Annotated in this window: 55 protein-coding genes (2 of these 55 running past the window's edge); 4 read left to right on the top strand and 51 right to left on the bottom strand. The window is 50.0% G+C overall.

What is annotated here, in order from left to right; translation table 11 throughout:
* The 5 genes from ltrA (ACLIN2_RS00795) to ACLIN2_RS00775 form a co-directional block, all read right to left on the bottom strand.
* Positions 1–917 carry the 5' portion of a group II intron reverse transcriptase/maturase gene (ltrA, locus tag ACLIN2_RS00795; RefSeq protein ID WP_411501590.1) on the bottom strand. It extends 346 nt beyond the left edge of the window, so the window shows 917 of its 1,263 coding nt (coding positions 1–917); the start codon lies at positions 915–917; the stop codon falls past the left edge of the window.
* A gap of 608 nt (positions 918–1,525) precedes the next feature.
* Complete coding sequence (locus ACLIN2_RS00790) at positions 1,526–1,951, bottom strand: Fur family transcriptional regulator (RefSeq protein ID WP_092275041.1); 426 nt, start codon at positions 1,949–1,951, stop codon at positions 1,526–1,528.
* 42 nt (positions 1,952–1,993) lie between these two features.
* Positions 1,994–2,833, bottom strand: coding sequence for a metal ABC transporter permease (locus ACLIN2_RS00785; RefSeq protein WP_411503021.1), 840 nt, complete (start codon positions 2,831–2,833; stop codon positions 1,994–1,996).
* Between the two features lie 33 nt (positions 2,834–2,866).
* Entirely contained in the window at positions 2,867–3,637 is a 771-nt protein-coding gene (locus ACLIN2_RS00780; RefSeq protein ID WP_092275035.1) for a metal ABC transporter ATP-binding protein, read from the bottom strand.
* A gap of 159 nt (positions 3,638–3,796) precedes the next feature.
* Entirely contained in the window at positions 3,797–4,765 is a 969-nt protein-coding gene (locus ACLIN2_RS00775; protein ID WP_411503020.1) for a metal ABC transporter substrate-binding protein, read from the bottom strand.
* Positions 4,766–4,975: 210 nt separating this feature from the next.
* On the opposite strand from ACLIN2_RS00775, the gene ACLIN2_RS00770 reads away from it, so the two are divergent.
* Positions 4,976–5,467, top strand: coding sequence for a PCYCGC domain-containing protein (locus tag ACLIN2_RS00770; RefSeq protein ID WP_092275031.1), 492 nt, complete (start codon positions 4,976–4,978; stop codon positions 5,465–5,467).
* Between the two features lie 135 nt (positions 5,468–5,602).
* On the opposite strand, the gene nadA is transcribed toward ACLIN2_RS00770, so the two are convergent.
* The 16 genes from nadA to ACLIN2_RS00690 all read right to left on the bottom strand — a co-directional run bounded on the left by nadA (position 5,603) and on the right by ACLIN2_RS00690 (position 23,232).
* A complete protein-coding gene (gene nadA / locus ACLIN2_RS00765; protein ID WP_092275028.1) occupies positions 5,603–6,547 on the bottom strand; it encodes a quinolinate synthase NadA in 945 nt (314 codons plus the stop codon).
* A gap of 314 nt (positions 6,548–6,861) precedes the next feature.
* The gene (locus ACLIN2_RS00760; RefSeq protein ID WP_411504500.1) at positions 6,862–7,740 is read right to left on the bottom strand and encodes an HAD family hydrolase; all 879 of its coding nucleotides are present in this window, start codon (positions 7,738–7,740) and stop codon (positions 6,862–6,864) included.
* 100 nt (positions 7,741–7,840) lie between these two features.
* A complete protein-coding gene (gene ftsH / locus ACLIN2_RS00755) occupies positions 7,841–9,760 on the bottom strand; it encodes an ATP-dependent zinc metalloprotease FtsH (protein ID WP_411503019.1) in 1,920 nt (639 codons plus the stop codon).
* 69 nt (positions 9,761–9,829) lie between these two features.
* Entirely contained in the window at positions 9,830–10,369 is a 540-nt protein-coding gene (hpt, locus tag ACLIN2_RS00750; RefSeq protein WP_092275021.1) for a hypoxanthine phosphoribosyltransferase, read from the bottom strand.
* A complete protein-coding gene (tilS, locus tag ACLIN2_RS00745; RefSeq protein WP_122961450.1) occupies positions 10,366–11,793 on the bottom strand; it encodes a tRNA lysidine(34) synthetase TilS in 1,428 nt (475 codons plus the stop codon). Before tilS ends, hpt begins: the two co-directional genes overlap by 4 nt.
* A complete protein-coding gene (locus tag ACLIN2_RS00740) occupies positions 11,771–12,217 on the bottom strand; it encodes a threonine/serine exporter family protein (RefSeq protein ID WP_092275015.1) in 447 nt (148 codons plus the stop codon). The genes tilS and ACLIN2_RS00740 overlap by 23 nt, the downstream gene beginning before the upstream one ends.
* Positions 12,218–12,221: 4 nt before the next feature.
* Positions 12,222–12,971: a threonine/serine exporter family protein gene (locus tag ACLIN2_RS00735; RefSeq protein WP_411503018.1), complete on the bottom strand. Its 750-nt coding sequence runs from the start codon at positions 12,969–12,971 to the stop codon at positions 12,222–12,224.
* Positions 12,972–13,021: 50 nt separating this feature from the next.
* Complete coding sequence (locus ACLIN2_RS00730; RefSeq protein ID WP_327933684.1) at positions 13,022–13,972, bottom strand: serine/threonine protein kinase; 951 nt, start codon at positions 13,970–13,972, stop codon at positions 13,022–13,024.
* The gene (locus ACLIN2_RS00725) at positions 13,962–14,723 is read right to left on the bottom strand and encodes a VWA domain-containing protein (protein WP_092275004.1); all 762 of its coding nucleotides are present in this window, start codon (positions 14,721–14,723) and stop codon (positions 13,962–13,964) included. The genes ACLIN2_RS00730 and ACLIN2_RS00725 overlap by 11 nt, the downstream gene beginning before the upstream one ends.
* Positions 14,724–14,786: 63 nt before the next feature.
* Entirely contained in the window at positions 14,787–17,261 is a 2,475-nt protein-coding gene (gene spoIIE / locus ACLIN2_RS00720; RefSeq protein WP_411503017.1) for a stage II sporulation protein E, read from the bottom strand.
* Between the two features lie 392 nt (positions 17,262–17,653).
* Entirely contained in the window at positions 17,654–18,025 is a 372-nt protein-coding gene (locus ACLIN2_RS00715) for a S1 RNA-binding domain-containing protein (protein WP_092274998.1), read from the bottom strand.
* Between the two features lie 41 nt (positions 18,026–18,066).
* A complete protein-coding gene (locus ACLIN2_RS00710; protein WP_327933666.1) occupies positions 18,067–18,378 on the bottom strand; it encodes an FtsB family cell division protein in 312 nt (103 codons plus the stop codon).
* Positions 18,379–18,398: 20 nt separating this feature from the next.
* Positions 18,399–18,971, bottom strand: coding sequence for a spore cortex biosynthesis protein YabQ (gene yabQ, locus ACLIN2_RS00705; protein ID WP_411503016.1), 573 nt, complete (start codon positions 18,969–18,971; stop codon positions 18,399–18,401).
* Positions 18,968–19,252: a sporulation protein YabP gene (yabP, locus tag ACLIN2_RS00700; RefSeq protein WP_092274989.1), complete on the bottom strand. Its 285-nt coding sequence runs from the start codon at positions 19,250–19,252 to the stop codon at positions 18,968–18,970. The genes yabQ and yabP overlap by 4 nt, the downstream gene beginning before the upstream one ends.
* A gap of 106 nt (positions 19,253–19,358) precedes the next feature.
* On the bottom strand, positions 19,359–21,389 hold the full coding sequence (locus tag ACLIN2_RS00695; protein ID WP_400588039.1) for a copper amine oxidase N-terminal domain-containing protein: 2,031 nt from the start codon (positions 21,387–21,389) through the stop codon (positions 19,359–19,361).
* Between the two features lie 61 nt (positions 21,390–21,450).
* Positions 21,451–23,232 (bottom strand): SgrR family transcriptional regulator, encoded by a 1,782-nt coding sequence (locus ACLIN2_RS00690; protein ID WP_411503015.1) that lies wholly within the window; start codon positions 23,230–23,232, stop codon positions 21,451–21,453.
* 101 nt (positions 23,233–23,333) lie between these two features.
* Between ACLIN2_RS00690 and ACLIN2_RS00685 the strand changes: the two genes are divergently transcribed.
* Positions 23,334–24,617 carry an MDR family MFS transporter gene (locus ACLIN2_RS00685; RefSeq protein WP_411503014.1) on the top strand — a complete coding sequence of 428 codons (1,284 nt, stop codon included), beginning with the start codon at positions 23,334–23,336 and terminating at the stop codon, positions 24,615–24,617.
* 31 nt (positions 24,618–24,648) lie between these two features.
* Here the strand turns inward: ACLIN2_RS00685 and ACLIN2_RS00680 are convergent, their stop codons facing one another.
* The 12 genes from ACLIN2_RS00680 to glmU form a co-directional block, all read right to left on the bottom strand.
* Positions 24,649–26,793: a GDYXXLXY domain-containing protein gene (locus ACLIN2_RS00680; RefSeq protein ID WP_411503013.1), complete on the bottom strand. Its 2,145-nt coding sequence runs from the start codon at positions 26,791–26,793 to the stop codon at positions 24,649–24,651.
* Positions 26,794–27,007: 214 nt separating this feature from the next.
* On the bottom strand, positions 27,008–27,304 hold the full coding sequence (locus ACLIN2_RS00675; protein WP_122923836.1) for an RNA-binding S4 domain-containing protein: 297 nt from the start codon (positions 27,302–27,304) through the stop codon (positions 27,008–27,010).
* A 3-nt stretch (positions 27,305–27,307) separates the two neighbouring features.
* A complete protein-coding gene (gene mazG / locus ACLIN2_RS00670; RefSeq protein ID WP_411503012.1) occupies positions 27,308–28,795 on the bottom strand; it encodes a nucleoside triphosphate pyrophosphohydrolase in 1,488 nt (495 codons plus the stop codon).
* A 37-nt stretch (positions 28,796–28,832) separates the two neighbouring features.
* Complete coding sequence (locus ACLIN2_RS00665) at positions 28,833–30,467, bottom strand: putative polysaccharide biosynthesis protein (protein WP_092274969.1); 1,635 nt, start codon at positions 30,465–30,467, stop codon at positions 28,833–28,835.
* Positions 30,468–30,595: 128 nt separating this feature from the next.
* Complete coding sequence (gene spoVT, locus ACLIN2_RS00660) at positions 30,596–31,138, bottom strand: stage V sporulation protein T (RefSeq protein ID WP_092274966.1); 543 nt, start codon at positions 31,136–31,138, stop codon at positions 30,596–30,598.
* Positions 31,139–31,385: 247 nt separating this feature from the next.
* Positions 31,386–32,459 (bottom strand): peptidylprolyl isomerase, encoded by a 1,074-nt coding sequence (locus ACLIN2_RS00655; RefSeq protein ID WP_092274963.1) that lies wholly within the window; start codon positions 32,457–32,459, stop codon positions 31,386–31,388.
* A 31-nt stretch (positions 32,460–32,490) separates the two neighbouring features.
* The gene (gene mfd, locus ACLIN2_RS00650) at positions 32,491–36,039 is read right to left on the bottom strand and encodes a transcription-repair coupling factor (RefSeq protein ID WP_092274960.1); all 3,549 of its coding nucleotides are present in this window, start codon (positions 36,037–36,039) and stop codon (positions 32,491–32,493) included.
* Between the two features lie 131 nt (positions 36,040–36,170).
* Positions 36,171–36,401 (bottom strand): anti-sigma-F factor Fin, encoded by a 231-nt coding sequence (locus ACLIN2_RS00645; protein WP_092274957.1) that lies wholly within the window; start codon positions 36,399–36,401, stop codon positions 36,171–36,173.
* An 87-nt stretch (positions 36,402–36,488) separates the two neighbouring features.
* The gene (pth, locus tag ACLIN2_RS00640) at positions 36,489–37,058 is read right to left on the bottom strand and encodes an aminoacyl-tRNA hydrolase (protein WP_122923841.1); all 570 of its coding nucleotides are present in this window, start codon (positions 37,056–37,058) and stop codon (positions 36,489–36,491) included.
* Between the two features lie 130 nt (positions 37,059–37,188).
* Complete coding sequence (locus tag ACLIN2_RS00635; RefSeq protein ID WP_411503011.1) at positions 37,189–37,809, bottom strand: 50S ribosomal protein L25; 621 nt, start codon at positions 37,807–37,809, stop codon at positions 37,189–37,191.
* 94 nt (positions 37,810–37,903) lie between these two features.
* Positions 37,904–38,854 carry a ribose-phosphate diphosphokinase gene (locus ACLIN2_RS00630; RefSeq protein WP_092274948.1) on the bottom strand — a complete coding sequence of 317 codons (951 nt, stop codon included), beginning with the start codon at positions 38,852–38,854 and terminating at the stop codon, positions 37,904–37,906.
* 21 nt (positions 38,855–38,875) lie between these two features.
* Positions 38,876–40,261: a bifunctional UDP-N-acetylglucosamine diphosphorylase/glucosamine-1-phosphate N-acetyltransferase GlmU gene (gene glmU, locus ACLIN2_RS00625; protein ID WP_092274945.1), complete on the bottom strand. Its 1,386-nt coding sequence runs from the start codon at positions 40,259–40,261 to the stop codon at positions 38,876–38,878.
* A 196-nt stretch (positions 40,262–40,457) separates the two neighbouring features.
* Here glmU and ACLIN2_RS00620 point away from each other — a divergent pair, with 196 nt between their 5' ends.
* Positions 40,458–41,471, top strand: coding sequence for a CobW family GTP-binding protein (locus tag ACLIN2_RS00620; protein ID WP_411503010.1), 1,014 nt, complete (start codon positions 40,458–40,460; stop codon positions 41,469–41,471).
* A 57-nt stretch (positions 41,472–41,528) separates the two neighbouring features.
* Here the strand turns inward: ACLIN2_RS00620 and spoVG are convergent, their stop codons facing one another.
* The 12 genes from spoVG to metG form a co-directional block, all read right to left on the bottom strand.
* Entirely contained in the window at positions 41,529–41,816 is a 288-nt protein-coding gene (gene spoVG / locus ACLIN2_RS00615) for a septation regulator SpoVG (RefSeq protein ID WP_092274939.1), read from the bottom strand.
* A 207-nt stretch (positions 41,817–42,023) separates the two neighbouring features.
* Positions 42,024–42,407 carry a RidA family protein gene (locus tag ACLIN2_RS00610; RefSeq protein ID WP_310234437.1) on the bottom strand — a complete coding sequence of 128 codons (384 nt, stop codon included), beginning with the start codon at positions 42,405–42,407 and terminating at the stop codon, positions 42,024–42,026.
* A gap of 66 nt (positions 42,408–42,473) precedes the next feature.
* Entirely contained in the window at positions 42,474–43,298 is an 825-nt protein-coding gene (gene purR / locus ACLIN2_RS00605) for a pur operon repressor (RefSeq protein ID WP_092274933.1), read from the bottom strand.
* Between the two features lie 55 nt (positions 43,299–43,353).
* Positions 43,354–44,232, bottom strand: coding sequence for a 4-(cytidine 5'-diphospho)-2-C-methyl-D-erythritol kinase (ispE, locus tag ACLIN2_RS00600; RefSeq protein ID WP_092275071.1), 879 nt, complete (start codon positions 44,230–44,232; stop codon positions 43,354–43,356).
* Positions 44,233–44,401: 169 nt separating this feature from the next.
* Positions 44,402–44,587, bottom strand: a complete 186-nt coding sequence (locus ACLIN2_RS00595) for a small, acid-soluble spore protein, alpha/beta type (protein WP_092274931.1) — start codon at positions 44,585–44,587, stop codon at positions 44,402–44,404.
* 269 nt (positions 44,588–44,856) lie between these two features.
* Complete coding sequence (gene ltrA, locus ACLIN2_RS00590; protein WP_411501590.1) at positions 44,857–46,119, bottom strand: group II intron reverse transcriptase/maturase; 1,263 nt, start codon at positions 46,117–46,119, stop codon at positions 44,857–44,859.
* 582 nt (positions 46,120–46,701) lie between these two features.
* A complete protein-coding gene (gene veg / locus ACLIN2_RS00585; protein ID WP_055746088.1) occupies positions 46,702–46,974 on the bottom strand; it encodes a biofilm formation stimulator Veg in 273 nt (90 codons plus the stop codon).
* A gap of 212 nt (positions 46,975–47,186) precedes the next feature.
* Positions 47,187–48,083: a 16S rRNA (adenine(1518)-N(6)/adenine(1519)-N(6))-dimethyltransferase RsmA gene (rsmA, locus tag ACLIN2_RS00580; protein ID WP_411503009.1), complete on the bottom strand. Its 897-nt coding sequence runs from the start codon at positions 48,081–48,083 to the stop codon at positions 47,187–47,189.
* 3 nt (positions 48,084–48,086) lie between these two features.
* Positions 48,087–48,635, bottom strand: a complete 549-nt coding sequence (gene rnmV, locus ACLIN2_RS00575; RefSeq protein WP_092274925.1) for a ribonuclease M5 — start codon at positions 48,633–48,635, stop codon at positions 48,087–48,089.
* Between the two features lie 168 nt (positions 48,636–48,803).
* The gene (locus tag ACLIN2_RS00570; protein WP_400588033.1) at positions 48,804–49,895 is read right to left on the bottom strand and encodes a ubiquitin-like domain-containing protein; all 1,092 of its coding nucleotides are present in this window, start codon (positions 49,893–49,895) and stop codon (positions 48,804–48,806) included.
* 360 nt (positions 49,896–50,255) lie between these two features.
* Positions 50,256–51,035 (bottom strand): TatD family hydrolase, encoded by a 780-nt coding sequence (locus tag ACLIN2_RS00565; protein WP_092274919.1) that lies wholly within the window; start codon positions 51,033–51,035, stop codon positions 50,256–50,258.
* Between the two features lie 35 nt (positions 51,036–51,070).
* Positions 51,071–53,101: a methionine--tRNA ligase gene (gene metG / locus ACLIN2_RS00560; RefSeq protein ID WP_122961459.1), complete on the bottom strand. Its 2,031-nt coding sequence runs from the start codon at positions 53,099–53,101 to the stop codon at positions 51,071–51,073.
* Between the two features lie 819 nt (positions 53,102–53,920).
* Here metG and ACLIN2_RS00555 point away from each other — a divergent pair.
* Positions 53,921–54,172: an AbrB/MazE/SpoVT family DNA-binding domain-containing protein gene (locus tag ACLIN2_RS00555; RefSeq protein ID WP_055746082.1), complete on the top strand. Its 252-nt coding sequence runs from the start codon at positions 53,921–53,923 to the stop codon at positions 54,170–54,172.
* A 131-nt stretch (positions 54,173–54,303) separates the two neighbouring features.
* On the opposite strand, the gene rsmI is transcribed toward ACLIN2_RS00555, so the two are convergent.
* The 6 genes from rsmI to holB form a co-directional block, all read right to left on the bottom strand.
* A complete protein-coding gene (gene rsmI / locus ACLIN2_RS00550) occupies positions 54,304–55,188 on the bottom strand; it encodes a 16S rRNA (cytidine(1402)-2'-O)-methyltransferase (RefSeq protein ID WP_301173300.1) in 885 nt (294 codons plus the stop codon).
* Complete coding sequence (locus ACLIN2_RS00545) at positions 55,172–55,501, bottom strand: GIY-YIG nuclease family protein (RefSeq protein ID WP_092274910.1); 330 nt, start codon at positions 55,499–55,501, stop codon at positions 55,172–55,174. The genes rsmI and ACLIN2_RS00545 overlap by 17 nt, the downstream gene beginning before the upstream one ends.
* Positions 55,437–56,204 carry a tRNA1(Val) (adenine(37)-N6)-methyltransferase gene (locus ACLIN2_RS00540; RefSeq protein ID WP_301173239.1) on the bottom strand — a complete coding sequence of 256 codons (768 nt, stop codon included), beginning with the start codon at positions 56,202–56,204 and terminating at the stop codon, positions 55,437–55,439. Before ACLIN2_RS00540 ends, ACLIN2_RS00545 begins: the two co-directional genes overlap by 65 nt.
* Positions 56,205–56,296: 92 nt before the next feature.
* Positions 56,297–56,668 carry a DNA replication initiation control protein YabA gene (gene yabA, locus ACLIN2_RS00535; protein ID WP_092274905.1) on the bottom strand — a complete coding sequence of 124 codons (372 nt, stop codon included), beginning with the start codon at positions 56,666–56,668 and terminating at the stop codon, positions 56,297–56,299.
* Positions 56,669–56,696: 28 nt separating this feature from the next.
* Positions 56,697–57,512, bottom strand: coding sequence for a PSP1 domain-containing protein (locus ACLIN2_RS00530; RefSeq protein WP_301173240.1), 816 nt, complete (start codon positions 57,510–57,512; stop codon positions 56,697–56,699).
* 2 nt (positions 57,513–57,514) lie between these two features.
* Positions 57,515–57,671 carry the 3' portion of a DNA polymerase III subunit delta' gene (gene holB, locus ACLIN2_RS00525; RefSeq protein WP_301173241.1) on the bottom strand. The gene runs 824 nt beyond the window's last position, so only the last 157 of its 981 coding nucleotides appear in the window; its start codon lies off the right edge, out of view; it ends in the stop codon at positions 57,515–57,517.

Genomic DNA, 57,671 nt, shown 5'->3' with positions numbered 1-57,671 from the left:
ATGCTCCATACCGGATTAGTGATGAAGCGGATTTTCTCTTTCAACTTCAGAAGTGATTTTGGATGAAGCCGAATCCTTGCTTGTTTTGCATTAGTGAAACCGAAACCGAGGAACTTACGCTTCCAAGGTCGATCCACTGCGCTCTTCTGCTCATTTACTTTAAGCTTAAGTACCTTCTCCAAGTAGCTTTGGATACTTTCTTTTACCCGTTCTCCCGCCCGCTTTGTTCTCACGTAGATATTGCTATCGTCTGCGTATCGACAAAAGCGATGTCCCCTCTTTTCCAGTTCTTTATCCAAATCGTCGAGCAAGATGTTCGCCAATAACGGACTAAGTGGACCACCTTGTGGTGTGCCCTCTACTGCCGAAAGGCAGATGCCATTGACCATGATGCCTGCTTGTAGATATGCGCGAACAAGTTTCAACAAAGCTTTATCTTTTACTTTTCGAGCAACCCGACTCATTAAAATATCGTGATTAACCCGGTCGAAGAATTTCTCTAAGTCCATATCCACGACAAAGCGATATCCTTCGGAAATATAAAATTGTGCTTGTCTCATGGCGTCATGCGCACCACGGTTCGGTCGGAATCCGAAACTGGATTCTGAGAAGTGGGGGTCAAATATAGGAGTAAGAACTTGGAGGATGGCTTGTTGAATAAAGCGATCTATCACGGTAGGAATACCTAATAACCTTACTCCTCCGTCAGATTTCGGGATTTCGACTCTGCGGACAGGGGAAGGTTTGTAGGTCCCTTTCATAATCTGCTTTTTAGTGGTCAACCAGTGTTCACGGATATAATCGCGCAGTTGTTCGGTTGAAACACCGTCGATTCCCGCCGATCCTTTGTTTCTTTCCACTCTTTCGAGTGCCACTAATAGATTTTCTCGTGACAGGACTTTCTCCAACAGCTCCATGACGATACCCTTCCTCCGCACGCATCCTTCTAGTCTTGCCGGACAATACTCAGCCCTCTCTTGTACCCTCAGGGCTTCACCCATTTTCTCCAAGAGTAGTTCCTTACAGAATTCTGCTTCACAGTATTATCACGAAAGTGATTAGCGGATGTGTTGACTTAATGTTCAGCCCTTCCCCGTTCAAGCGTCCTTTACTTGGGTACTATGGCTTCTGCTGACTTCTGCATGTTCAGCGTCTCCTTACGAAGACGGTTACCAACATTTGAAGGCACTTCATGCAGACCTCCCCAGGTAAGAGCGATAACTTTCATCCCATGTACCTGCCCAAGTTTACTGCTGTATTCCTTGGCTGTATGGGGCTTCGTCTTGTTTGGCAGACTCACCCGAATACAACAGCCTCAAATTGGGTTCGTGTACCTCAGGTCGGGACTTTGCCGCCGGCTTCCTTCAGATTCCACCTCGCGGTGGACACCCTTGCCTTGGGCTAACGGTTGGTACAGCCAACCCCCGTTCGGGACTTACACCCTAGAGCTATCGCCCATGCTGGGCGCACCAAAAAAGAGCACCTCCCTCATCGGCAGATGCTCTTCTCTGTTTCTTACAAAGGTTTAGTTAGTGTGCGCTACGCAATCCTTACATGTTCCGTACACTTCAAACTTGTGGCCAGTGACCTGAAAATCATCAGGTACAGCTGACATGATATTCATCGGACAGCCGGGTAACGAAGAGGTTTTTCCACATTCCGTACAAATGACGTGATGGTGGTGATGTCCATCTGTCGAACATGCCAACCGGAATTTACCCTCCCCGTCGAGCTCGGTTTCCTCGAGAATCCCCAATTCCACAAAAGTGGAGATATTGCGATAAACGGTATCAAAGCTGAGCGAAGGATACAGCTCTTTGATTCGCTCCATAATATCTTTGGCAGACAGGTATCGCTTCTCCGCCGCGCAGATGCGAATCATCTCCTCCCGCTTGCCGGTATACTTGAATCCATGATCTTTCAAGATCTGCAGCGCTTCTTCTACTTTCATCGACAAACTCTCCTTCCTTTTGTCTTTACTGGGTTGGTTGATCTATCGCATGAGAACTCGCAGTTTTTTTACACCTAAGACGACCAGCAAAATCAATACAGCCATTAACACAATTGTACCACCAGATGCCCAATCTAACAGGTAGGCAAAATACAATCCGGCCAGCACGGATATTTCCGCAAACAGGATCGAAAAGAAAATCGTCTGGCGGAAGCTTCGAGCGATCTGCAGACTAGTGGCAACCGGAAGTGTGATCAAGGCCGAAATCAGCAGGACACCGACAATGCGCATAGAAGCCGCAATCGTCAACGCCACGAGTACCATAAACCACAGGTTGATTGCTCGGCGCGCTACACCCGATACACGGGCAAACTCTTCGTCAAAGGAGACCGCGAACAGCTCTTTGTAGATGAGAAACACGGTTCCCAGTACAACACCCGCTACACCGACGAGTGCGTACAAGTCCTCGATCGATACCGTCACGATCTTACCGAATAAGTATGAGTACAAATCCGTATTAAAGCCGTCGGCGACACTGATCAGAACCGTAAACAGGCCCAAGCCAGTGGACAGGATAATCGGAATGGCCAGGTCTTGATACGCTTTATACACCTTGCGCAGCCGCTCAATAAACAAAGAACCAATCACCGCAAACAGCATCCCGAAAAACAACGGATTTACGGCAGAGAAAAATGCGATTTTCTTGGAAACCAGCATCCCTGCCGCCACACCCGAAAGTGTTACGTGCGAAAGACCATCTGCCATCATCGACAAACGACGTACAATCAAAAAAGTCCCGAGGATGGGACAAATCAGTCCAATCAAAATCCCTGAGAACAGGGTATACCTCAAAAAATCATACTGCCACCAATCAGCAAGCATGTTCATGCTCCTTCTTTTCCATGTTATATACAATCAATGGTGATGAGACAGCAGTTTTACTGAATCACCGTACATTTGCGTCAGGATTTGTTCGTGATTGTGAGCGAACTCGTGCGCCGTTCCATGGAAATGGATTTTCTTTTGAACACAGGCTACCTTGTTTACCCACTGCGTCATGACACCTACATCGTGGCTGACAATCATCATGGTCAACCCATTTTCTTCTTTCAGGGAGCGCAACAAGCTGTAGAACTGTTCAATCGACTCCTGATCCACCCCGACAGTTGGTTCGTCCAAAATGAGCAGCTCCGGCTCCGCAACCAGTGCACGGGCAATAAATACACGCTGCAGCTGACCGCCCGACAAGCTGCCAATCCTCTGATCGAGCTTGGCTGTCAATCCCACACGCTCCACCGCATCCCGGACCTTTTCGTGATGGTGAGCTTTCAATCGGCGAAAAAGTCCAACCTTGGCAACCAGCCCGGATGCGACCACTTCCCGCACCGTTGCAGGAAAACCACCAGCACCATGAGCGACCTGCTGGGCAACGTATCCGATTCGGCTCCAATCCCGAAACTTCGAGAGCGGCTGCCCGAACAGCTCGACTGTGCCTTTGGTCGGCGACAGAAGCCCGAGAATGAGCTTCATCAGCGTGGATTTACCTGAGCCGTTGGGACCAACAATCCCGACAAAGTCACCGCGCTCCAAAGTAAACGCCACCTGGTCGAGAACCATTTTTTCTTCATATTGAAAGGAAACGTCCGTGAGCTTTACCACAGCTTCTCCTTTGGTTATGCGTTCCATGAATCAATCATTCCTCAAATCGGATTTGTTCTGATTTAATCCCCTTCATCCTACTACGATTTTGCGAGGACGACAAGGGCTAAGGTGCAAAATATAAAAAGCAACATCTTCTATAAGCAAAGATGCCGCCCGAAAGAGCGACACCTTCATTATTCCCATTTATTTTAACGCTGCGCGCAGCGTCTCGATATTTTCACGCATGATGGACATGTAATCACGGCCTGCTTTGACATCCTCTTCCGTCAAACCTTCCAGCGGATTCAGTGTCGCCGTCTGCACACCTGCCTCCCTGGCAATCACCTCAGCGACTTTTGGAGACACGAGTGTTTCAAACAAAACGTACGAAATTTGATGTTCTTTCACATGTTCCACCAATTCTTTCAGCTGCGATGGCGATGGCTCGTCAGCTGGATTCACTCCGGAAATAGCCACTTGTTCCAAGCCATAGCGGTTCGCCAGATAGCCGAATGCGCTGTGAGAGACCATGAATTCCTTTTTGGAGGACTGCGCTACCATGCCCTTGAATTCTTTATCCAATTGATCCAGATCTGCAGACAGCTGCTGGAAGTTCTTCTCGTAGTCGGCAGCATGGGCCTGATCCTTTTTCACCAGAGCATCCTTCACCTTCGCAGCTTGCTCTTTCAGTTTACTAGGGTCCAGCCATACGTGCGGATCTTTGTCCCCATGATCATGACCTTCCTCTTCGGTCGCTGCCTCTCCCTCGTGCTCATGCTCCTCTTCCACCGCATGCAGCAGATCCATTCCTTCTGTCGCATTAACAATGGTCGTTTTATTTTTATCCATACTTTCCACTGCCTTGTCTACCCACAGCTCCAGACCACTGCCGTTAAAGGCAAAGATGTCTGCCCCTGACAATGCCACCATATCTTTGGCTGTAGGCTCGTAATCATGCGGCTCTACCCCCGGCGGAATCAAGTTAGTGACTTCGATATGATCGCCACCAATCCGTTCGGCAGCGTATTCCAGCGGATAAATTGTCGTGTATACTTTTGGCTTAGCAGCCACACTCCCCTCTGCTGCTGGAGTGCTTGCTGTTTCCTTGCTTCCGCAGCCAGCGATCCCCACAGCTGTTACGATGCTCAATAAAGCCAACAGGCTCTTCTTCATTTTTCTAGTCATCTCCTCTAGTAATTCATAATCATTCCGATTTACTTGCTTCCCGTTTTTCATTATACGGACAGTCAACCAGAATGTAAATAGGATTTATTACGATTTAATAGGCATATTTAAACATCTATCCCCATACAGCTTCCTCCCGTGTGAATTTGCGCTGGGAAAATCTTATACGGTAAAATAGGCGGGAGGAGGTTTGTCCAGATGAAACGGAAATCATGGTTAACCATTAGCGTCATGACGGTAGCCCTGTTAACTGGCTGTGGTTCTAACGATCAAGCTGGTCAGGAGCATGCCAGCCATTCCCAACACGCACCAAACGGCGATCTGCAGGAAATGACCGCTTCCGCAGACCAATTGCCGAAATTTCTCGACAATCAGGACCCTGTCATCGTGGAGTCCTACAAAGTGGCCGCTGCCAATCGCGAACTGTTAAAATCCATCCCTTGCTATTGCGGCTGCGGCGAGAGTGCCGGTCATCAGCATAATGGCAACTGCTTTATTAAAGAAGAAAAATCTGACGGTTCCATCGTATGGGATGATCACGGAACTCGCTGCGGAGTTTGTATGGAGATCGCCGTTATTTCCTCCAAGCTGAAGGAAGCCGGGAAAACGACAAAGGAAATTCGCGACTACATCGACAATACTTATAAAGAAGGGTACGGAAAGCCAACTCCGACTCCCATGCCTTCGTAAGAAATGGAAGACTACTGCGAAAATGGCAAAGCCCAGAACCATGAGTTCCGGGCTTTTTAGCGTTTGGCGGATCGTTGCCTTGCCCACAAAAAAACTGCGCCTGCCGGAGCAAACGCAGCTTGTGATATCCTCTTATTAGCCTGGAGCTACTTCCAGCATTCTTTCCAGCGATGCTCGTGCTGCATCAGCCACATCCTGCGGTACGAAAATCTCCGGCTTCATGTTCTCCAGAGCTTCTACGCACTTTTTCAGGTTGTTTACTTTCATGTTTGGACATACCAGATACTTGGAGGCAAAAATGAAGGTTTTTTCCGGACTGTCTTTTTCCAGCATGTAGCGCGTTCCGTCTTCGGTTCCGATAATGAATTCCTTGTGGGAGGACTCGCGGCAATATTTCAAAATGCCGGTCGTAGAACCCACATAATCCGCCAACGAAACCACTTCTGGACGGCACTCCGGGTGGACGACAACGACTGCTTCCGGATGCTGCTGCTTCAATGTCATGATATCCTCGACAGACAGCTGGTCATGCGTATTGCAGTACCCTTCCCATATGATCATTTTTTTGTCGGTAAACTGGGATACATAGTGGCCCAAGTTCTTATCCGGCACCCAAATGATCTCGTCCGTGTCGAGTGATTCAATAACCTTCTTGGCATTGGACGATGTACAGCAGATGTAGGTTTCTGCTTTTACGTCAGCGGATGTATTAATGTAGGCGACAACCTTTGCGTTTGGATGCTGCGCTTTCAGCTTGCGCAAGCCGTCTACATTCACCATATCCGCCATCGGACAGCCTGCTCGTTCATCGGGAATAATAACCGTCTTTTGGGGATTGAGAATTTTTGCACTTTCTCCCATGAAGTGAACACCACAGAACAAAATCACGTCTGCATCCGTTTCTTTGGCCTTTTGAGCGAGTCCAAAAGAATCCCCGATAAAATCTGCTACTTCTTGAATTTCCGGCCGTTGATAAAAATGTGCCAAGATAATAGCATTACGCTCTTTCTTCAACTGCATCAATCGTTCACGTAACTCAGCGTTGCGCTGGGCTTTTTTTTCTAACGCTAAAGCGTCCATGGAAAAAATCCCCCTACGTAGGTGTCATAATTAGGGTCATTGTAAGCTGATTGCTTGATCTTGTCAATGTAAGCGTTGTTATACGCCTAATCAAAAAAGCTCATACCCAAAAGGATATGAGCCTTATCTCCAAAAGATCCCATGATTTCGTGACGACTCTGTAGATCCAATAATTCTTTTCGCCTCATACGCATTCCCTCCCCCTGCCCAGTCACTGCGCTCATTATAATTGATATCAATTCTCAACAATAGAAAAAAAACCGTTCGCGTACGAACGGTTTCTTCTCGTGCAAGCTATACACAGTTTTTGTCCCTTATCGTGAAGGCGTCTCACCCAGGACATGCTTCCAAATAAACTGGGCCACGCCATCCTCATTGTGATGTGGTGCAACAAATTTGGCGATTTCCTTGATTTTGGACGAGGCATTCTCCATCGCCACCGAGTAGCCAGCCTCGGTCAGCGCCTCCCGATCATTTTCCGCATCGCCAAAAGCCATCACTTTCTCTGGCGCTATCCCCCACAGCTGGCAAAAATGCCGTAGTCCTTCCCATTTGGAAACGCCGTGTGAATTGATCTCTATGTTGGTACTTCCGGATGAAGTAATGGAAATCTGACTTTTCCAGGCAGCAAACTGATCGGCGATCCACTTCAAGCGCTCCGCATCGCTTTCCCAAATGAAAAACTTCACGATCTCAGCTTCACCCGTCTCAATATTTTTCAGCATTTCTTCCAGAGGAACCACTTTTGCAAGCCTATACAAGGCAAACCGCCGCATAGAAACTCCCTCTAACGAAGTGCCCTGCTCGATAATTGGTTCCAGACGATCCCGATCCTCCTGCACCATCCAGCGATTGCTGTTTGTATCGTGCATTTCGTAGTAAACCGGCTCCGAATCTTGTCTGAGTGCATGGATTGCTCCGATGACCATCTCTTTTGCTAAGGAATAGCGGCGGATCAGCGTTCCATCCTTTTCGTAAAGGGCAGCCCCATTGCTGCAAACATAACCGTCGAAGGGAAACGAATCAATCGGAATCTGTGCGGAACCAAACATTCTTCCTGTCGATAGTACCAGCTTGCAGCCTGTTTCCTGCAGCTTTAACAGTGCTTCTCTGTTTCCCTTGGACATTTGTGATGCCTCATTCAACAATGTACCATCCATATCAAATGCTGCCATCCCCGGTGTAAGTAGCATCATTTCTCCCCCTCCACTGATTCGGTTGATTATGCTTCTTTATGCTGAGCAAAGTGTCGCTTTTCCCTTTTATGACGAAAAGAGGCACCTGAGGCGCCTCTTATTGTTTCGGTTCTTCGTTTGTTTCGTCTTGTTTTGGTTGAATGTTCACGACCACATCGCTATTTGTCAGTGGATCGTTTTCCATTTTGCCTGTCTCAATCAGCTGTCTGATTTGATCCGCATCGAGAGTCTCGACACGCAGCAAAGTGTTCGCAATCAGATCGAGCTGGTCACGGTGCTTGGTCAACAAGTCCGTACATTTTGCGTAGCATTCGTTGATGATGTTTTGCATCTCCTGATCGATCTCGTAAGCAATCTGATCAGAGTAGTTGCGCTCGCTGCCATAATCACGACCCAGGAATACTTGGCCTTGGCTCTTACCGAACTGCATAGGACCCAATTTGCTCATCCCGTATTCCGTAATCATGCTGCGAGCAATGGCTGTTGCACGTTGGAAGTCATTGTGTGCACCGGTACTGATATCGCCGAGCACCAATTCTTCTGCGACACGTCCACCCAAAAGTCCGACGATCTTGTCGAGCAAGTCTGTCTTGGTGGCAAAGAAACGGTCTTCTTTTGGCAGCATGACCGTGTATCCGCCAGCCTGACCACGTGGGATGATCGTAACCTTATGTACCATTTCGGCATTTCTCAAATGATAGCCGATGATTGTATGACCAGCTTCGTGGAAAGCAACCAGACGTCTTTCGTCTTCGCTGACAACACGGGACTTTTTCGCCGGACCAGCAATGACGCGGTCGATGGCTTCGTCCACTTCCACCATGTTGATTTGCTTTTTGTTTTTACGGGCAGTGAGAAGGGCTGCTTCATTCAGCAGGTTCTCCAGATCCGCACCGGTGAAGCCCGATGTACCGCGAGCAATCACATCCAGTTTGACGTCCTCACCCAGCGGCTTGTTGCGAGCATGTACTTTGAGTACGGCTTCGCGGCCTTTGATGTCAGGGCGATCCACTGTAATTTGACGGTCAAAGCGTCCCGGACGAAGCAATGCCGGGTCAAGAATGTCTGGTCGGTTGGTCGCAGCCACCATGATGATGCCTTCGTTTCCACCGAAGCCGTCCATTTCTACGAGCAACTGGTTGAGAGTTTGCTCACGCTCGTCGTGGCCGCCGCCGAGTCCAGCTCCGCGTTGACGACCTACAGCGTCAATCTCATCAATAAAGATAATGCAAGGCGCATTTTTCTTAGCATTTTCAAACAAGTCACGCACGCGGGATGCACCGACCCCGACGAACATCTCTACGAAGTCAGAACCAGAGATGCTGAAGAACGGAACGCCAGCCTCACCTGCAACTGCACGAGCAAGCAAGGTTTTACCTGTACCCGGAGGACCTACGAGCAGTACGCCTTTCGGAATGCGGGCACCAACAGCATTAAATTTGCGCGGGTCTTTCAGGAATTCTACAACTTCCTCCAGCTCCGCTTTCTCTTCGTCTGCACCAGCTACGTCGTCAAACGTAACGCGCTTCTTCTCTTCGTTGTACAGCTTGGCACGGCTTTTCCCGAAGTTCATGACTCGGCTGCCGCCACCTTGCGCATTGTTCAGAAGGAAGAAAAACAAGATGAAGATGATCACAAATGGAATGATCGAGGTCAAGAACGTGAGCCAGATGCTGTTGCCCTCCGCCGGATGCACCTCTACCTTTTTCACTTTTTGTTCATCAATCTTCTGCTCTACCAAAGAGATAATGTTGGAATCATACAGTGGAACGTTGGTGAAGAATTTGTTGCTTTCCTGTCCCGGAATTGCTTTAGCCAATGTACCATCCACTCTGTATGTACCATTCTCAGGGCGAATAGCCATCTCTGTGATGTTATCGGCTTGCAACTGTACCCGGAAATCCTGATATGTAAGTTTCCCAACCTTATCAGTACCGGAGAGGATGAAATTCACGATCCCGACCGTGACAAGAAAAATCAGTAGGTAGAACCCGGTATTACGAAAAAAGCGATTCATTCCTTACCTCCTCTCACGAACAGACACTTTTGACATTTTATCATATTAAGCAGGGTCTCCACAACAAACCTACTTTGTGTAGACCTCAGGCTTCAATACCCCAATGTACGGCAGATTACGGTAGTGCTCCGCATAGTCCAGTCCAAATCCGACAACGAATTCGTCCGGAATGTCAAAGCCGCTGTAATCCGGTGAAATGTCCACCTTGCGACGTTCTGGTTTGTTAAGCAGCGTTACTACTTTGACAGAAGCTGCTTCGCGATGGCGCAAAAGCTCTACCAGTCGGCTGAGTGTCAGTCCGCTGTCCATAATATCTTCAACAACCAGGACGTGACGGTTTTGCACCGAGGAATCGAGGTCCTTCAGGATTTTCACCATGCCCGAGGACTCTGTGCCGCTTCCGTAGCTGGAGACAGCCATGAAATCCATTTCGCATGGAATATCCATGTGACGGATCAAATCCGCCATGAAAACAACGGCTCCTTTTAGCACGCAGATCACCAAAGGGTTTTTATCCCGGTATTCTGCAGCCAAAGTCTTGCCCAATTCCTGTATTTTGCCTGCAATTTCGCTCTCAGATAGCAAAATCTTCTCGATGTCTTGATTCATGAAAAAACCTCCCGCCAATCTTCTCCAAACTCTACTCGCACATGTAGGAAACGCTTCGTTCGTTCATCTACAGGCGCTGCGGCGGAACGGCGTACACCCGGTACCAAAACCACTTCATCCCCCGCGATCAAAAGCGGCAGCCGATCTCTCCAGGCTCTCGGAACTTTTGTATCAATCAACAATTCCTTCAGCTTCTTTTCAGAGCCTGAGCCAAATAAAGCGAGACGGTCACCTGGTCTTCGATTGCGCAAAAACAGCGGCCCTGGCAAACGATCGGCATCAAAAACCGCTTCGTTCTCCGGCAGTCGCTCCCAATCCGTAAGGCGTTCCAGATAATTCGTATGTACCCAAACCTCGCTCTCTGCGATCCACACCTTTCCTGGAACAGGGAGCTCATAACAATACATATGTATGCGTTCTTCTCGTCCTTTTGGACAAAAATGAATTCGACCGTACACCCGGCTCACGACCAGCTGTCCAGGCAAATGCAGTTCAGCAGAAGGACGGCTACCACCTGACATGTGCAACACTGCCTCGACATGCTGAGAAGACCACTCAGTTTGTTTAGAGACATAATCTAATATTAGAGTAATCATTCTCCTTTGTAAAGCAACGTCACAGTTTTGAAACGGTTCGTTGTCAATCACAATCTCGTCTGGTTTTCGTACGATCAGGACCTTTTCCAGTTGCTCAATCGCGAGTCTCTCCAAAAACGTATGGTCTTGGTGGATCGCCTCTGCCGCCTCGAGAATATGTTCCCGATAACGCTCATTGACCTCGGCCAGCAGCGGCATGACTTCGAGCCGCAGCAGATTTCGTTTGTACTTGCGGGAGCGGTTGCTGCTGTCCTCACGTGGATTCAGCCCGTTCTCCTCACAGTAGCTCTCCAGTTCCTTGCGAGTCACATGCAAAAGAGGGCGTACCAGCTCGATGCTTCCCTCTTCCAACCAGCGCCTTTTCGGCATTCCGGACAAACCCTGCATTCTCGTCCCCCGCACAAACCGGAACAAAATCGTCTCAACCTGATCATCGGCATGATGAGCGAGTACCAGCTTGGTCGCTCCTTGCTCTTTTGCCACTTGCCGGTAAAAGCCGTAACGAATTTCTCTGCTGGCCTCTTGTCCCCCCATCCCTGTCTGCTCCATGTAGGCGGGCACGTCGAATTCAAACAAGTGGAACGTGACGCCAAGCTTCCCGCAAAGCTCCTGGGCGTAAGCAGCGTCCAGCCGTGCCTCTTCCCCGCGAAAACAGTGGTTCAGATGAACAGCGTGAAGCTTCCACCCGTAGTGATAGTTTTTATTGAGAGCCGCCAAGATATGCAAGAGAGCGGAGGAATCATTCCCTCCCGAAACACCCACGACGAGGGTCTCCCCAGGCAGCAGGAGCTTCTCACGCAAAATTTCACTGTGCACGCTTGCCAGCATAACGGGCTCCTTTCACGATGGTGACTACGGAAATTCCAAAAATCAGCCCGGAAGCAATAGCCCCCGCTACCATTAAAGTCTTCGTAGCCAACGTTATGCCTTCTACATAGTCGTTATTCACAAACGCAAGCATGGATTTGTACGCTAAAGACCCTGGAACCAATGGAATAATGCCGGCGACGCTGAAATTAGTAGAAGGCACGCGCAAAAATATCGACATCACTTGGCTGAGCAAGGAAACAATCGCGGCAGATACGAAGGTCGACAGCAGAACTTCCGCATTTAGGAGCGGCAAGAACGAATAGACGAGAAACCCGACCATGCCGGCGATGCCTCCAGCCAAAATCGTCCGAACAGGCACATTGAACAAAACACACCAAGCCATGGATGAAATGAAGCTGAGCGCCAATCCTTTCAACAACATCTGATCACCTCATAAACCAGAGAATAATTGCTGTAGCCACGGCAACAGAAATAGCGGTCAGCATGGCCTCTACTCCGCGTGAAACACCTGCCACCAGATCGCCCGCCATCAAATCACGCAGCGAGTTGGTAATCGCGATCCCCGGAAACATCGGCAGCATCGCCCCAATAATGATGATGCTAATGTGCAGCTCAGGGAAGACAGTCACAGCCAACAAGGCAAACAAGCCACCTAGTAAAGCTGCCGAAAACTCGGTAAAAAATTTCATTCGAACAAACTGTTCCAAATATTCCAGGCTGAGATTGACCGTCAACCCAGCCAGGGCTGACGGAGCCAGATCGTACCAGGTACCTCCCGCGAGCATGGCAAAAGAGCCGCTGGCAGTAGCGGCCGCCAAATGCTGCACCCACTTCGGGTACAGCGGTTTTTTTTGATCAATCTCACACAATGTCAAATACGCCTGCTCCAAGGTTATGCCTCCACTCACAAAGCGACGGGAAACATCGTTGACCAGCGTAATCTTGTTCAGGTTGGTTGTCCGGGACGGCGTACGCACCATGCGCGTATGGTCCAGACCTTTGCATCGAAAGGAGAGAATAATACTCGTCGGAGTCGCAGAGCTGTTGACGTCATCCATCCCTGCTGCTTGCGCAATCCGCGCCATCGTCTCTTCCGTACGGTAGGTCTCTCCCCCGTTTTTCAAAATAATCGCGCCTGCCAAAAGACAGGTATCCATCACCAAATCTGAGGACAAGACCGTCACATCCTTATCTAAACCTCTATATTGCCTTGTTCCTGCAAATCTCACATGAACCAAGCGTAATAAAGTGTGCCAGCCAAAAGCAACAAGGACGCGACAAACAGACCGCTAATCCCCATTCCTCCTGCCCCAGATGTCCGCTTTTGCTTCTGTATGTGCTTCTGCTTTTGCGGGGCGGCAACTGTGAGATCTTTTAAAATCTCCAGCATCTCTGCTCTCATTTCCCCTGCTGTCGAGTACTTCCCGTGAAAGGCTTTCAGGAGTGGCACTCGATAGGGGTACAGGCCGTCACTTTTCCGTATTATATCACAGAGCCATACCGTATGCCGCGTTTCACTGTGACTGCTTTTCCACGTTTGCGGATCGACAGCGAGGCGCACCATCATGACTGCCGCAGAAAACAAATCGTAGCTGATTTCCGCCTTTCTGTCTCCCGCATGCCAGTATGCCCGGTCGTACTCCTCGGTGAACTGCCGAACCGCGTTTCCCTGCTTGGTCACTCCCCCAAAATCAATGAGCCGGACCTGCTTGCTCGATTTCGTCACCATCACATTTTCCGGCTTCAGATCTCCAAACACCCAACCGTGCTTGTGCAAAACATCGAGACGAGCCAACAGCTGGACGATCATCACAGCGACCCAGTCCACTCCGGATTGCCTGATATATCGGTCCAGCTGCTCCCCCTCCAAGTATTCCATCGCGTAAAACGTGCATGGCTTGCCATCAATCACCAGATCGTCCACATCACACAGGAGCGGTCCCACTTGGGAATCCCGCCCCTGCTGCACGCTTTTCAGCACATTGACTTCCATTAAAATATCCATACCTTCTGCCCCGACCTTGACCGCCCGTTTGACGCCGCCCTGGGTAGTCAAATAAACGGCGCCGTTCGCTCCACGCCCCAACTCCCTTAAGACGTGGTACGATTTTTTATTCCATTTGCCCTGAAACTGACGCGGCAAGCTGGGAATGTGGGGCGATTGATTAAAAGACATGGTCACGCAGGCTTCCATCTTCGTTATCGTCGGACTCCATGTCGGCATATCGCTCGGATAGAGAGCGCGGGAGCTTCACATGCTCGAACAAGGCGATCGCCTCTACAATAGCCGGTCCAGTAGGCGTAATCCCGCTCATCGCCAGATCACTGCTGATCTGATGAGCCTGTTCGACCTTTTCCGTCCATGGAATGCGCACATCCAGGTGCTTTTGTTTCCCAGGAAATGAACAGACGGCCATCCGACTCTGACCACTGCGTGAGTGCAAGCTGATACTGAAGTCATGTATGGCCTGCTGCACCGCAGACAGCTTTGGCTTCATGCTCCCCGATGTATCCACCAGCATGACGACATTCAGGCTGCTTTTCTCTCCCAGCTCGTCCACCATGCCGGCTACCTGCACTCGTTTTTGAGGCTCCAGCTCTTCTATACCCGAATCGCCCAAAATCTCTTTCAATTCTTTATTGACTACTTGGTGAATCGTACGCGTCATCGCTTTGCGCGTGAGCATTTGCACGGTTTGTGCCAGTTGCTGCGGGTAGACAATATCGCAAAGGCCACCTCCTGCTTCTGCAATCTCGCGGATCTCCATCTCGCCCTTTTCACCCAGTTCGCTTTTTTCAATCACACCGATCACGTTCACCGTAATCCCTTGTTCTCTCGCAAGAGCTGCTGCTGCCACCGGGCTCATCCCGGTATTCGAGCATCCGTCGGTGACAACCAAAATTTGCCGAAGTGTCGCTTCTTTCACAAATTATCTCCCCATTCTGCTTTTTAGCAACAGTATCGACGGGGAGCTGAAAAAACATACTCGCTAACTCACAATCCGAGGCCGCTCCAGCTTCTGCATGCCGTGTACCTGAATGGCCGACCACTGTGGGACAAACCGGTCTATTCGCGCGACCAGAACCGTCATGTCATCGACGATCTGTCCCGAGTGCTGGCGAATGACCTTTTCAAGCAACAGATCAGCTACTTCCTGCGGGTCTTCCGTTTCCAGCTCACTGATGATTCGCTTCATCCAGGCTTGGCGATTTTCGATATGCCTTGGCGCTTCGTAGATTCCGTCTGACATCATAATCAGCAAATCTCCGGGCTTGAGGGAACGGGATACGACATCCACCTCGATCTCATCCAGGATTCCCACCGGCAAATTATTGGCTGTGATCGTGATGACATCGGCGCTTCGTTTCACAAAGCTGGGGGTCGAACCGATTTTCACAAAGCGGGTATTCGCCGTCTGCAGATCGATCAGCGCCAAATCAACGGTAGCAAACATCTCGTCGGTAGAGCGCAGCGCTAACACCGAGTTGACCGTTTTGATCGAAATTTTCTCGTCCATGCCGGAACGCAGCAGCTGCTGGAGCATGTCGAGTGCCGACTGGCTCTCTATGGAAGCACGTTCTCCGTTGCCCATGCCATCGCTGATCGCCAATGCCATTTTCCCATTTCCCAGATCCATCGTGCGGAAGCTATCCCCTGATAAAAGCTTGCCGTCCTTGGCTGCACCCGCTACGCCGATATCGATCTCGAAGGTTTTGGCGGATGCGAGGCACATCGTGCATGAGCCGTCTTTTTGGGCTTCGCAGTGCCTTTCTCTGACTACGATGTTTTCCCCCAGGATTTCCGTCAGCATGGGTGCCACGATTTTGGCGCATTCATCGCGCCCGTAGCAGGTAGGCTGACTGATCTCGATATCGACTCTTCCTTCCTCCAGACTGTGTATATCTACGCGGCGCACGGAAAGGCCCAGTCCCTCCAACGCCTGCGATACTTGTTTCTCCTGAAAGCTCAGCTCCATCCCTTCCCGCTGAATCTCCCTGGCAAAATCGCTCATGACTCGAGATACGCCAGAGAGCTGATCGGCTACCAGCTTGCGGCTTTCCTTTACCTGCTTTTTCAGCTGTTCAAAGGATTCCTGCCGCTCAAATTCCTGCTCCATGATCGTCATCACTTTTTCCGTCTTGACGCATTTCCGCTCCCACTCCTTTGGTGGTGTAACGCCTGCGAGGGTACCGTTTTCCTGCACCTTTTCCATGAGCCAGCGCATGCCCTGATAGGTCGACTGCATATCCTTTTCCCAGCATTGTTCCTTCTTCCAGCATTTTTGGCAGGTAAACTCCGTGACACGGCTGAGAAAGGCGTCTGCCTGCTCCTCGACTTCCTCAGGGTCCGCCGTCTGGGCGAAGCTGCGGGACAGCTGAGTGAACAGCTCGGAAAACTGCTGGATCTTGCCCGCCGTCACATCCCGTACCCGGCGCATGTACTCTTGATGAGACTGTAGATTTTCCATCGTGCCCGGGATGAATCTTGCGACCTTCTTCCACAGCACGGCCGGCGTCAGGATAAACAAGGTTATCGCGATCGCTGATTCGACGAGAGACAAATACAACGTTTCCTCCGCGCCGCCGTAGATCGCCAGGATCGCTGTCCCAATGAGCAAGCCTGCCGATACACCGACTTTTCCCCCCTCTTTTAGCAAGCCTGCCAACAGCCCAGAGAAGGCGAGCAGATTAATTTGCAAAAGGGCACTGACATTTGCCAGACTGAGGATCAGGCCCGTAACGACCCCGACTGCCGCTCCCACGGTTCCTCCACCTACAAAGGCGAACAACAGCAGCCAATACCGGGACAGCACGTGCTCCATGGAAATGCCTTCAACCATCCAGTCCACTGTGCCAGTCATCAGCGAGGCTAACAAAATGACCAGAGAGACGATCTCTTCGTTTTTCAAGGGCTCATAAGGCTTGGCCAGATGAACGATCGAGAGCGATTGAATAAAGATGAGTGTCAGCACAAACCCCAAAACAGCTTCGACTGCGACCATGACCAGCTCGTAAGTATTTACTTGATTGGTCAGAGCATGGTACAGCAGGTGGCTGACAAAGATCGTCGTCATGACGAGCAGAGGCGTTCGGGAAAAATCCTTCCTGCGCATTCGCTGGCTGATCTTGCACGCGGCGAATGCCAGTACAATACTGAGAACCGTCTGCAGCCCGAGCGGCACCGATTGGGTAAAGGCTCCTAATATCAAAGCGAAGCCGGTCGTAATGATACAATCTCTTCGCAGATAAAACATGACTATGAAGTAGGGGATAACAAAAGGAGTCAGCTCTTCCAAGATGAGAGCCCTTCCTAACAAAAAACCCATTAACAAGGGCAGCACGTTCCACCGATAGGCTGCATCCGCTATTTTTTCTCCCCAGGTCATCGCGGCTGTATCCATTTGCTCAGATACTTGACGCGTCCATACCTGGCCGGTACTCGTAACATTTTTATTTGCGATCATGTCAACACCACCCCGTTCTTGTTCAATGTGTTTCTCAATTATACGGAGGCGGTATTGTAAAATTTGTCAAAAAACCAATGGATATTCCCAGAATCGTCCGACAAATTCATTGACACGTTTGGACATGAGCCCGTGCTTTATGCAGAAAGGGAAACTTGGCCACTCCAGGCTACTAACGAACCTCCAGCGCCTTTGCGATGGCAAGATTCTTAACTCCCCTTCTTTTTGCACAAAAAAAACCGACGTTATGGCGGATAACGTCGGCTGACAGGTGATTCGCGCTTTGCGAAACGGGCTTACGATACGTATTCGGCATGATTTACAAAATGCCTTCCTGATATTGTAGTCAAAATGCGCAAACTATAAAGAAAGAAAAGTCAAAATTTTCCGAATTAATGTTGTCGACCGCGGCCCTTCTTGTCCCCATTTTTCTTTAGCGGGGACTGGCGGTCTTCGCTTTCTTTCAAAAATCGATTCAGTTTATCTTCAAAGCCTTCCCCACGTTCACGCTGATGGCGAGGTGGTCGTTCCTTTTCCAACGCCTTTTTTATCGACAATCCGATTTTGCCCTCGCGGATATTCAAGACCTTCACCGTTACGACATCCCCGATTTTCAGGAAGTCATGAATATCCTTGACAAACGTGTCTGCGATCTCACTGATATGCACAAGACCGGTCACATTTCCTGGCAGCTCCACAAACGCACCAAATTTCGTGATACCTGTCACTTTTCCTTCAAGTTTGCTCCCGATCTCGACTCCCATGAACGTGGAAAGCCTCCCTCTGCTTGAAGATCAGTCAAACGCTACTCCTCCGGAATCACATAAATGCTCTCGCCAGGCTTGGTATAGTAAATCCTTTTTCTCGCCAGCTCTGCCAAATACTCCTGGTCATTCAGACGACTCGCTTCATAGGTCAGCTCCTCTTGCTGCTGCAGCAAAACGGCTGACTCTTGCTTCAATACTTCCAGCTCAGTCTCTTTCTGGGCCAGAACCCCGCTCTGCAAATAAAAGGTATAGCCAGTCCAGACGAAAAAGCAAAGAATGAAAAAGAAAAACAGCCGCATTCTCCGCTTTTGCCCTCTTCGATTGGTTGTAGGGGATGCTGCTTCTTTCATCATTAGGCCACCTCGGATATTTAATCCCGCTTTCTCTTTGAGTGAAACCAATTCTTCCCATTGGTCCAAATTCCTTTTGTTTTGCCGAACATTTTTTTCCCCAAATGTTGACCCCATCTGGCAAAGGGCGAAGTGATAAAACGAGCCACTTTCCACAAAAAGCCGAGGATCGCGAGCAACACGGAATACAAAAATGCCAGCACCATCAGGATCACTCGGTAAAAAAACAGGATAGGACGCACAACCAGGGTGTCAATGATCTGTAAAACCGTACGGTAAAACCACTGACAAAATTTTATCACGCGGTGTAAAAATTGGATATACTTCTTACTACCTACTACAAAATACACCCAGGCGCCAAAAATCATTCCAAAAAAGATGGGAAACCGAATGATTCCGTCATTTACTTTCACCAATATCAAGAAAACAGCACCCATGCTGCCGATCCAGAAGAGGACGTCAAAAACGAATACCATCCACAACGGCAGTCTGCTCTTTCCTTTAAAAACATGATACGTATCAAATCCCATTCCCATAAGCGCACCGCACGTGGACATGGCCAGGACCGTCTGAAGCTGGGTCGCGATACTCACTTGAACAGCTTGCCGAAGAATCCTCTCGACCGGTCCCCGGCCTGCCCTTGCTCCAGATAGGCCATTTCATGCACCAGACCCTCGATCGCCACTTCTCCGGTTTCCAAACTCAGATTTTTCATATGCAAATTTTGTCCACGTATGGTTAAAAAGCCGCCTTCTGTCTCCAAGAGAAATTCCTCACTGTCAAAGCTTTCGACGTTCTTCACACCCGAAATCGCCAAAGAGCGCCTGTTGATCATCACGACTTCATGGCGAGGCCGCTTCGTGTGCTCCATCATGCTAACTCCTCCCTTACGTACCCTTCTTGTACAATCGTATGGGGGGGGATGTCCTTTTAGAACAAAAACCCCGCTAGAGAGCGGGGTTAGCAGGGTAGCTTGCTTCTTATTTGTACACAGTGTAGTTGCCGTTGACAAAGATGATTTTGTAGCCAGTCCGGTCGGTAATCGTACGCAATGGCAAGGTTGGAATGTTGCTCTTCACCTGAACAGCCGTTGGCAGGGTAACATTTTGCCCGTTAATCGTCGCCACGTTGGAGCCTACCTTGAACTGCATGACGGTACTGCCGCTAACCACCTTGGCTGTCGTTGCTGTCCAGGTAACGGACATGCCCAAGCCATCGCGGAAGAAGGAAGCAGGCATCAGCGTATTACCGTTCACAATGTAAGGTGCCGCTGTCATTGCTGTCGCTTTTCCTGACTTCGTGAATGAAGCGACGTTGGCCTTGAAGCTGACGCCATTTAGTGCCACGATCGTCGCAGGACGAGCGAACAGAAGACCCTTTTCCTCCGAGGTGTAGACACTAATGCTGTATACACCCGTCGTTGCCGGATTCACAACGCCTCCTGCCTCCAGCACATTGACCGTCACCGCTGTCTGTGCTGGAATGTCCTGGGACGGCACGATAATCAGGTTTTGGCCCCGCACCCCGACATAGTTGGCAGCCGCACCGTTAACAGTGACGCTCGTAGCTGGTATATAGGCAGGGACTTTGAAGCCTGCAGGCAGGACTATTTCAAAGAATCCTTGCGAGCGCGTGATAGGAGCCCCGAGTCCTTTGATGGCTATCTGCACGCCAGTCGGTGTCGAGGCCGTCGCACGGGTCAATCCAATGGTAGCGGCCGTATTGTCCACGGCAGCAGGGACAGAGGTACCGGAGATTTCAAAGCTTTTGGAACGGTACGTCTTGTTGTCGACCTTGGCACTCAGGCTGTATGTACCTGCTGTTTTGGGGTTCGTCAAATACGCATCATAAGCAAATTTGACGGTCAGGCTGTCCGTGCTTTTAAATCCGCTAGGCGTACGGAAAGAAACCTTGCCATTGCTTGTACTCACGGTATTGACCTGATCCCCGTTCACCGTTACGCTGTAGCCGGATACCACAGGCGGTACCATGTCTGCACTCGGGAACTCAATCGTAATATCCGTATTGGAATACAGCTTTGTCGAAAGGTCTATGTCGAAGGAATAGCTGGATCGCGCTCCAGCACCACGATCAGACAAGGCCACATCAAAGGATGACTTCGCTGTCCCGGTCACTTCCATGTCTTCGGAGGTGTATTTTTTGCTGTCGTACTCAATCTCAAAGGTGTATTCGTCATCGGCCTCTGACGGATTCTTGATGCCTGCGGACGAACTGAACTCCAGCTTGATGTAGCTATCTCCGTCGGCTCCGCTCGGAATCTCGATTCGAATGGAGTCACTGTCCAGGATGCTGACATATTCGGCTTTGGTTCCGTTGACTTTTACGTCGGATTTGCTAATGCTCTTTGGCAGCATATCCTTTGTTGGGAAATCTACATAAATGTATTTTCCCTTTTTCAGTTTCCCTTTGGAGGAAAGGTTGAATTTGCCCAGCGTCAAGGAGATGTCAGCCTCAGCCGACTTGCTGCTCTGGACGACGTCAAACTTGCTGCTACTGCTGCTTCCGCTGCTTGACGATTTTCCGATAGTGATTTTCTCATTTTTATAGGTGGTTTCCTTCGAGGTCTTTACCCCGATCGTGTACGTTCCTTTGTCCTCGGGATTGGTAATGTTGTCGATCGTCAGAGTGAGCAGGGTGCCTTTGCTCACCTTTTCATCCAGCTCGATCGTCACCACGTTGCCGCTTACCGAAACATCATCGATCTCGATTTCATCGCCATCGTCATCTTCCAAATACACGTCGGATGTTTTCAGCTTTTTATCGACCGTGTAATCCGAAGGGAACTTGACGGAAATTTCGTCACCCGATTTCAATTCCTTGTCGATTTCAAATTCAATTGTATATTCAGTTTCTTCATCTGCGGTCGTATCATCTGCCGAAATATCTTCAACAGTTAGGGCATAAGCGGCTTTTGGCACCACGACAAATGGACTTGCCAACACCGTAGTCGCCAGCAATACGGAAATACCTGTTTTTGCGCTTTTGTGCAACGGTAACGCCTCCTTTAACCTGCAATTCCTTTTATGATAGGAAAAGAACGGCAGGAAAGGGTTACAGAAGGGTAACGAAAGACTTCACCCAGAGTTTGGAGAAATCGAGCCAACCAAATGAATTGGCGACAAACCCCTGCAAAGCCGGGTCATAGCGGTCAATCCGTTTTACATGAAAGATGAATAAAATCCACAGGTCCTGACGAAAGATTTCTTCGATTTCCATTAAAGCATCCATCCGCTTTTCCCGATCCGACATCCGCATCACCGCAGACAATTTCTTGTCCACCACCTCTCGCATCTCGTCATTCATAAATCGGTATACGATCGTGCTCTTGTTTTTGTACAATTCGAACAGCCCAAGCTCAACGTCACTTTGCAAGACTTCTCCCATGATAGCCATATCTGCCTCACGATCCATAAGATCAGACAGGTAATTTGCTTTTGTCACCGGGACAAACCTGATTTCGAGCCCAATTTGACTGCATCTGCGTTTTATCCATTTCCCGACTACGTCAAACAATTTTCCCTCACTGATAAACAAGGTGAGCGTCTCTCCCTTGTATGTGCTGCGACGGAGCCAAGAAGCGGCTTCCTCCAAATCAGATGATGGCAAAGACATGCTTCTGCTCTTCTTTGGCAAAAAGCTCCCCGCACTAGAAAACGCGTATTCTCCCAGTTTTCCTACCAGTTGATTGCGGTCAACCACGATCTGCAGAGCCTGTCGAAAAGCAAAGTCATGGTGAACACCCGGTCTGCGGAAATTGAAAGCGATATAATGACACCCCGTTTCCTCAAAAACGAGGTCTTCCTCCTTGTTCCCGGCCCCAGGCTTTATCTCCCGCTCCGGCAGCTGATACAGCTGATTGGAAGAGTGCCTACCTGCCACAATCCAGATCTCAACGCGATCGAGCAGCGCCCGCTCTCGGTAGTAATCGTCAAACGCCTCCAGCACAAGTCGCTCATCGGTGTATTCAGCCATCCGAAACGGCCCTGTTCCCACGACGGCTTTCTCTGAAAAGGGCAGATCATACGGCAAGATGGACATCGCCATCGAACCCATGAAATGGAGAAAAAAACTGTTTGGCTGACGTAAATGGAAGGTAAGGATTCTTTCGCTTTGATGCTCGATCCGTTCTATGTCATCGACTTGCCAGCGATAGGGGGAGTCCAGGTCAATGAGACGCTGTACTGTGAATTCAACATCTCTGCCTGTCAGGATACGTCCGTGATGAAAGCGCACCCCTTTCCGCAAGTAAAAGGTCCAAGCTGTCTGTTCTTCATTGCTTTCCCAAGCATGTGCCAGCTCGGGAAGAATGGTCTGTGTCTCCTGATCGTAGAAGACCAGCCTGTGACACATCTGATAAAGAAAATGACTCTCGGCAGCCACGGACACAAAGGCTGGATCGAGGCTAGAAAAACCGCGCGACCGGGGAATCCGCAGGACATCAAGACTCGCCGTCTTCCCCTCTTCGGAAACGAACCCGAATTGACTGTCCCACGTTTCCTGAAGGGAATGTTTGATCCTTGGCGGCAGCTTTTTATTTTGAATGAGCTCGATCGCCTCTTTGATTTTCCCTTCCGACAACAGCCTCTTGAAGCAGGATCGGAAAAAATGAGCGGTATCACACAGAATCGTCAATGTCGAATGGTTGCCCCGCCCCACTCCTGCCTTCCAACTCAGTAGACCCTCGTTTTCCCATTTGCGGAGGATCAGTTTCACATTGCGGGGCGTACAGCAAAGAATTTCTGACAATGCCTCGATGCTTATCGACTGTTCATGATTCGTCTCCCAATCGGATAGACCAAACAGCATCTGCATAAAGTGCTCTTCGCTCTTCATCCCAACCACCATCCTAAAAGGTGAAATTCTTAAATCAATCTTACCCTTTTCCTTCTCCTTTTGACAGGTAAAATGTAGAAAAACGAAAGGTGGTCTGCTCCATGAGCTTTATGCAGCTGCACCCGAACATTCGAATACGCATCGTGACTTCCTTTCTGATCAGAGCGGTGGGGACGATGATCTTCCCTTTCATGGCTATTTATTTCTCTGACAAACTCGGTCAGGCAGTCGCCGGTTTCCTTCTATTCGCCAACATTTGCGCCCAGATGCTGATGGGTTTCTATGGTGGGTATCTCGCGGATCGTTGGGGCAGAAAAAAGGTGATGGTATATGGGGAGATCGCCCAGTGCATTGCCTTTGTCTTCATGGCGCTCGCCAACTCTCCCCTTTTGGATTCCCCATGGCTTACCTTTGCGATGATGCTCGTTCAAAATGCGAGCAACGGTATGATCAGCCCTGCTGCGGATGCGATGCTGATCGATGTAAGCACCAAAGAGAACCGGACTTTTATGTACAGCATCAACTATTGGGCAGTCAATCTGTCCGTAGCGATCGGCTCCGTACTCGGCGGGATCTTGTTTGCGTCCCACCGCTTTGAACTCATCCTGGGACTGACAGCTGTCAGCCTGTTCGCCCTTGCTCTCACTGTTTTTTTCATGCAGGAGACTTACAAGCCGAGCACCTTCGACACCGCATCCAAAGGCAGCATTTTAAAAGATGTGTTCACCAGCTACAAACAGGTAATGCAGGACCAACGTTTTTTACTGTTCTCTCTAAGCGGGTTGCTCATCTTTTCACTGGAATTTCAAACGGCGAATTATGTTGCAGTCCGATTGTCCAATGAATTTCAAACGCAAATGGTGCATGTCGGAAGCTTGTTTTCCTTTGAACTGACTGGCCTCAAGGTATTCAGCCTTATCCAGCTGGAAAATACGCTGCTGATTGTCTGCTTGTCGCTCTTTGTGAGCAAGCTCGTTCGGCAGGCAAGTGAAGCCAGAACCATGTACACAGGTGGGTTCCTGTTTGTGATCGGCTACTCGGTCATTAGCTACAGCAACTCGCTGGTCGTGATCATAGCTGCGATGCTCCTTGCAACAATAGGCGAGCTGCTCCACATTCCCACACGTCAGGCCTACCTCTCGCAAATCGTGAAGGACGGTGCACGCAGCTCATACATGGCAGTGAATGGACTCTTTTTTCAATGCGCCAGACTGACCGGGACGATCGGTATCAGCGTCGGAGCCATCTTACCCACGATGGGAATGTCGATTCTCCTGCTCGCGATAGGACTCTCAGGGCTTCTGCTTTTGCGCCACGTACAGCAACAGGATCAACAAATAGGCATTCGCTACTCGCAAGCCAACGCAAAAGGAGCCGCCGACTAACCGGCAGCTCCTGCTCTCTTTTCTTACGGTTTTACTGGGCAGACAAAGACTCCAGAATCGCATCGCCCTTTTTGCTTACACGCACCTGGGCAAATTTCGCGGAACGCTCGACTTCAAGCCCTGTGCCCTCGGGGACAAAGTAGCTCTCGATCCCATACTCGACTTGGCTGGATCCAATCACATTTCCATTGATCGTAACGTCGTCCGGCTGCATCTGATACGCTCTGTTCCAAACACCGTTCTGTGCGTAATAGCCACTGAAATCATACACGCCATCCGCTTGTGGTCGAAGCACCACCTGAATCTTGCTATCCATATCAGATATGTTTTCTTGCTCGAGGGTCGAGATCGTGTACCCCAATCGCACATAATCACCTTGCAGCAGGGAACGTGGATCGATGGGCTCGAGCTTCAGCTTGATAGCGCGACCTTGTGTGAGAATCGTCTCGCTGCTGACGATCTGGTAGCCGATCAGCACGAGCTGCAGCAGGATAATGAGGAGGAAGGCGAAGCGCTTTTGTGCAAAAAGAGCCGGTTTAGCTGCTTCCCACTCGGATTTTTCAGAACGATCAAACCAGTAGCTGATAGCGAAAAACACGATACTGAGCAGCAACAAGCTGATAGATTTATGCAGAAGGCTCCACAGAAGATCGTAGTATTTCATGAGCAGAAACGCGAACCAAAAGCCGAGTGCGATGGCAAAGCTCACGCGATCCTTCCTATGCATGGTTCGATACACCAGATACGTAGTGATCACGAAATAAACAAGGCTGATCGCGACATTCCACGCAACTCCCCACTGGTTGCTTTCTGTTAATACCAACAGGGAAAGCAGCCCGTAACCCAAGGAGCTGTTCCGCAGGGCATTTGGCAAACTCGGCAGCAGATACATGGCCATCTGCGAGACAAAGATGATCGCAAGCACCAGGTCATGGGTATTTCTCCAGTCACCCAACTTGAAATAAAGGATGAACAGAAAGACAAATTGAGTCAGTAATTTCGTGGGAATTCCGCCTGTGATTGTCCAAGCCACACACAAGCCCGCCAGCAGTACTACCCAATAATACCCATCCAAATACAAGCTCGTAGCGACCCCGATCATACATCCCATCGTTATCAGCGTGTAGCGGACAGTCCCGTTCATTTTTTGCTCGGAAAATACCGGGACCAATAGGCCAATCAACGACAGGAAGAAAAGAAAATAGATGACGGTATCATCATCACCGATCACCAAGAACAAAAAGCCCGCAAGCGAAACGGCCCCAATCGTAGCTGCCACTAGTGTAACGAGCACCGTAAAGGCTTCCTGAAAAAAGCGCACCCATCTGCTGTCATGAGAGGCTGCCTGTCTTTTCAGCCACTTCATCGCCGCTACGGCTCCCCAGACAATCCCTACAGCAGCCAGCAGGCCAATCAGGAAAAAGCCCTCCGAATAATGCTCAAACATAAACCAGAAAAACTGGGCCAGCAAAAACAGCGCAAGCATCGTCGAGGTCACGATCAGCAGGACGCGATTCGGCATCCATTTCAAAAAGCCGAAGAAAAGCACTCCACCGATCACCAGGTACAACAGCTCTGGAAGCCCTCCGTAAACCTCCACGAAGGAAGAGCAGAACAAAGCGAGCTGAAAGACGAGAAAAGAAAGGTAATAGAGAGGACGAGACTTTAACCGCTCGGATGCGGCCAGCCAAAACAACAGGAGATTGCCCAGCGCGATCAGCCAGTAGACCATAAACCACCAGTACCCATCCCTGACCACATGTATAACCGATGGCTGCAAAAAGAAGCACAGTGCCAAATGGGTCAGCACATAGCTGATCACATAGAAAGGCTGGTATCTCGACACGATCGCAAACCACAGATTGGGGATCAGCCAAACGACAAACAGCATGTAGCTGTCCGCGTGGGAATTATAGATCTGCCCTAGCAAAGCTACACTGATGCCAAAGGCAAGCCCGCCTGCAACCAATAGCCAGTTGCTAAGAAAGGTGTGCCTTTTCAGGACGAGAGTGGCCACGTACGAAAATAAATAAAAGAGAACGAGCACAGAGGTACTCACACCGATTTTCTCCCATCGGCTAAGCACGGGCCAGTTGGAGGCAAAGAAGTAAAATAGTGCAGACAGCAAGAGTGAGATCGCCAAAAAATAACCGAGTCGCACTGCGTTTTGTTGCATGTGTTCACATCCCTTCTTCGTCATCGTGCCTACATGCGTAAACCCATTATATACCATACCCCTATAAGAAAACCTCTATCGAGACTTATTCAAGGAGGAGCGACCGCGTTTAGCGGAATGCTTCCATGCGCTCCAGAATCAATAAGCGTTCGCGCTTATCAATTCTTCTACGTAAAAAAAGACTACCCGTGCTAGGGTAGCCTCTGCGATGCTCTTACTGGCCTTTGATGTAGGCGTCTTCTTCTTTTTCATCCCGTGGAACCGGCACTTCTCCCAGGACGCTATACAGGGATGCCGCCTCTTCCTTGCGTGGATTCTCCTTAATGTCTTCCACTTTCACCGTCACGATTTTCTGTCCGAAGCGAATAGCCAGCTTGTCGCCGATTTTTACATTGCTGGCAGATTTGGCCTGGCGATCATTGATCTCGACACGGCCTTTGTCACAAACCTCTTTTGCCAGTGTGCGCCGTTTGATCAGACGGGATACTTTTAAGTATTTGTCCAGTCTCATAGATTATCCTCTCCTTTTAGCGTGCTGCTTGGCTTCTTCCCACCACTGATCCATCTCTTTCAGATCGGTATCTTCAAAGGATTTGCCTGCCTCACGAAGCTTGTCTTCAATATAGGAAAAACGCTGCTTAAACTTGTTATTGGTCAATGCCAAGGCTTCTTCCGGATCGAGCTTCATGAATCGAGCCAGATTCACGACAGCAAACAGCAAATCGCCCAGCTCGCCCGCACGCTCTTCTTCCGAAGCTTCGCCCAGCTCGCGGTACTCTTCCTCTACTTTGTCGTAGACATCAGCAACATCGTCCCAGTCAAAGCCTACCTGTGCCGCTTTCTTTTGCAGCTTGTAGGCGTACATCAGGGCTGGCAAATCGCGGGGAATACCCGCCAGCTGGGATTGTACGGAGACATCAATTCCTTTTGCCGCCTTTTCCTGCGCCTTGATTTCCTGCCAGTTCGCCAAAGCTTCATCGGAGTCGCTCGCACTCTTTTCTCCGAAGACGTGTGGATGTCGGCGAATCAGCTTCTCGTTGAGCGTCGCAACCACATCGTCCACGGTAAAGTAGCCGTCCTCCGAAGCGATTTGCGAATGCAGCATGATCTGCATCAGCAAATCACCCAATTCCTCGCACATGGCATCCGGGTCTTCATCGTCGATCGTCTCCAACACCTCGTACGTTTCCTCGATGAGATTTTTGCGGATGCTCTGATGGGTCTGCTCCCGATCCCACGGGCAGCCGTCTGGACTGCGCAGAATCGCTACGATTTCCTTCAAATAGGAAAACTGGCGGTACGAGATGCGTTCATCGTGCGCTGGTGGTACATAGACAAGCGACAAATTGCCGAAATGGTCCAAGCGATCCAGCTCGTACAAAGGAACCGTTTCAATTCTCTCTTGTCCTGCTACCCCGACGGCAGTCGCTACCGTCACGAGAAAATCATCCGGCAGAACCTCCATCAGCGTCAGTTTGACATCGGATGCGACAAAGGCATCGTAAACCTGTGCGATAATGGTGTGCAGTCCTGGGGAGACTTGCTCTGTTTTCAGCGCCGTTCCATCCAGCAAGGAAAAGCCCTCGATCGGATCAATCTTCAAACGTGCAAACAGAGGATCAATAAAGCTCTGACCGCCGCCAATCTCGATCTCTACCCCTCGCGATGGACCTTGTTCCAAAAGCAGCTGTACGGCACGCTCGGCTACCAATGGATGACCTGGCACAGCGTAGACGATCCTGCCATGCTGCTGGGCTTGGGCAAACAGTACTTCTACGATGTCGGCATACACATCTTCAAAGGATTCGTGCTTCTCATAAGTCTCATCAAAAGACGAAAACGAAATGTTCTCTGCTCCGAGCTGTGCCACTACCGGATGCTCCTGGGTGCGCAAGTAGAGATGCTCAGCCTGCTTGAGCGTCCGATAAATGCCATATGGCAATTGGTCCAGATCTCCCGCTCCCAACCCCACTACTGTAATCGTTTGTTTGGTTGTATTCAATCGTCTCGCCCCCTTATCGATCTACTTTCTTCTATCCTTATTTCGGCAACAGATGCAGCTTGGCCAAGAGCGAAGCAATCCGTTTGCCTTTCGGTAAAAACTGAATGTCAGTTCGTGTCAGCCCACCTGTTTTCAGCAGAGCCAGTAAGTACACCAGCGCCCCGCAGCCCACGGCCACCAGACCAACAATCGTATGGATCAACCGCTGCGGACCTGGCATGTTACCCAGCAGTGCATTGGCCCCCCACTCTACGACCAAAACTACGACCGACATGACAATGACCGATAAAAACGGCTTCAACACCGTCTGACGAAGGCCGATTCCGGCTCCCGTGTACTTTTTCACTGCGAGCACGTTTAAGCCCATCGCTACCAGGTAGGCAAGCACCGTGGACAGCGCAGCCCCCGAAATCCCCCAAAACGGTACGAGGACCAGATTGAGGACCAGCTTGACCATCACGCCAATGAAAAGATTCCGTGCCGGGCGCATGACTCGTCCAAGTCCTTGCAAAATGCCTGCGCTGGCAATGCTCAAGGTCGCAAAGATAATCGTAAAGGATTGGACAGCCAGTGCCTCCGTGCCGTTGGTATCGCCATACAGCATCACGTTGATCGGCTCTGCCAGCAAGGCCAGTCCGAATGAAGCGGGCAGTCCCAGCAAAAACGTCAAGCGAATGGCTATCTCCGCACGGTTTGCGATCAACTGATGCTGACGCTGTGCGACCGCTTCACTGATCGCTGGCACCAAGGCCAAAGACAGGGAGGTAGCGAAGAAGGTCCCGAACTGAATCAGAGGCTGCCCGCGGTCAAATGCACCTTTTGCCAGCTTGGCGAGATCTTCCTGCATCCCGCTCCACTGCAGCATGTTGACGACGGTCACCGAGTCTACCAGCGGGATGAGCGGCAACACTAAAGCTCCCATGCAGATCGGAAGGGCGTAGTACAAGAGACTGCGCAGAACCTGGCGATTGGTCCATTCGGCAACCCCAGAGGATTGCTGCTGCTCCCCTTCCAAATGTCGAATTTGCTTGTCCTTTCGCCAATACCACAACAGCACGAGAATGGCTGCTATTCCTCCAGGAAAGGCTGCAAATACGGCGCCTGTCCCAGCCAGGTAAGCATCCTGATACACATTCATCGCCCAAAAGGCGGTCAACAGGATGAAGATGACCCGAATCAACTGCTCAACTACCTGAGATACACCTGTGGGCATCATATTCTGATGGCCCTGAAAATATCCGCGCAAGATCGCTGCCATCGGTACGAGCGGCAACGACCAAGCAACTGCCCGAAGCGGAGTCGTCAGGTGTTCGTCTCCCATAAACTTTGCAACCATTGGTGCTCCTACATAAAGCAACAGAAAGAAAAACAACCCCAGTATGACCAGCGAAATGCTGGCTACTCGAAAGGCGCGACGTGCTCCGATCGCATCACCTACTGCCACTCTTTCAGACACGATCTTGGAGATGGCAATCGGAAAACCCGCCGTCGCCAAAATTAACAGCGTGGTATACAGCGGATATACTTGCATGTATACGTACAAACCGATGTCACCGGCAATGTTCTGGTACGGAATGCGGTACACAGCGCCCAAAAGCTTGGAGACAAGACCGGCTACCCCGAGAATCGCGGCGCCTTTCACAAACTGAACAGATGCCTTTTCTTGAACCATACGAGTGAATTTTCTCCTCTCCAACCAGAAACTTCGTACATTATACCACATGCGTTTGGAGATAAAGAAAACTTGAAGCAACGTAAAAGACAGCCTCGGCATATCGAGGCTGTCTTTTTAAGTATGGTCTACTGTTCCATTTGTTTAGCCAAGAATCCAGCAGCTGTTTCCGACATTTTCATTTCGAGATCGCTCATTTTGGTTGACTCGTTTTTGTTGAGCAAGATCACGGAACCAATCGGGTCACCACCGGCAACGATAGGCGCTACTACAAAGGATCCATATGTCTCACTCATGTCGCGACAAATTTCATACGAGCCTGCGTTTTTCTCCAAACGCGTCTTGCGCTCCTCCAAGCATTTCTCCACAATGCTGCCTATCGCCTTTTCCAGGTACTCTTTCTTGGATGCCCCCGCCACTGCAATCACGCTGTCTCGATCAGAAATCAGTACGGTATGATTCATGCTCTCATACAGAGAGTCAGCGTATTCTTTGGCGAAATCCCCGAGCTCACCAATCGGCGAGTACTTCTTGAGAATGACTTCTCCATCACGATCTACGAAGATCTCCAGCGGGTCGCCTTCACGAATGCGCAGTGTACGACGAATCTCCTTAGGAATCACGACCCGACCGAGGTCGTCAATTCGACGAACGATACCAGTTGCTTTCATGTCATGTTGCCTCGCTTTCCTAAGAGAAGTGGTAGTGAGAAGCTTTGGTTCGTTACCTGTATTTTTTCCTCAAATTCTAATTTTACCTATGCGTGACGACTGCAACTTTTTCCAGCTTGTTTCAGTTACTCTCCCCCGGGCGGTAGCGAGTGACTATAGTATTTGCCCACGTTTCAAGAATATGCGAGAAAACGAAAAAACAGGGAACCCATGTCCCTGTTTCTTTCCAAGAGCCTGCCTAACCCATTTATTTCGCGGCAGGTGTATTCACTTTAGGAAGATTGTACTTGGTGATGAGCTTGTCCAGCTCGTTTTTACCAAAGGCATCGTATGCTTTCTCCAATGCATTTGCACGCAGGCTTTCCTTCATCTCATCAAAGGTCTTTTCCTTCCGGTTTTCCACTTTGATGATGTGGTAGCCGTAGTCTGTTTTCACAGGCGGCCCAACTACACCTACTTCTTGCTTCAAAGCAGCGTCCTTGAATTCAGGTACCCATTGAGTAACATCGGCATCCGCATAAAGACCGCCGTTTTCTTTGCTGCCTGGGTCATCTGTGAATTCTTTTGCCAGCTTCGCGAAGTCCTCGCCTTTTTTCAGACGCGCTTCCAGATCATTCGCCAGCTTCAGCGCTTCTTCTGGTTTGCGTTTCTCTGTCGAAATCAGGATGTGGCGAACAGACGCGGTCGTACGGGATGCCTTATCCATCGTGTCGTACGCTTTTTTCAGCTCAGCATCATTAATGCCTTTTTTCAGTACATTGATCGAATCGTTGATAAGCGCCATTTGGTTTACAACCAGCTCTTTGCTGACAGATTGTCCTTCCATCAGCTTCGTGAACTTGGCTTCATCCTTGTCAAGCAAGCCCATATACTGGGTTTTGATCTTTTCAAAAGTCTTTTCAGCCAGTTCCTTCGAATCCTTTTTCATGGTCTCATCCGCACGGGCAGCCAAAATCTTGGTCGCAGTGTATTCACGTGCAAATGCCTTCAACGCATTTTCGTCAGCTGCTTCAATCATGCCGCCTTGCTGTGGATTCATGAAGTTGATGACACGCAAGAACTCTTCAAATTCTTTCCCATTCATGGTACCGCCCTGATATTCCACCAGAGCTGCATTTGGTTCTACTGTAAACGGCAGTGTCAGCTTTGGAAACTTGACCAATGGGTCGTTCGCATCCGCAGCTTGATTGCCTTGACCGCTGCCTTCTGTCTGATTCGTTGGTGTTTGTGGCTGCGCGTTGTTGTCAGCCTTTCCGCAACCTGCCATCAATGCCATAACGAGCACAGCAGACGACAAAATCGCTACAGAACGTTTCTTCATGAGGATCTCCCTTCCTGTCTAGCCCAGCTGTCTAGGACACAGGGCTCTCCGTACCGGTGTCTTTTCGCACCTGGTGAAATTGACGTAGCAGTTTTTCAACCAGCTGTACGCCCTCGTCTTCTCTCAACCCTTTTACTTTAACAGCAATGACGATCTGTTGTCCACCCGACAGCCCTACCCTGCGGCTCCAACTGCTGGCAAGCGCAAACAACGCACCACCGTCAATATTGTTATTTTGGCTCGGATGGAGGAACAGCTTGATCTCATCCGGATTTTTCTGGCTGATCTCTGTAATATGGTGCTGCAGGGCGTACACGCGCATTCTGGAAATGGTCAGCAGATTCTCAACAGGCTTGGGCACAGGTCCAAAGCGGTCGAGCAATTCCTCTGCCAGGTCGTCCACATCATCCAGAGAGGAGACAGCGACGAATTTTTTGTACATCTCGATTTTTTGGCGGCTGTCCGTGATGTACATCGAAGGAATGTAGGCATCCAGCTGCAGGTTGATCTCCACCGTCGTAGCGCTCTCCTGCTTGACCTCGCCTTTCAGCTCATCAATCGCGTCCTTCAGCATCTGGCTGTACAAGTCAAAACCGACTGTATTAATGAAGCCGTGCTGCTCCGCGCCCAACAGATTCCCCGCACCGCGAATCGACAAGTCGCGCATGGCGATTTTGAAACCGGAACCGAGCTCTGTAAACTCCTTGATCGCCTGCAAACGCTTTTCCGCGACCTCCGTCAGTACTTTATCCCGTTGGTACGTAAAGTACGCATACGCAATCCGATTGGAACGACCTACACGTCCACGCAGCTGATACAGCTGAGACAAGCCCATTTTGTCGGCATTGTAGATGATCAGGGTATTCACGTTCGGGATGTCCACACCGGTCTCAATAATGGTCGTACTTACCAGAACGTCGAAGTTCCCTTCTAAAAAGTCGAGAATGACGCTTTCCAGCTCGCTCTCGTTCATCTGACCGTGAGCGACTGCGATCCGCGCATCAGGGACAAGCATGGAAATCTGCTCGGCCATCTGTTCGATTCCTTGCACCTGGTTGTAGAGGAAGAATACTTGCCCATCGCGAGCCATCTCCCGCTCGATCGCTTCCCGTACGAGTGCCGGGCTGTAGTCCATCACGTACGTTTGCACAGGAAAACGATTTTCCGGTGGCGTCTCGATAACGGACAAGTCCCGAACGCCGAGCATCGACATATGCAGCGTCCGCGGAATTGGCGTAGCCGTCAAGGTCATGACGTCTACATTCGTTTTCATTTGCTTCAGCTTTTCCTTGTGACTCACCCCAAAGCGCTGCTCCTCATCCACGATCAGCAGCCCCAGCTCGCGGAATGTCAGATCTTTGGAGAGCAGTCGGTGGGTACCAATGACCACATCGACTGTGCCTTCCTTCAGGCCCTTCAGCGTAGCGTTTTGCTCCTTGCGGGAACGAAAGCGGCTCAATACTTCCACGCGAATCGGATAATCGGCAAAGCGCTCGCGGAACGTCTCGTAGTGCTGCTGGGCGAGAATCGTAGTTGGAACAAGTACCGCTACCTGTTTGCCATCCATCACAGCCTTGAACGCAGCGCGAATCGCGACCTCGGTTTTCCCGTATCCTACGTCCCCACATACTAGACGATCCATCGGGCGTCTGCGTTCCATGTCGGATTTAACCTCTGCGATCGCACGCAGCTGATCAGGCGTCTCCTGATATGGGAACATCGCTTCGAATTCACGCTGTTCGGACGTATCCTGCGAGAACGAGTGTCCGACTGCCGCTTCCCTGGATGCGTAGAGCTTGATCAAGTCCTCGGCAATATCCTTGACGGAGGATTGGACCTTGTTTTTGACCCGTTTCCACTCACTGCCGCCCAAGCTGTAGATTTTCGGCTGCGCCTCTTCACTCGCCACGTATTTTTGGACGTGGTCAATCTGATCGATCGGCACAAACAGGCTGTCTCCTGCCGCGTATTGAATATGCAAGTAATCTTTATGAATTCCGAGTATTTCCTTGGTTTCAATTCCAAGGTATTTTCCAATCCCGTGATTGACGTGCACCACGTAATCGCCAGGCTTCAGCTCGAGGTAGTTCTTGATCCGCTCGGCGTTGTTCATCGTCTGCTGGACTTTTCGTGCCTTGCGCTGTTTGGCCGTAAAAACTTCGCCCTCGGTGATGACGACGAGCTTGTTCAAAGGCAGCTCAAATCCTGCCTGCAGGTTGCCCAAAATGATCGTGGGACGACCTGGCGGCACCATGTCCACCGTCTCCGTCAGTACATCTGCTTCCATTTCATAGTCGTGCAGGACACGCTCCAGCCTTTTGGCACGTTCCAGATCGGCTGCGACAAATACGATTTGGTCATGAGACTTTTGCCAGCGAGCCAGCTCTGTTTTCAGTACGTTCATCTGACCATGGAAGTTTTGCATGGTACGACAGGTCAGATTAACGATGTTTTGCGGCTGCGTCTTCGGGGACTGCCTCAGGAACAGGGAAAGATAAACGATTTGGCGTTTTTTCGCCATAACGATATCCTCGTACGTGCGGGACAAAGTCAGATTTGCCATGTACTCACCGGACATGATACGCCCTGTCAGCCATTCGCCTTCTTCCTTTTGCAGCTGTGCTGCAGTGTCTAGAACCCGCGTCGGCTCGTCGACGATCATGAGCGTGTTGGCAGGCATGTAAGACAGCAGCGTTTCCTCTGTCGGATAAATGACAGAAATATAAGAGTACAGTTGCGGGAAACGTTGACCGTGGCTCATACGCTCAATATCGGCGCCGATGCGCTCCACAATTTTTTCCTTCGCCGATCCGTCCTTAAGTTTGGCAACGGTTTCACCAAGCTTTTGCTCCAAGCGCACGGCAGATTCTTGCAGTAATGGCGTCGAGGCAATCATTTCTTTTGCCGGACCGAACACGTAGGATTGAACCGATTCCAATGAGCGCTGGGAAAGCATATCAAACGTACGGATCGAGTCGATCTCCACATCAAACAGCTCGATTCGCACCGGCCATTCGGAATCGATCGGGTACAGGTCGATGATGCCGCCACGGACACTCAGCTCCCCTTTTCGCTCTACCATGTCGACTCGCTCGTACCCCAGTTCAATACAGCGGAGTAAAAATGATTCAATATCGAGCTCTTCTCCTACCGACAGCTTGATTTGCGATTCCTTCCAAACATGAGGAGGCACAACCAGCCGACGCATACCGGCAAAAGGTGCAACCAAAAAACCCGTAAAGCCCTCGGCCAAACGGTTGAATACATGTATTCTCTGCGCCAGCATTTCCGGGCTGGCGATAGCAAGCTCCGAACCGATCAGCTCGTTCCCCGGATAGAGCAGCACCTGGTCACTCGGCACCAGCTCGATCAAATCTTCGTATACCTTTTGCGCCTGATACATGTTATGTGTCACGACGCAAATAGGGCGATCCGTCATTTGCTTGAGCGTAGCCATGAGCGCCTGACGAGCAGAACCAGCCAGCCCTGATACCAGCTGCTCATGCAACCCCTTTTCCAGGCCCGCGACAATCGTACCTACGTTGGAATCCTGCTTCATCGGGTTAATGATGACTTGCATTCACTAATCCCCTCTCTACTCTTCTGTCATTCGTATTTGGGTCACCGGCAAGGATCGACCATGCGAAAAGAAGCCTTAGCTCCCCAAGCTAAGGCCTTGTCAGTGCAAGCCTTCCTAACGAGTGTATCCACTTATTGCAGTGGGTTTCCGACCAAGGAAAGCTCTGGATGCTGATTCAGCGCTTCACGGCAATAATCGCACGTGATGCTGACGACCGTATCTCCACTTTGTTCTCTCGATATTATAAGAGCCCGCTCATCTGGGGTCAAGGAATCAAACCCGAGCTGCGCTTCCGATACTTGCGATTCGTCAAATTCCGCGATTTTCATCCCGCAACAACGACATGTATAACGTATGCTCATGTATATGCCACCCCCATACCTTTCATATCGATTAGTATGGGCGGCAGGGTGGAAAATCATACTAGACTCGGACCATGCTAGACGTGCTTACTGCTTCAAGCTGTTGTAGTGATTCATCACTTTCACGAAGGTCTCGCGGGTCCACATCGCTGCGGCATCGGCAGCCAAACTGACGGCTTCCTGAATGCTTGATCTCTCAGACGCTGGAAACGACTGCAAAACATAATCACTGACACTGCGGCCTGGCTCGGGACGACCAATTCCTACCTTGATCCGTTTGAAATCCTGCGTTCCCAGATGTTGAATCATGGATTTGATCCCATTATGACCGCCAGCGCTTCCTTTTTCCCGCAAACGCAGCTGGCCTGTCGGCATATCCAGATCATCGAAAATGACGACCAGCTCATCCGGGATCAATTTGTAAAACTTGAGGATCTCCGCTACGGATTCACCAGAGAGGTTCATATAGGTTTGCGGCTTCACGAGAAGAACCTTTTCTCCTTCGATCCGCCCTTCCCCCACCAGCGCCCGAAACTTGTTCTGCTGGACGGGAATACCCCATTTGTCGCTTATTTTATCTATGGCCATGAATCCGGCATTATGTCTTGTATCTTCATATTTCTTGCCGGGATTGCCCAGCCCAATGATTACTTTCACCGTGATCCCTCCTACTCTTTCCCCATTGTACTAAAATGGTTCCGCGAACAAAAGACAAAGCCCGCAATGAGGTCATATGAATAGCCAAGAAAAAAAGGCCAGGCAGCTTGCACCTTGGCCTTTTTGCTTTCTATACCCGATTGGACTGCTCGGTCGATCCCGCTGCTTCCGCCACTTGCTCGGCATCATGCTGCGCCTCAATCGATTCCTCGGACTTGGCTTTGACAGGCAGAACGCTGATGAGAACTTCTGCCGCATCCAGACCAAGCTCGACTCCGGACGGAATCACCAAATCGCTGACGAGCACGACATCGCCAATATTCAAGCCATCTACGTCCACGGTAAACGATTCTGGAATATTGCCCGGCAGGCAGCTAATCTCCACGCTATGGCGAACCAACGTAGCCACACCCAGCTCTGGATCGCCCGTCATCAACACCGGCACAGTCGTATGTACCTTTTCATTCATATTGATCTTTTTAAAGTCGGCATGGAGGATGTTCCCCATTACCGGATGTCGCTGCAGCTCATACACCATGACATCGTAGGAACTGCCATCAACCATAAGTTTGTAAGGTTTATTTGTCGCTTGCCGACGCAATGCTGCATCCAGTTCTTTTCCCTGTACCTGGATCTGTTGATTGGTTATGTCGGAACCGTAAACTATCCCAGGAACCCAGCCGTTTCGCCGCAGTTTCTTGACCGAATTGCCCATTCCCTGCGCTCGTGATTGACCCTGAATCGCTTCCACAAAAAAACCTCCCTTGGTCCGCTAGTAAAAGATTCCTCACTAGCTTGTCCAACGGAGGTTTGTTTCAATCCCCCAACAGTAGGGGGCATGTCAATTAATCAAACAGCTTGCTTACCGACAGCTCTTCGTGTACGCGGATAATCGCTTCGCCAATGATCGGTGCAACAGAGAGAACGGTAATTTTGTCGATGATTTGCTCTTCTGTGAGTGGGATCGAGTTGGTTACGATCAGCTCACGAATATTGGAGTTGCCGATGCGCTCGATAGCTGGACCGGACAGCACAGGATGTGTGCAGCATGCGTATACGTCACGCGCTCCCGCTTCCACCAGTGCGCTCGCAGCCAACGTGATGGTTCCTGCTGTATCGATAATATCGTCGATGATGATCGCGGTTTTTCCCTCGATGTTCCCGACGATGTTCATTACTTCCGCTACGTTTGGCTCCGGACGGCGTTTGTCGATGATCGCGATTGGCGCTTCCAGACGCTCAGCCAGTTTGCGAGCGCGGGTAACACCACCGTGGTCAGGAGAGACTACCACGATGTCCGACAGACCTTTTTCAGAGAAGTGTTTTGCCAGAATCGGTACGCCCAACAGATGATCAACCGGGATGTCGAAGAAGCCTTGGATTTGGGTCGCATGCAGGTCCATCGTGATTACACGTTGTGCGCCAGCTGTTTCAATCAGGTTGGCAACCAGTTTCGCTGTAATCGGATCGCGTGCGCGTGCTTTACGATCTTGACGAGCATAGCCGTAGTAAGGAATCACTACGTTGATGCTCTTAGCAGAAGCACGTTTCAATGCGTCTACCATTACCAATAGCTCCATCAAGTGCTCATTAACGGGAGCAGATGTCGGCTGAATAACAAATACGTCACAACCGCGAACACTTTCATTCAATTTGATTTGGCACTCACCATCACTAAAGCGCACTGCTTGCGCGTTTCCGAGTGGTACACCAATATGTTCGGCGATTTCTTTCGCCAGTTCTGGGTTAGCGTTGCACGTAAATACCTTCAGTTTTGGGTCGCGGTAGTTAGCCATGATCTTCTCAAGAACCTCCCGTTATGATTGCTTTTTGCCCTTGCGAGGCATTCTGTTGGCGTAATCGATTTTATTCACTTGTCGTTCACGAGCGATGGCCAGGGCATTATCTGGCACATCCTGGGTGATCGTAGAACCAGCTGCTACATAAGCATTCTGCCCTACTGTGACCGGAGCAACCAGATTCGAGTTGCATCCGACAAACGCACCATCTTGCACGGTCGTTTTGTGTTTGACTGCTCCATCGTAGTTGACCGTAATTGTTCCACAGCCAATATTGACGCCAGCGCCAATCTCAGCATCCCCAACATAGCTGAGGTGAGGAACCTTCGAACCTTCGCCGATTTTGGCATTTTTCAGCTCAACGAAGTCACCGATTTTTGCTTTTGGACCAATCACACTTCCCGGACGAACATACGCGAAAGGTCCGACGGTGCTCTCGTGCTCCACACGCGCATCCACCATGACAGTGTAGGTCAAGGATACATTGTCCGCAACCGCAACATCCGTCAAATCTGCATTCGGTCCGATGACACAGTCAGATCCGATGGTTGTCCGCCCGCGCAGGAATGTACCTGGATGAATAACGGTGTCAGATCCGATGGTGACGCCTGCCTCAATGTAAGTAGAGGAAGGATCCAGAACGGTCACGCCGTTGCGCATGTGTTCAACAACAATGCGACGTCTCATGTACGCTTCCGCTTCAGAAAGCTGCACGCGGTCGTTTACGCCCATCGTTTCATCAGGATCCGCCGCTTCAAAGGCAGCTACCTTTTCACCGGCATCCCGCAAAATACCGACAACATCTGTTACATAGTATTCGCCTTGTACATTGTCATTTTTCACTTGTGCCAAGGCTTTCCATAATTTTTGGTTGTCATAGCAGTATATGCCCGTGTTAATTTCCTGGATCGCCCTTTCCTCAGAAGTGGCGTCCTTGTGTTCCACGATTCGCAATACTTCGCCTGCCTCATCACGCACGATACGTCCATACCCGGTTGGGTCAGACAGCACGGCGGTCAAAACGGTAGCAGCCGCTTCCTGTTCTTCGTGATAGGTCAATAACGCGGCTAACGTCTCTGCAGACAAAAGTGGGACGTCTCCGTACAAAAGAAACGTAGTGCCTTCTTTATCATGTAAAAATGGCGCTGCCTGCTGGACGGCATGCGCCGTTCCCAACTGTTCTTCTTGTAGTGCATATGCAACGTCTTCGCCCAGTTTGGCGCGGACTGCGTCAGCACCATGACCTACGACGACAACGATATCCTTCACCTGCATCGATGCCATCGTATCCACAACATGTTGGACCATTGGCTTTCCGCAAACAGGGTGAAGAACCTTGTACAGCTTCGATTTCATCCGTGTACCCTGACCAGCTGCCAGAACCACGGCATGGATCTTAGACATGACAACCCTCCATCGTAGAAGTTCCACAATGACTATATCTTAATCATATGTGGATTTCAAGACAATCGATTCAGGATTATCGTCGTTTTCCGGACAATGCCGGGAAGTTGGACAAACATCGGACAACATTTAATTTTCTGATAAGAGTGTGATATATTGATGGTCGATAGGGTTTTGAAAAGGGAGGTCGATATGGATGAGTGCTCAGGTGTACTTGCTGACAGGTTATTTAGGAAGCGGAAAAACCACCCTATTGCAGAAAATGCTTGCTCATCTGCGCGTACAGGACGAAAAGGTCGTAGTCGTTATGAATGAAATGGGCGAGGAAGATATTGACGGGGAACAACTGCAAGGATTTGGCTTTCCTGTAAAAAAGCTGTTGGACGGATGTATTTGCTGCTCGATTCGGGGAGAAATGACGGAGAGCCTAAAGGAAGTAATTACCTCCGTAAATCCGGATAAAATCCTCATTGAAACAACAGGGGTTGCTGATCCTATCGATGTGATCGACGGTTTGACTCATCCTGAGCTTTACGAGCAGATCGAGATAAAAGGCACTATCTCTGTCGTAGATGCTTCCCGCTTTTTGGAGCTGAACTCGCGCTTTCAATCTACCGGTGCGCTCGTCAAAACGATACGCAACCAGGTCAAATACGCAGATCTGCTGCTCGTCAATAAAGTAGATCGCACCACGGGCGATACCTTGGAGAAAGTAAAGCGAAAGCTGTCCGAGATCAATCCAAATGCCCCACTCTACGACACCGTACAGAGCGACATCGATTTGCACACGCTGCTATCGGTCTCACGTCTGTCTGAAAACATCGAGCTGCGACCAAAGGCGGTCAGCAACGTTCCAGTGCAAAAGACGATCGGACGGATGTCACCCATGGATCGACTGAAGCAATCCCTTGGACTGAGCACGGGCCAGCCATCTTTATATAACAGCATAGAAACCTTTTCCTACCGTTTCAAAGGAGCCGTCGACGCTGGCAGGTTTGAAGACTTTCTGTACGACTTGCCTAAAAACGTCTACCGCGCAAAAGGATACGTGCAGTTTCACGGAAGAGAGGAACTGATTTCTTTTCAGCACACCGACAATCAGGTCCACTTGTTTCCCTTTGAAAATCATGGCCCGAAAATGGTAGCTGTCTTTATCGGTGAGGGAATGAACCGAGATAAAATCATTACTGACCTAGAAAGCTGCTATTGATCATCGACACACATCGAAGCACCCTGCCTATTCAGACAGGGTGCTTGCTTGTTTCACCTAAGCACCTGCTTCAATGGTGCTTTCTTCTTCTTGACCTACGCGATCGTACTCCGACAATACTGCTGCCTGGATTTTTTCGCGGGTAGTGGAAGAAATCGGGTGCGCGATATCACGGAACTCTCCATCCGGTGTACGTTTGCTTGGCATGGCAACGAACATGCCATTGTTTCCATCAATCACACGGATATCATGAACCACAAATTCATGGTCAATTGTAATGGACGCAATCGCTTTCATCCTACCATCCGTATTCACTCGGCGAAGTCTAACGTCTGTAACTTCCATCTAGTTCACTCCCTTTATCTATGAAAACGCGTTTAGGAGTATTTCCACCCTTTGGGTAAATATTCCTGCTGTATCTATGCAAATTTTTAAAAAAATATATAAATTTATTCATATCTACAGCATTCGTATGCATCTCAAGAGGGATTTGGTCGAAAAAAATAGCCTGGTGCACGTTAGGCACGAGGCTATTTGGTCCTTTTTTGATGCTTACGCTTCCAGATGAGCAATGATCTCGATCTCGACTTTTACATCACGCGGCAGGCGAGCAACCTCTACCGTGGAGCGCGCCGGCTTGTGATCGCCAAAATATTGTCCGTACACTTCATTCAACTGTCCGAAGTCGTTCATGTCCTTGATAAAGACAGTCGCCTTCACGACGTTCGACAGGCTGCCGCCTGCTTCAGCCAAAACCGCTTTGATGTTGGCGAAAACCTGATGCGCTTGCTCGACGATGTCACCTTCTACGAGGGTACCATCTGGGCGGAGTGGAATTTGACCGGACGCAAACAGGAGTGGTCCTACTTTTGTTGCCTGGCTGTAAGGACCAATCGCTGCAGGCGCTTTATCAGTGGATACAAAAGACATTGCCATGTAAATCTACTCCCCTCATTTTTTGAAAACGTGCCCCGTTCTCTCAGAGCAGACAAGAAAAGCCGCCTATCTACCGAAAAAACTTCCGAGCTCGATCTCGATTTGCTTGCCCTTGATGTCTACATCTTGAAGTTTGGCCAACGAAACGTATTCATCGACCAGTCGCTCAGAAACGTCTGCTGTCGTTTCTACCAATACGCCGCAGCCTACGACGGTAGCACGGAATTCTTGCAGCAGGTCGATCATTCCACGCAGCGTTCCGCCTGCTTTCATGAAGTCGTCTACAATCAGCACGCGGGACTGTTCAGCCAATGCACGCCGAGCCAGTGACATGGTCTGAATCCGCTTGCTGGATCCGGAAACGTAATTAATGCTAACGACCGAACCTTCCGTCACCTTGTTATCACGCCGCACGATCACCACGGGAACATTCAAAAACATCGCAGTCGCATACGCCAGTGGAATCCCTTTGGTTTCCACTGTCATCACCACGTCAACGTTTTTGTCCGCGTAAGCTGTCGCAAACAGCTTCCCGATCTGCGCCATCGTGGAGGGGTTACCTAGAACGTCTGACATGTACAGGTATCCGCCTGGCAGAAGTCGATCTGGATTCGCCAGTTGACCAATCAGCTCTTGTACAAAGGTAAGAGCCTCTTCGGTTTTGACTTGGGGAATGAACTTCACTCCACCAGCCGCACCCGCTACCGTTTTCAACAAGCCTACACCCTGTACCTCAAACGCTTCTTTGATGATGGATAAATCTTCGCTAATCGACGATTTCGCCGCCCCGTATTGTTCGGCAAACAGAGTGAGCGGAATCAGCGTATGGGGATGGGCGAGCAAGTGCTGAGTCATATCGACGAGCCGAGCACTTCTACGCAATTTCTTCATAGCTCTTCCTCCAAAACCGAATATTATGGTGCTAATGTATCATTTATATACGGGTCTATGCAAGCATTTCCCCTTCTTGGGCACCTAACATTCGGGCAACAAATACATCTTTTACAAATCCGCGCAAAGCATTGTAGATGCGATGCACTTTTGCTTCCTTTTGTACGAGCGCAAAAACGGTCGGGCCGCTGCCTGACATCAGGACACCGTCAGCTCCCGATGCCATCATCAGCTCCTTGATCTGCCGTACTTGCGGATGGAGAGACAAAGTCACATTCTCCAGAACGTTGCCGAGTGCCTGGCACATCATCGGAAAGTCCTGCTCCGAAATCGCCCGCAGCATTTGTCCGGTCAAAGGATGATTGTCGATCTCCTGGACGCGCAGATTTCCGTACACATCCGCAGTCGACACACCGATCGGCGGCTTTGCCAGAATGACCCAGCAGGGAGCAGGCGTATTCAGATGCGTGATCTGCTCTCCTCTCCCTTTTGCCAGAGCTGTTCCGCCGTAAACGCAAAAAGGAACGTCTGAGCCGATCTGAGCCCCAACCGCAGCCAGCTCGTCCAAGGACAGTCCTAGATTCCACAATTGGTTCAGTCCTCGCAAGGTCGCTGCTGCATCACTGCTTCCTCCCGCCAGTCCTGCGGCGACAGGGATCTGCTTATCAATATACAAATGCACGCCTTCGCGTACCTGATAGCGTTCTTTTAAAAGTACTGCCGCTTTGTACGCGTGATTGCGAATATCATCCGGTACGAAGCTGGCAGAGCAGTCCAGCGTAATCTCTCCATCTCCGCGCAGAGTGAGATCTACACGGTCCGCCAAGTCTACGGTAGTCATCACCATTTCGACTTCGTGATAACCGTCCGGCCGCTTGGCAAGAACATCAAGAGTTAAATTAATTTTGGCCGGAGCTTTGACCGAGATACGCACGTTGTTCACCTCTGACTACTTTCTAATTTTCCTAGTCTCTTATTGTAGCATAGGCATTCTCTTCCATGCCACTCGATCAACCAAAAGAATATGATCAAGAAGATTATAATGGTTCGGAAAATAAGAGTCAGAGACAGAAGACCGGGAAGTCCCCGGTCTCGCCAACGAGTCATGTCGTATGCTGCTTGGCCAATGCTTCCTCGGCAATCTGAATGGCTCGTTTGACTAGGTTACCAGCGTCACTTGTCGTGATCGCTCCCCAGCCCTCGGTTTTCACCTTATCGTAAAATCCTAGCTCCTTGGCGATCTCCATCTTGAACTGCTCAGACATAATGCCTCGTCTGCGACGACCCATAACATCCTCCCCTTCTCGTTGACACAAATAGTTTGTGCAGCCAACAAGGGATTCAATCTCGATCCGGGGTGCAGCCAACACTTGGTAATAAAAAAACTCTGCCGCGGCCTACTCGCCGAGGAGCTTTCTGCACCCAAAAGGGACAAGTCTCGCCTTTACCTCGCTTATTTAGGTTAAGAATCTAAAGTTCTCTCTGATCGAGTAGGAGGGAGCGACTAACTCCCGTCCTCTCACACCACCGTACGTACCGTTCGGTATACGGCGGTTCATCAAGCTTGACGAATGACAGAATATCGTTGTAATAAGCTTTTCAGCCCTTGTTGTTGCCAATATGCAACTCCGAGGGCTTTGTGCATTTGAGGAGTCTTTGTGGTACGCCATGCACCCTTTCTGGTGTTTGCAATTTCTATTGCTTGGACGTGCGATAAACCCAGAGAGCGAAGTTCTCGATATCGGGTTCGTACTCGCTTCCACTGAGACCACAAGCAAAGTCGAAGTCTACGTCGTATCCATTCGTCGATAGATTGAAGGATTTTCTTTGCATCCGCAAGGGCAAAATATCCGATCCAACCCATGAGGTACTGGTTTAGCTTCCGAATCCTTTCATCCATAGAGATGCTCCATACCGGATTAGTGATGAAGCGGATTTTCTCTTTCAACTTCAGAAGTGATTTTGGATGAAGCCGAATCCTTGCTTGTTTTGCATTAGTGAAACCGAAACCGAGGAACTTACGCTTCCAAGGTCGATCCACTGCGCTCTTCTGCTCATTTACTTTAAGCTTAAGTACCTTCTCCAAGTAGCTTTGGATACTTTCTTTTACCCGTTCTCCCGCCCGCTTTGTTCTCACGTAGATATTGCTATCGTCTGCGTATCGACAAAAGCGATGTCCCCTCTTTTCCAGTTCTTTATCCAAATCGTCGAGCAAGATGTTCGCCAATAACGGACTAAGTGGACCACCTTGTGGTGTGCCCTCTACTGCCGAAAGGCAGATGCCATTGACCATGATGCCTGCTTGTAGATATGCGCGAACAAGTTTCAACAAAGCTTTATCTTTTACTTTTCGAGCAACCCGACTCATTAAAATATCGTGATTAACCCGGTCGAAGAATTTCTCTAAGTCCATATCCACGACAAAGCGATATCCTTCGGAAATATAAAATTGTGCTTGTCTCATGGCGTCATGCGCACCACGGTTCGGTCGGAATCCGAAACTGGATTCTGAGAAGTGGGGGTCAAATATAGGAGTAAGAACTTGGAGGATGGCTTGTTGAATAAAGCGATCTATCACGGTAGGAATACCTAATAACCTTACTCCTCCGTCAGATTTCGGGATTTCGACTCTGCGGACAGGGGAAGGTTTGTAGGTCCCTTTCATAATCTGCTTTTTAGTGGTCAACCAGTGTTCACGGATATAATCGCGCAGTTGTTCGGTTGAAACACCGTCGATTCCCGCCGATCCTTTGTTTCTTTCCACTCTTTCGAGTGCCACTAATAGATTTTCTCGTGACAGGACTTTCTCCAACAGCTCCATGACGATACCCTTCCTCCGCACGCATCCTTCTAGTCTTGCCGGACAATACTCAGCCCTCTCTTGTACCCTCAGGGCTTCACCCATTTTCTCCAAGAGTAGTTCCTTACAGAATTCTGCTTCACAGTATTATCACGAAAGTGATTAGCGGATGTGTTGACTTAATGTTCAGCCCTTCCCCGTTCAAGCGTCCTTTACTTGGGTACTATGGCTTCTGCTGACTTCTGCATGTTCAGCGTCTCCTTACGAAGACGGTTACCAACATTTGAAGGCACTTCATGCAGACCTCCCCAGGTAAGAGCGATAACTTTCATCCCATGTACCTGCCCAAGTTTACTGCTGTATTCCTTGGCTGTATGGGGCTTCGTCTTGTTTGGCAGACTCACCCGAATACAACAGCCTCAAATTGGGTTCGTGTACCTCAGGTCGGGACTTTGCCGCCGGCTTCCTTCAGATTCCACCTCGCGGTGGACACCCTTGCCTTGGGCTAACGGTTGGTACAGCCAACCCCCGTTCGGGACTTACACCCTAGAGCTATCGCCCATGCTGGGCGCACCAAAACAAAACAGTAGAACCCAAAGGGCTCTACTGTTGTACAAATGTGATGCGGATGTGCTGATTCTCACGGCACACCGTCAACTCTACTGTTTCCGTCAAGATGTCCGCATAGCTGTAAGAAACCCGCTCGAAAAGTTGATCATCGTCTAGCTTTACTACAAATACTGATGGGTATGTTTCTTCGAGGATGCCACTTCGTTCGACGGTTTTGCGGCGGCCACCATTTGCCTTCAGCAGGATGCGCTCACCAATATGTCCGTCTAAACTGCGTTTAATGTCAAGTAACGCGTTTCTTGCCATTGTTCCATCCACCTCGCTTACATCTATTATAACAGCACACACTTATTTTGTCAAAGAAATAAAAAATTATAGCAACCAAGCGGAGTTTTTGTCAACGGGCTTTTTTTCATGAATTACGTAGATATTTGTCAGTATTATATCGAAAGGAAGACGCAAACACAAAAAACCCTCACTTTTGGCGTTATAAGCCCAAAAATGAGGGTCCCCCAAGACTACTGCCCAATCAATCCACGCCGCAAGCTTTCGTTGGCCAGTCGGGCAAACTCTTCAATGCTGAGCGTCTCCCCACGACGTGTGGGGTCGATCTGGATGTCGGCAAGCATCTGTATTACTTCGTCTTTCTGTTCTTTGCGAAACAGACCGTTCATTAGGTTGTTTAGGAGCGTCTTTCTGCGCTGTGCGAACGAGCTGCGAACGACCCGAAAGAACATGTCCTGGTCATCTACCTCGACCGGTGGACGATCCCTTACCTTCAGGCGTATAACCGCAGAATCGACGTTAGGACGAGGGATGAAGACGCTAGCAGGCACGATCATCGCTACTTCTGTTTCTGCATAGAATTGGGCTGCGACCGATAAAGACCCATAGTCTTTCGTACCCGGCTTGGCAGCTATTCTTTCCGCTACTTCTTTTTGAATCATCACCACGATGTTCTCCAGAGGAAGGCGTTCCTCCAGCAGCTTCATCAAGATCGGTGTCGTTACGTAGTAGGGCAGATTGGCTACCACACTGATCTTTTCTACACCCGCCATTTTCTCTGCTAGCAATGCCTTCAGATCAAGCTCCAGCACATCGCCGTGCACGACCTCGATATTTTCATAGGGCGACAGCGTGTCCGCCAAAATAGGCAACAGGCGCTGGTCGATCTCGATCGCCATCACCTTTCCTGCTGCTCGTCCCAATTGCTCCGTCAAGGCTCCAATCCCAGGCCCGATCTCTACGGCACCCTTTTCCTTCGTCAGATCCGCTTCTGCGACGATGTTGTGCAGGATGTTCGTATCGATCAGGAAGTTTTGCCCCAGACTCTTTTTAAAAGAGAAGCCGTACTTCTCCAGGACCTCTTTCGTACGCGTAGGTGTGGCAATGTCTTTGTCGGTCATTTGGGTCATGGCTTACTCCCTCTCTTTATCGATAGCTTGCATGGCAGCTTCAAATTCTTCTCGTTTGATCTGAAAGGCATTCAGGCGCGCGAGAAGCTGCTTGGCGTTGGCATAGCCGATCCCTAGCTTCTCACCCAGCTTGATTCGGCGTTCTTTGGAATCTCCGCCTGAGGTCAGCCCGTACGCCAGCATATCCTCTGCCGTGATCTCTCCCGCAGATTCGATCATCTCTGTGCGCACATCTGCGAGAGCTCGTACAATCACTTCGGGAGACGCATTCTCCACTCCGATGTCACCCTTCTTCGTACCGTCCTCCTGAGTGATAAACGCATGCTTGCATCCCGGTACAGCCTTGCTGATGATCCTGCGGATGCGCTCTCCCTGATAATCCGGGTCGGTGAAAATAATAACGCCTCGCTTTTGCTGCGCCAGGCGGATTTTTTCAATCACCCAAGTATGAATGGCAGATCCGCCCGTCTCGATCGTATCGGCGTTGACAGCCCGCTTGATCGCCACAGTATCGTCCCTACCCTCCACCACGATAAGTTCCTTGATTTTCATTCCTGTGCTCCCACTTTCGTACATTGTCCATATGGTACAAGTATGCCAAAAAAATGCGGTCAAAAGCCCCAAAAAGGCGAAACGATTTCCGCCCATTCAACGTCTTACTAACAACCAGATTAGCACGGCTCACAACCAAACAGAAGACAGGAGCATGTCGCTCCTGTCCTAAGGCTTCTGCGGTCCAATTATATAGACAGTTTTGTTACGCTTGCGGCCAAACTGAACCGCCTCCGATTCCGTGCTAACAAATACGTCAATCTTGCCACCTTTCATAGCCCCACCAGTATCTTCTGCTCGACGGTACCCAACTCCGTCGATGTAGACCCACCACCCATAAGGAATGACGCGAGGATCTACTGCAATGGTGTGCCCTGCCTGAGCTTTTACCCCAGTCGCAGTACGTCCGTAGCCTGCCGAGCTGGGATGCTTGCCCCCGCCTGCTGGCGAGTAAGCAGTCAAGGTAACTCCGTTCAGTACTTTTTTCGGCCTAAAAACTTTTCCACCGCGGGAGACCATCCCCGCCGATGCGACCAGAACTCTTTGCGAACTGTCTTCTGTGCGCATCGCCACCGCAGTCCCTACAGCGATCACATGGTCCTTTTTCGGAGTAACAACATCTCTCGAAACCAGTTCACGGGAGACTTCTTTGCCGTCCACAGTGACTAGCTTGTAGTGTGCAATTGCCTTACCTTCTTGTCCTGTTTGCAGTACTTTTGTTTTTCCTTTTTCCAACGCAGGATCGTTTTTACGGATTTCCTGATAGGTGACGCGCTCTTCTTCGTCTACCATCTTCTCGACAACGCGTTTGACGGTGATGGCTGAAGATTTTGCTAGAGACGCTGTCAAGGCCGGTTCTACCCGGTCCTTTTCACTGAGTGTGATGCCGCCGTCCTTCAACGCGCCAGCAACATCGCGGCTCAGTGTTTGAATCACTTTGGTCTGCCCGTCAATCTGGACTGGTATGGACCAGACTGTATGTAAAAATATTTCTGTTCCGTCTTTGAGCTTGGTCGTAGGTGCTGGTTGAAGGGAATCCTTTTCCGTCAGGGTGATCTGTCGCTCTGCCAAAAACTCTTCAACGGTCTCGGCTTTGGTAGCTACCTTGCGACTTTCACCATCTAACGAAAATGTGACCTGTTTTGGCTGGGTAGCCTGGGCAGAGAAATACCCAATCATGGGAATGATGACAAGAGCGAGGACCCCAAAGATGACGAGCCCCTTATTCTTATACCTTTCCCACATCGTGCGTAACTCCATTTCCCACACTCCTTTTCCTAGAAAAGCACAAGGCTTTTTCGGTCTAGCCAGGTAAGGGTCGCTGTAATTGCACTAATATTCTGGAAGTGGCCGGTACTAAACAAGATCGGATTTGATTGTATGTCACTTTTCCGGCTTTGTCAAATTTCCCCTACCTTTGGCTGAAGAGAAGATGGTACAAGCCTAGCAAAAAGCGTCTGACGAATCATAGGCAGTTGGTGTCGAGTACCCATGTCGATAGGACAATAATCGTTCGACATATTGTTCATGGTATGCTTCGACAAACGGGTGTAGAACACAGGAAAAACGAACGAAAAAAGCGGAAAACCACGAGCCGCGCCGTGATTTTCCGCTTTTGCTTTATTTTTGGGACTCATTTAGTCGAAATAATCGTCGGGCGTTCTCCGAAGTAATTTCAGCCATTTCTTCGTAAGACAAACCCCGAATGTTCGCCATTTCCTCGCAGACGTAACGGACGTAGCCGCTCTCGTTTCGCTTGCCCCGAAAAGGATGCGGCGTGAGGTAAGGACTGTCCGTCTCGATCAACAATCGATCGAGTGGTACTTTGGCCGCAACCTCTTTTGGCTGCTTGGCATTTTTGAAGGTGAGCGGTCCGCCAAAGGAGATGTAGAAATTCATGTCCAAGGCGAGCTTTGCCGTTTCCCAGCTGCCGGAGAAGCAGTGCATGATCCCGCCGACATCAGCAGCCTTTTCTTCCCGGAGTATCGAGATGACGTCCTGATGGGCATCGCGATTGTGGATGATGATCGGCATGTCTACCTTGCGCGCGAGACGAATCTGCTTGCGGAAAACGTCTGCCTGCACGTCCTTGGGCGACGTATCCCAGTAGTAGTCGAGACCCATTTCTCCCAGTCCTACGACCTTTGGATGACGACTAAGCTCCTCAATCCACTCCAGATGCTCATCCGTCATATCTTTTGCATCCTGCGGGTGCCAACCGACTACCGCATAAATAAAGTCATGCTTCTCAGCCAGCTCGATGCACGTCGGGATCGTCTCCGCGTTAAAGCCGATATTGACGATCGTGCTGACCCCGTTTTCCCTGGCACGAGCAATTGTCTCTTCGCGGTCCTCGTCAAACTCCTTGGCATTCAGGTGCGTATGCGTTTCAAATAACACGGGTTGATCCTTCCTTTCCTGCTGGATGCGCTCGCTTACTTCACGATCGCGCCGTTCGGCATGCTCGGATCTACAGTCGCAAGTGTCAGCGAATCTCCTGCAGATGCTGCTAGAATCATACCTTGGGACATTTCACCGCGCAGCTTCACTGGCTTTAAGTTCGCGACCACGATGACTTTCTTCCCAACCATATCTTCCGGCGAGTAGTACTTCGCGATCCCGGAAACGACCTGACGTTTTTCATAGCCCAGATCCAGTTGCAGGATCAGCAGCTTGTCGGCGTTCGGGTGCTTCGCGCATTCGACTACCTGTGCGACACGCAGCTCTACCTTTCCAAAGTCATCGATGCCGATTTCTTCCTTAGCATCCGCTGGTTTCTCAGCTGCAGCTGCTTCCGCCGCATTTGCTTGTGTTTCGCTCACGCCTGCTCCACCTTCCGTTCCCTCTTGCTTCTTCTTGTTTTCTTCTGCTTGGCGACGCGCTTCCGCCGTTGACTCGTCGATGAATGCCAGCTCTGCCGCAACATCCAGACGCGGGAAAAGCAGCTCTTTGCGGCTAACCGTACTACCTACAGGCAATCCGCCCCATGTGCCGGCAGACTCCCAGCTGGTCGCTTGCTCATTTCCTACGATACCGAGTTGATCCCAGATTTTTGCTGGGGCTTTCGTCATGAATGGTTGAATGAGAATCGAGCTGATGCGAATGCTCTCTGCCAGGTTGTACATAACGGTTGCCAAACGGCCTTTAGTTTCTTCCGACTTTGCCAGGTTCCAAGGCATGGTCTCATCGATGTATTTATTGGTCCGTCCCACCAGCTCCCAGATGTGAGCCAGCGCGTTGCTGAAGCGCATTGCTTCCATATGCTCCTCAACCAGACCTTTTGTTTTCACAGCCAGCTCGATCAAGCTGTCATCCGGCTCTCCCGCAACCTCAGCAGCCGGAATCACACCATCGAAGTATTTCTCGATCATCGTCGCAGTGCGGCTCAAAAGGTTTCCGATGTCGTTTGCGAGGTCAAAGTTCAATCGTTGGACGAAGGACTCCGGCGTAAAGATGCCGTCTTGACCGAAGTTAATCTCACGCAGCAGGAAGTAGCGAACACCATCGGAGCCGTAACGGTCGATCAGAAGCTTCGGATCGATTACGTTTCCTTTGGATTTGGACATTTTGCCATCTGGCATCAAGAGCCAGCCGTGACCAAAGATTTGTTTTGGCAGCGGTACATCGAGTGCCATCAACAGAATCGGCCAGTAAATGGTGTGGAAGCGCAAAATGTCTTTTCCTACCATGTGCACATCCGCAGGCCAGAAACGGCGGTATTTACTGTCATCGTCGCTCAGGTAGCCCAATGCGGAAATATAGTTGGTCAAAGCATCGATCCAAACGTAGATCACATGTTCAGGATCGCTTGGCACTTTGATCCCCCAGTCAAATGTGCTGCGAGAGACAGAGAGATCCTGCAGACCTGGCTTGAGGAAGTTGTTGATCATTTCATTTTTGCGTGTCTCTGGCTGGATGAACTCTGGATTTTCCTCGATGTGCTTGAGCAGTCTGTCCTGGTATTTGGACATGCGGAAGAAGTAGTTGTTCTCCTTCACCAATTTCACTTCGCGGCCGCAATCTGGGCAAAAATAGCCTTTGTCCGTCTTCGCCTGCGTCTCTGTCCAGAACGCTTCACATGGCACACAGTAGTAGCCTTCGTATTCGCCCAGGTAAATGTCCCCCTGATCGAGCAGGCGTTGGAACACCTTTTGGACGACTTCCTTGTGGCGCGGCTGCGTCGTGCGGATGAAATCATCATAAGAAATGTCCAGTCTGTCCCACAGGTCGCGAATCCAGTCCACGACAGGGTCGATGAACTCCAGCGGCTCTTTGCCATCCTGTGCTGCGCGCTCCTGAAGCTTTTGCCCATGCTCGTCCGTACCCGTCAGGTAGTAGACATCGTACCCACGCAGGCGTTTGTAGCGAGCCACTGCATCACAGGCAATCGTGGTGTAGGCATTTCCGATATGCAGCTTGTTACTGGGATAGTAGATCGGTGTGGTGATGTAATATGTTGGTTTCATTGCAACAAAACTCCTCCACTTTACGTTTAGTAATTAGAAAACTTGGCTTCGCCATTCCTATGGCGGAGCCTTAGTTGCCCTTATACTGGATAAGAATCTTATAAATTCTTAACTGTATAATAAAAGCCCGCCCCAAAAAAATTGGGGCGAGCTCTAACTCGCGGTACCACCCAAACACTCCGTACCCTCACGGCATACGGACTTGGTGAGTCAAGGTCTGACTCTGCCCGTAACGTGGGCGTTGCGTCGCGGACTACTGGAAACGGCTATCCCGATTCGTGTTCATCGGCGAGACTCTGGGTCCATGTTCAGCTTGCTCGCTTATACCGGTTTTCAGCTACCCCGGCTCTCTGAAATAAGGAGGTCCACTTACTCTTCCCATCAAGGTCGTTTGCTATGTTTTGGTGCTTTACACCCTCTATTGTACACGACCAACCTGTTTTGTAAACCTCCCTCACCCTGCTTTCTCCAGAAAAAGGGCCTTAGTAGGAATTAAAGGGAAAACAGTGAAATAACGGTGATTATGTCGAATGCACAAACGATAATTCGACATGAACCGACTATAGGCTAGGCGAAAACTTCCAGTAAATTTTATCCAATTATTTTTACATAACATTTCCATATTGGAGAAAAACGTTGCTACAACAGTGTTTTCATTTTCAAAAAAAACTTTTGTTTTCAAAGAATTGTAAATGCTAGGTTGACACCTTTGGGAATCGCTGGTATGATGTTTTCAACAGAAAATGTCGAATATTGACGATAAATGGTTTCCGTTGAACAATAGCATCGACATGTCCATATTTGGGAGGAGAAATCACAATGATGAAATCAACAGGTATTGTTCGGAAAGTGGACGAGTTGGGCCGCGTGGTAATCCCAATCGAATTGCGCCGTACGCTGGGTATCGCAGAAAAAGATGCTTTGGAAATCTACGTTGACGGTGAGCGCATCATCCTGAAAAAATACGAGCCTGCTTGCATTTTCTGTGGTAACGCAGATAAAGTATCTCACTTTAAAGGTAAAATCGTTTGCCAAGACTGCCTGTCCGAGATGCCAGTCGTAAAACGATAGCTTTCTCTCCTTTACATATGTCGAGCCTTTTGGGGACAAGCCCCGAGAGGCTCTTTTTGCTTTTGTACTGGACCAGAAAATAGAAGCGGCTCTCAGGATGCAAAAAAGCTGGCCGCGAAAGCCAGCCAGCTCTAATCTTCGTCTTGTTCACGATGATACTCGTTGTACACATCTCGTTTGGAGACACCGCGATCATCCGCAGCCTGCTTGATCGCATCCTTTTTGTTCAATCCCTGCTCACAGTACTGGTCGACGTGCTGGGTGACACTGAGCGCTTGCCACCACAAATCTTCCTCCTCTTCCTCGAGAGGACCTGTGTAGCCTTCGACAATCAAGCAAAACTCCCCTCGCGCTTCTCCTTCACGCAGCCACTCAATCAGCTCATCAAGCGTGCCACGCACAAATTCCTCGTAGCGCTTAGTCAGCTCTCTCGCCAGCACTGCCCGTCGATTGCCCCATGCATCCCGGATAGCCACCAGTGTTTTGTCAATTCGATGCGGAGCTTCATAGAAGATGAGCGTTTCCGGATACTTTTTCAATCGCTCCAGCTCTTCGCGGCGCTCCTTGTTTTCTCTGCCCATAAACCCGCAAAATACAAAGCGATCTGTCGGCAGACCTGATGCGATCAATGCCGTTAACCCCGCATTTGCTCCAGGAACTGGGATCACCGGATAACCTGCTGCTGTCGCATCGCGGACCAGATCAGCTCCCGGGTCTGATATCGCCGGCAGCCCTGCATCGCTTACTAATGCGATCTGCTTTCCTTCTGCCAGCCACTGCAAGAGACCATTACCACTCGCTTCCTTATTATGCTCGTGATAGCTGACCGTTCGCTTGTCGATATGAAAATGGTTAAGTAGCTTTCGCGTCTGCCGTGTATCCTCACATGCAATCACATCGACAGAGCGCAGCGTTTCCAGACACCGGACCGTGATATCATCCAAATTTCCAATCGGTGTCGCCACCAGATAGAGGACACCGGTCTGCTCGGACGAAAAGCTACGCTGGATATTCACCATGAGGTCCCTCTCCAATCAATTCTTCTTTTTTCGGGCGGGAGAGCCGTTTGATTCCTTCCTCTCTCCTCAGCCCCCAGGAGCGGTCTGTCCCTTCTTCCCAATACAGCAATTCGACAGGTCCGCGTCCACGGGTGTATTTGGCTCCTTTGCCTTCGTTATGTGCTCGCAGTCGTCTTGGCAGCTCGGTGGTGTAGCCAGTGTAAAGACTCCCGTCCGCACAAGATAAAATGTAAACAAAGTGGCCTTTATGCGAGGGAATCGCGTCTTCCGAAATAGACTTCCTGCAGCTCTTCACAGTATTCCTCTCCATTTTCATAGACAATCAACGGTGGCTGGATCCGCAGCTCCGGCTTGCCTCCCCGCATCCCTTCGATCAGTACCATATTCGGCTCGGCATCACGACGAGGATACACGAGGCGCATCCGCTTCGGCTCGATTCCGTACTGGCGCATCAACGTAATGATCTCAATCAGACGCGTCGAACGGTGCACCATCGCGAGCTTCCCTCCGTTTTTCAGCAGCTGGCTGCCTACACGAATTACCTCTTCCAGAGAGAGCATGATTTCATGGCGGGCGATGGCAAAATGCTCACTGATGTTTTTCTCCCCACTGGTGGCCGGCATATAGGGCGGATTGCAGGTGATCACGTCAAACTTCGCATGACCAAAGCGCTCCACCGCCTCCTTTACATCTCCGTGGTGCATAGTGATGCGCCCTTCCAGCTGGTTCAGCGCTACATTGCGGCTGGCCATGCTGAACAATCGCTCCTGAATTTCGATTCCTTCAAAGGAGGCTTCTGGTGTCCTGGTCGTCATAATGAGCGGGATCGCCCCGTTACCTGTGCAAAAGTCTAGGATACGGCCTCTTTTTGGCGCAGAAGCAAAGCGAGCGAGCAGGACAGCGTCCATCGAAAAACAGAACACTTCATGGCTCTGAATAATTTTCATTTCGTGCGTCAGCAAATCATCGATGCGCTCTGATTCGAAGAGCGGCACATTGGTGACTGGTTCCATCCGTTGTTCATAACCCCTTTGGTTTGCTCATGTATAAAAGCGACCTGACACATGGCCCAGGTCGCTTTTTCATCCGGCTATTGGTACACCGCTTATTTTTGAGGGCCTCCGCTTAAAAACGACAAGCAGAATAAACAATCGCCTTCTTTACGCAAGCTGCCAAAATGCACATTGCAGATATGAAACCCTTCTGCGTAGAGACGAGCAAGATTGTCGTATCCTTCTCCGACGACTGCCTTCTTGGCCTTCTCTTGTGCCACTGGGCGCGTTCCCTTTTGCTTCGGTGAAGTGCTTGTCTTTTTTCTGTCTAGTCGGTTGCGAAGGTGCTGGTTTTCAACGAGTAATTGGGCGTTTTCCTCCATCAAAACTACGATGACGTCTTTCAACTCACCGATTTCTTTGTAAAGGTCCCCAATTCGTTCTTCAATGCTCGCCATCTTGACGAAGATTTCCCGTTTGTCCACTCGCTCACCTCTCCCCTACTCCCATCTTTTATTCAAAAGTGGGAAGCCCTATCGCAATCTCATCTAGCCCAAACTCTGTGATCTTTTTATCGATCGAAAGCTCTACTTGAACGGATTGGTCGAGTACATTCACGGATACGACGCGTCCGTTCCCCATCGGGGTGCTTACGACTTTTCCGATGTCAGGCATCTCATCGCGCGTGCTCTCGTAGTTGTCGTTCTCGTATTTTAAACAGCACATCAATCTGCCGCAAAGTCCGGAGATCTTCGCTGGATTCAACGAAAGGTTTTGATCCTTGGCCATTTTAATCGAAACGGGCTCAAAATCGCCGAGGAATGTAGAACAGCAAAGCAATCGTCCACAGGGCCCGATACCGCCGAGCATTTTCGCTTCATCGCGAACGCCGATCTGGCGAAGCTCGATGCGGGTACGGAATACGGACGCCAAATCTTTAACCAGCTCACGAAAATCAACGCGTCCATCTGCCGTAAAGTAGAAGATGATCTTGTTGCGGTCGAATGTGTACTCCACATCAACCAGCTTCATGTCCAGCTTGTGCTCCCTGATCTTGGTCTGACAGACGGAAAATGCATTCTTGGCGGCCTGCCTGTTTTCGTCCACCTGCTTGGCATCTTTGTCGTCAGCGACCCGAATCACTTTCTTCAGCGGCAATACCACATCGGAATCCGCTACCTGCTTTTTTCCGATGACAACCTTGCCGTATTCGACTCCTCGCGCTGTTTCCACGATGACGGTACAATCTTTCTCGATTGGCAGTCGGTCAGGGTCGAAGTAATATATTTTGCCCGCTTTTTTAAAGCGGACTCCAACAACCTCGTACAAGGTTATCCCTCCTGAATTTGAAGAACCAACCGCTCAAGAGCCAACTGTGCGTTGGCATTTCGCTCTATCCGATTTTTCGTTTCCATGACCAAATCTATCCCGTGCAAGAGCTCAGCTTTTGTCCATACCAGTGCTTGTCCTTGCAGCACATCCTGTTGG

Source organism: Brevibacillus centrosporus (genome assembly GCF_046622605.1).
GTDB classification, from domain to species: domain Bacteria; phylum Bacillota; class Bacilli; order Brevibacillales; family Brevibacillaceae; genus Brevibacillus; species Brevibacillus centrosporus.
This window is presented reverse-complemented; position numbering and strand designations above follow the sequence as displayed.

Bases quoted from the DNA above. Each gene is read 5' to 3' on its own strand.
- ACLIN2_RS00790 (WP_092275041.1), bottom strand. From the start codon at position 1,951: ATGAAAGTAGAAGAAGCGCTGCAGATCTTGAAAGATCATGGATTCAAG.
- ACLIN2_RS00785 (WP_411503021.1), bottom strand. From the start codon at position 2,833: ATGCTTGCTGATTGGTGGCAGTATGATTTTTTGAGGTATACCCTGTTC.
- ACLIN2_RS00780 (WP_092275035.1), bottom strand. From the start codon at position 3,637: ATGGAACGCATAACCAAAGGAGAAGCTGTGGTAAAGCTCACGGACGTT.
- ACLIN2_RS00775 (WP_411503020.1), bottom strand. From the start codon at position 4,765: ATGAAGAAGAGCCTGTTGGCTTTATTGAGCATCGTAACAGCTGTGGGG.
- ACLIN2_RS00770 (WP_092275031.1), top strand. From the start codon at position 4,976: ATGAAACGGAAATCATGGTTAACCATTAGCGTCATGACGGTAGCCCTG.
- nadA (WP_092275028.1), bottom strand. From the start codon at position 6,547: ATGGACGCTTTAGCGTTAGAAAAAAAAGCCCAGCGCAACGCTGAGTTA.
- ACLIN2_RS00760 (WP_411504500.1), bottom strand. From the start codon at position 7,740: ATGCTACTTACACCGGGGATGGCAGCATTTGATATGGATGGTACATTG.
- ftsH (WP_411503019.1), bottom strand. From the start codon at position 9,760: ATGAATCGCTTTTTTCGTAATACCGGGTTCTACCTACTGATTTTTCTT.
- hpt (WP_092275021.1), bottom strand. From the start codon at position 10,369: ATGAATCAAGACATCGAGAAGATTTTGCTATCTGAGAGCGAAATTGCA.
- tilS (WP_122961450.1), bottom strand. From the start codon at position 11,793: ATGCTGGCAAGCGTGCACAGTGAAATTTTGCGTGAGAAGCTCCTGCTG.
- ACLIN2_RS00740 (WP_092275015.1), bottom strand. From the start codon at position 12,217: ATGTTGTTGAAAGGATTGGCGCTCAGCTTCATTTCATCCATGGCTTGG.
- ACLIN2_RS00730 (WP_327933684.1), bottom strand. From the start codon at position 13,972: ATGTCTTTTAATCAATCGCCCCACATTCCCAGCTTGCCGCGTCAGTTT.
- spoIIE (WP_411503017.1), bottom strand. From the start codon at position 17,261: ATGATCGCAAATAAAAATGTTACGAGTACCGGCCAGGTATGGACGCGT.
- ACLIN2_RS00715 (WP_092274998.1), bottom strand. From the start codon at position 18,025: ATGGGAGTCGAGATCGGGAGCAAACTTGAAGGAAAAGTGACAGGTATC.
- ACLIN2_RS00710 (WP_327933666.1), bottom strand. From the start codon at position 18,378: ATGAAAGAAGCAGCATCCCCTACAACCAATCGAAGAGGGCAAAAGCGG.
- yabP (WP_092274989.1), bottom strand. From the start codon at position 19,252: ATGATGGAGCACACGAAGCGGCCTCGCCATGAAGTCGTGATGATCAAC.
- ACLIN2_RS00690 (WP_411503015.1), bottom strand. From the start codon at position 23,232: ATGAAGAGCGAAGAGCACTTTATGCAGATGCTGTTTGGTCTATCCGAT.
- ACLIN2_RS00685 (WP_411503014.1), top strand. From the start codon at position 23,334: ATGAGCTTTATGCAGCTGCACCCGAACATTCGAATACGCATCGTGACT.
- ACLIN2_RS00680 (WP_411503013.1), bottom strand. From the start codon at position 26,793: ATGCAACAAAACGCAGTGCGACTCGGTTATTTTTTGGCGATCTCACTC.
- ACLIN2_RS00675 (WP_122923836.1), bottom strand. From the start codon at position 27,304: ATGAGACTGGACAAATACTTAAAAGTATCCCGTCTGATCAAACGGCGC.
- ACLIN2_RS00665 (WP_092274969.1), bottom strand. From the start codon at position 30,467: ATGGTTCAAGAAAAGGCATCTGTTCAGTTTGTGAAAGGCGCCGCGATT.
- spoVT (WP_092274966.1), bottom strand. From the start codon at position 31,138: ATGAAAGCAACTGGTATCGTTCGTCGAATTGACGACCTCGGTCGGGTC.
- ACLIN2_RS00655 (WP_092274963.1), bottom strand. From the start codon at position 32,459: ATGAAGAAACGTTCTGTAGCGATTTTGTCGTCTGCTGTGCTCGTTATG.
- mfd (WP_092274960.1), bottom strand. From the start codon at position 36,039: ATGCAAGTCATCATTAACCCGATGAAGCAGGATTCCAACGTAGGTACG.
- ACLIN2_RS00645 (WP_092274957.1), bottom strand. From the start codon at position 36,401: ATGAGCATACGTTATACATGTCGTTGTTGCGGGATGAAAATCGCGGAA.
- ACLIN2_RS00630 (WP_092274948.1), bottom strand. From the start codon at position 38,854: ATGGCTAACTACCGCGACCCAAAACTGAAGGTATTTACGTGCAACGCT.
- glmU (WP_092274945.1), bottom strand. From the start codon at position 40,261: ATGTCTAAGATCCATGCCGTGGTTCTGGCAGCTGGTCAGGGTACACGG.
- ACLIN2_RS00620 (WP_411503010.1), top strand. From the start codon at position 40,458: ATGAGTGCTCAGGTGTACTTGCTGACAGGTTATTTAGGAAGCGGAAAA.
- spoVG (WP_092274939.1), bottom strand. From the start codon at position 41,816: ATGGAAGTTACAGACGTTAGACTTCGCCGAGTGAATACGGATGGTAGG.
- ACLIN2_RS00610 (WP_310234437.1), bottom strand. From the start codon at position 42,407: ATGGCAATGTCTTTTGTATCCACTGATAAAGCGCCTGCAGCGATTGGT.
- purR (WP_092274933.1), bottom strand. From the start codon at position 43,298: ATGAAGAAATTGCGTAGAAGTGCTCGGCTCGTCGATATGACTCAGCAC.
- ACLIN2_RS00595 (WP_092274931.1), bottom strand. From the start codon at position 44,587: ATGGGTCGTCGCAGACGAGGCATTATGTCTGAGCAGTTCAAGATGGAG.
- ltrA (WP_411501590.1), bottom strand. From the start codon at position 46,119: ATGGAGCTGTTGGAGAAAGTCCTGTCACGAGAAAATCTATTAGTGGCA.
- veg (WP_055746088.1), bottom strand. From the start codon at position 46,974: ATGGCAAGAAACGCGTTACTTGACATTAAACGCAGTTTAGACGGACAT.
- rsmA (WP_411503009.1), bottom strand. From the start codon at position 48,083: ATGACCCAAATGACCGACAAAGACATTGCCACACCTACGCGTACGAAA.
- rnmV (WP_092274925.1), bottom strand. From the start codon at position 48,635: ATGAAAATCAAGGAACTTATCGTGGTGGAGGGTAGGGACGATACTGTG.
- ACLIN2_RS00570 (WP_400588033.1), bottom strand. From the start codon at position 49,895: ATGGAGTTACGCACGATGTGGGAAAGGTATAAGAATAAGGGGCTCGTC.
- metG (WP_122961459.1), bottom strand. From the start codon at position 53,101: ATGAAACCAACATATTACATCACCACACCGATCTACTATCCCAGTAAC.
- ACLIN2_RS00555 (WP_055746082.1), top strand. From the start codon at position 53,921: ATGATGAAATCAACAGGTATTGTTCGGAAAGTGGACGAGTTGGGCCGC.
- ACLIN2_RS00545 (WP_092274910.1), bottom strand. From the start codon at position 55,501: ATGGAGAGGAATACTGTGAAGAGCTGCAGGAAGTCTATTTCGGAAGAC.
- ACLIN2_RS00540 (WP_301173239.1), bottom strand. From the start codon at position 56,204: ATGGAACCAGTCACCAATGTGCCGCTCTTCGAATCAGAGCGCATCGAT.